This window comes from Kluyvera chengduensis (genome assembly GCF_044197065.1).
Classification (GTDB): Bacteria; Pseudomonadota; Gammaproteobacteria; order Enterobacterales; family Enterobacteriaceae; genus Kluyvera; species Kluyvera ascorbata_C.
This window is the reverse complement of the sequence record NZ_JBIQOI010000002.1, coordinates 562940-619423: the sequence shown is the minus strand read 5'-3', so window position 1 is coordinate 619423 and position 56484 is coordinate 562940. Positions and strand designations below refer to the sequence as shown.

At 57.8% G+C, this 56484-nt stretch carries 54 protein-coding genes and 2 tRNA genes (2 of these 56 only partly in view); 19 read left to right on the top strand and 37 right to left on the bottom strand.

Features of this window, described 5'->3' with window-relative positions:
* The 10 genes in view from ACH1XZ_RS08650 to ACH1XZ_RS08605 are tightly spaced (at most 43 nt apart) and all read right to left on the bottom strand, a layout consistent with a single transcriptional unit that may run on beyond the window.
* Positions 1-890, bottom strand: partial view of a dipeptide ABC transporter ATP-binding protein gene (locus ACH1XZ_RS08650; RefSeq protein ID WP_395595201.1) — the 5' portion only. The gene continues 751 nt to the left of window position 1, outside the view; 890 of the gene's 1641 nt are visible here — the first part of the coding sequence; its start codon is at positions 888-890; the stop codon falls past the left edge of the window.
* A gap of 10 nt (positions 891-900) precedes the next feature.
* Positions 901-2655, bottom strand: coding sequence for an ABC transporter substrate-binding protein (locus ACH1XZ_RS08645; RefSeq protein ID WP_395595200.1), 1755 nt, complete (start codon positions 2653-2655; stop codon positions 901-903).
* A gap of 17 nt (positions 2656-2672) precedes the next feature.
* Positions 2673-3881, bottom strand: a complete 1209-nt coding sequence (locus ACH1XZ_RS08640) for a GNAT family N-acetyltransferase (protein WP_395595199.1) — start codon at positions 3879-3881, stop codon at positions 2673-2675.
* Between the two features lie 10 nt (positions 3882-3891).
* Positions 3892-5112: an acyl-CoA dehydrogenase family protein gene (locus tag ACH1XZ_RS08635; protein WP_395595198.1), complete on the bottom strand. Its 1221-nt coding sequence runs from the start codon at positions 5110-5112 to the stop codon at positions 3892-3894.
* 43 nt (positions 5113-5155) lie between these two features.
* Positions 5156-6298, bottom strand: a complete 1143-nt coding sequence (locus ACH1XZ_RS08630; protein WP_395595197.1) for an LLM class flavin-dependent oxidoreductase — start codon at positions 6296-6298, stop codon at positions 5156-5158.
* Positions 6295-7701 (bottom strand): LLM class flavin-dependent oxidoreductase, encoded by a 1407-nt coding sequence (locus ACH1XZ_RS08625; RefSeq protein ID WP_395595196.1) that lies wholly within the window; start codon positions 7699-7701, stop codon positions 6295-6297. Before ACH1XZ_RS08625 ends, ACH1XZ_RS08630 begins: the two co-directional genes overlap by 4 nt.
* Positions 7702-7723: 22 nt before the next feature.
* Complete coding sequence (locus ACH1XZ_RS08620) at positions 7724-9367, bottom strand: dipeptide ABC transporter ATP-binding protein (RefSeq protein ID WP_395595195.1); 1644 nt, start codon at positions 9365-9367, stop codon at positions 7724-7726.
* 12 nt (positions 9368-9379) lie between these two features.
* On the bottom strand, positions 9380-10216 hold the full coding sequence (locus ACH1XZ_RS08615; RefSeq protein ID WP_395595194.1) for an ABC transporter permease: 837 nt from the start codon (positions 10214-10216) through the stop codon (positions 9380-9382).
* A gap of 2 nt (positions 10217-10218) precedes the next feature.
* Positions 10219-11172: an ABC transporter permease gene (locus ACH1XZ_RS08610; protein ID WP_395595193.1), complete on the bottom strand. Its 954-nt coding sequence runs from the start codon at positions 11170-11172 to the stop codon at positions 10219-10221.
* Positions 11169-12791 carry an ABC transporter substrate-binding protein gene (locus ACH1XZ_RS08605; RefSeq protein WP_395595192.1) on the bottom strand — a complete coding sequence of 541 codons (1623 nt, stop codon included), beginning with the start codon at positions 12789-12791 and terminating at the stop codon, positions 11169-11171. Before ACH1XZ_RS08605 ends, ACH1XZ_RS08610 begins: the two co-directional genes overlap by 4 nt.
* Before the next feature lie 234 nt (positions 12792-13025).
* On the opposite strand from ACH1XZ_RS08605, the gene ACH1XZ_RS08600 reads away from it, so the two are divergent.
* The gene (locus ACH1XZ_RS08600) at positions 13026-14384 is read left to right on the top strand and encodes an LLM class flavin-dependent oxidoreductase (protein ID WP_395595191.1); all 1359 of its coding nucleotides are present in this window, start codon (positions 13026-13028) and stop codon (positions 14382-14384) included.
* Positions 14385-14397: 13 nt separating this feature from the next.
* Here the strand turns inward: ACH1XZ_RS08600 and ACH1XZ_RS08595 are convergent, their stop codons facing one another.
* The 19 genes from ACH1XZ_RS08595 to ACH1XZ_RS08505 form a co-directional block, all read right to left on the bottom strand.
* The gene (locus tag ACH1XZ_RS08595; RefSeq protein ID WP_395595190.1) at positions 14398-15993 is read right to left on the bottom strand and encodes an EAL domain-containing protein; all 1596 of its coding nucleotides are present in this window, start codon (positions 15991-15993) and stop codon (positions 14398-14400) included.
* A gap of 212 nt (positions 15994-16205) precedes the next feature.
* Positions 16206-16535, bottom strand: a complete 330-nt coding sequence (locus ACH1XZ_RS08590; RefSeq protein ID WP_333495727.1) for a DMT family transporter — start codon at positions 16533-16535, stop codon at positions 16206-16208.
* Between the two features lie 17 nt (positions 16536-16552).
* A complete protein-coding gene (locus ACH1XZ_RS08585; protein ID WP_395595189.1) occupies positions 16553-16966 on the bottom strand; it encodes a DMT family transporter in 414 nt (137 codons plus the stop codon).
* Positions 16967-17000: 34 nt separating this feature from the next.
* Entirely contained in the window at positions 17001-17663 is a 663-nt protein-coding gene (locus ACH1XZ_RS08580) for a hypothetical protein (protein ID WP_395595188.1), read from the bottom strand.
* Between the two features lie 11 nt (positions 17664-17674).
* Positions 17675-18295, bottom strand: coding sequence for a phosphate propanoyltransferase (locus tag ACH1XZ_RS08575; protein ID WP_395595187.1), 621 nt, complete (start codon positions 18293-18295; stop codon positions 17675-17677).
* Positions 18292-18699, bottom strand: a complete 408-nt coding sequence (locus ACH1XZ_RS08570; protein WP_395595186.1) for a BMC domain-containing protein — start codon at positions 18697-18699, stop codon at positions 18292-18294. Before ACH1XZ_RS08570 ends, ACH1XZ_RS08575 begins: the two co-directional genes overlap by 4 nt.
* Positions 18700-18710: 11 nt before the next feature.
* Positions 18711-19658: a choline TMA-lyase-activating enzyme gene (cutD, locus tag ACH1XZ_RS08565; protein ID WP_395595576.1), complete on the bottom strand. Its 948-nt coding sequence runs from the start codon at positions 19656-19658 to the stop codon at positions 18711-18713.
* Between the two features lie 54 nt (positions 19659-19712).
* Positions 19713-23099: a choline trimethylamine-lyase gene (gene cutC / locus ACH1XZ_RS08560; RefSeq protein WP_395595185.1), complete on the bottom strand. Its 3387-nt coding sequence runs from the start codon at positions 23097-23099 to the stop codon at positions 19713-19715.
* Positions 23100-23165: 66 nt separating this feature from the next.
* Entirely contained in the window at positions 23166-24314 is a 1149-nt protein-coding gene (locus ACH1XZ_RS08555; protein WP_395595184.1) for a 1-propanol dehydrogenase PduQ, read from the bottom strand.
* A 15-nt stretch (positions 24315-24329) separates the two neighbouring features.
* Complete coding sequence (locus ACH1XZ_RS08550) at positions 24330-24587, bottom strand: EutN/CcmL family microcompartment protein (RefSeq protein WP_185666480.1); 258 nt, start codon at positions 24585-24587, stop codon at positions 24330-24332.
* A 26-nt stretch (positions 24588-24613) separates the two neighbouring features.
* Positions 24614-26212 (bottom strand): acetaldehyde dehydrogenase (acetylating), encoded by a 1599-nt coding sequence (locus ACH1XZ_RS08545; protein WP_395595183.1) that lies wholly within the window; start codon positions 26210-26212, stop codon positions 24614-24616.
* A gap of 53 nt (positions 26213-26265) precedes the next feature.
* Entirely contained in the window at positions 26266-26544 is a 279-nt protein-coding gene (locus tag ACH1XZ_RS08540) for a BMC domain-containing protein (RefSeq protein ID WP_015585230.1), read from the bottom strand.
* 14 nt (positions 26545-26558) lie between these two features.
* Complete coding sequence (locus ACH1XZ_RS08535; RefSeq protein ID WP_115074640.1) at positions 26559-26843, bottom strand: BMC domain-containing protein; 285 nt, start codon at positions 26841-26843, stop codon at positions 26559-26561.
* 16 nt (positions 26844-26859) lie between these two features.
* Positions 26860-27138 carry a BMC domain-containing protein gene (locus tag ACH1XZ_RS08530; RefSeq protein ID WP_001540796.1) on the bottom strand — a complete coding sequence of 93 codons (279 nt, stop codon included), beginning with the start codon at positions 27136-27138 and terminating at the stop codon, positions 26860-26862.
* Between the two features lie 563 nt (positions 27139-27701).
* Complete coding sequence (locus ACH1XZ_RS08525) at positions 27702-28220, bottom strand: FidL-like protein (protein WP_395595575.1); 519 nt, start codon at positions 28218-28220, stop codon at positions 27702-27704.
* Positions 28220-29020: a winged helix-turn-helix domain-containing protein gene (locus tag ACH1XZ_RS08520; RefSeq protein WP_395595182.1), complete on the bottom strand. Its 801-nt coding sequence runs from the start codon at positions 29018-29020 to the stop codon at positions 28220-28222. The genes ACH1XZ_RS08525 and ACH1XZ_RS08520 overlap by 1 nt, the downstream gene beginning before the upstream one ends.
* A 21-nt stretch (positions 29021-29041) precedes the next feature.
* Complete coding sequence (locus ACH1XZ_RS08515; protein ID WP_395595181.1) at positions 29042-29620, bottom strand: TetR/AcrR family transcriptional regulator; 579 nt, start codon at positions 29618-29620, stop codon at positions 29042-29044.
* A 192-nt stretch (positions 29621-29812) separates the two neighbouring features.
* Positions 29813-30064 carry a late histone H1 gene (locus tag ACH1XZ_RS08510; protein ID WP_395595180.1) on the bottom strand — a complete coding sequence of 84 codons (252 nt, stop codon included), beginning with the start codon at positions 30062-30064 and terminating at the stop codon, positions 29813-29815.
* Between the two features lie 5 nt (positions 30065-30069).
* Positions 30070-30480, bottom strand: a complete 411-nt coding sequence (locus ACH1XZ_RS08505; RefSeq protein WP_395595179.1) for a Spy/CpxP family protein refolding chaperone — start codon at positions 30478-30480, stop codon at positions 30070-30072.
* A gap of 425 nt (positions 30481-30905) precedes the next feature.
* Here ACH1XZ_RS08505 and ACH1XZ_RS08500 point away from each other — a divergent pair, with 425 nt between their 5' ends.
* From ACH1XZ_RS08500 to ACH1XZ_RS08485, 4 genes are read left to right on the top strand one after another with little or no spacing between them, the layout of a single operon-like run.
* Positions 30906-31733, top strand: a complete 828-nt coding sequence (locus ACH1XZ_RS08500) for an ABC transporter substrate-binding protein (protein WP_395595178.1) — start codon at positions 30906-30908, stop codon at positions 31731-31733.
* A gap of 1 nt (position 31734) precedes the next feature.
* A complete protein-coding gene (locus ACH1XZ_RS08495; RefSeq protein WP_395595177.1) occupies positions 31735-32553 on the top strand; it encodes an amino acid ABC transporter ATP-binding protein in 819 nt (272 codons plus the stop codon).
* Entirely contained in the window at positions 32553-33338 is a 786-nt protein-coding gene (locus ACH1XZ_RS08490) for an amino acid ABC transporter permease (RefSeq protein WP_395595574.1), read from the top strand. The genes ACH1XZ_RS08495 and ACH1XZ_RS08490 overlap by 1 nt, the downstream gene beginning before the upstream one ends.
* Entirely contained in the window at positions 33328-34011 is a 684-nt protein-coding gene (locus ACH1XZ_RS08485; RefSeq protein ID WP_395595176.1) for an amino acid ABC transporter permease, read from the top strand. Before ACH1XZ_RS08490 ends, ACH1XZ_RS08485 begins: the two co-directional genes overlap by 11 nt.
* Positions 34012-34133: 122 nt before the next feature.
* On the opposite strand, the gene ACH1XZ_RS08480 is transcribed toward ACH1XZ_RS08485, so the two are convergent.
* Together ACH1XZ_RS08480 and wrbA are read right to left on the bottom strand one after the other, a co-directional pair.
* Positions 34134-34361 (bottom strand): YccJ family protein, encoded by a 228-nt coding sequence (locus tag ACH1XZ_RS08480; RefSeq protein ID WP_185666467.1) that lies wholly within the window; start codon positions 34359-34361, stop codon positions 34134-34136.
* A 20-nt stretch (positions 34362-34381) separates the two neighbouring features.
* A complete protein-coding gene (gene wrbA / locus ACH1XZ_RS08475; RefSeq protein ID WP_035896674.1) occupies positions 34382-34987 on the bottom strand; it encodes an NAD(P)H:quinone oxidoreductase in 606 nt (201 codons plus the stop codon).
* Positions 34988-35356: 369 nt separating this feature from the next.
* Here wrbA and ACH1XZ_RS08470 point away from each other — a divergent pair, with 369 nt between their 5' ends.
* On the top strand, positions 35357-35533 hold the full coding sequence (locus ACH1XZ_RS08470; protein ID WP_035896676.1) for a con-10 family general stress protein: 177 nt from the start codon (positions 35357-35359) through the stop codon (positions 35531-35533).
* A gap of 113 nt (positions 35534-35646) precedes the next feature.
* Positions 35647-36285 carry an HTH-type transcriptional regulator RutR gene (rutR, locus tag ACH1XZ_RS08465; RefSeq protein WP_395595175.1) on the top strand — a complete coding sequence of 213 codons (639 nt, stop codon included), beginning with the start codon at positions 35647-35649 and terminating at the stop codon, positions 36283-36285.
* On the opposite strand, the gene ACH1XZ_RS08460 is transcribed toward rutR, so the two are convergent.
* Both ACH1XZ_RS08460 and putA read right to left on the bottom strand, forming a co-directional pair.
* Positions 36282-36677: a lysozyme inhibitor LprI family protein gene (locus ACH1XZ_RS08460; protein ID WP_395595174.1), complete on the bottom strand. Its 396-nt coding sequence runs from the start codon at positions 36675-36677 to the stop codon at positions 36282-36284. The genes rutR and ACH1XZ_RS08460 overlap by 4 nt on opposite strands.
* A gap of 280 nt (positions 36678-36957) precedes the next feature.
* On the bottom strand, positions 36958-40920 hold the full coding sequence (putA, locus tag ACH1XZ_RS08455; protein WP_395595173.1) for a trifunctional transcriptional regulator/proline dehydrogenase/L-glutamate gamma-semialdehyde dehydrogenase: 3963 nt from the start codon (positions 40918-40920) through the stop codon (positions 36958-36960).
* A gap of 410 nt (positions 40921-41330) precedes the next feature.
* On the opposite strand from putA, the gene putP reads away from it, so the two are divergent.
* The 9 genes from putP to ACH1XZ_RS08410 all read left to right on the top strand — a co-directional run bounded on the left by putP (position 41331) and on the right by ACH1XZ_RS08410 (position 51815).
* On the top strand, positions 41331-42851 hold the full coding sequence (putP, locus tag ACH1XZ_RS08450; RefSeq protein ID WP_395595172.1) for a sodium/proline symporter PutP: 1521 nt from the start codon (positions 41331-41333) through the stop codon (positions 42849-42851).
* A 284-nt stretch (positions 42852-43135) separates the two neighbouring features.
* Positions 43136-43969 (top strand): iron uptake transporter permease EfeU, encoded by an 834-nt coding sequence (gene efeU, locus ACH1XZ_RS08445; RefSeq protein ID WP_123651221.1) that lies wholly within the window; start codon positions 43136-43138, stop codon positions 43967-43969.
* Positions 43970-44018: 49 nt separating this feature from the next.
* On the top strand, positions 44019-45146 hold the full coding sequence (gene efeO, locus ACH1XZ_RS08440; RefSeq protein WP_395595171.1) for an iron uptake system protein EfeO: 1128 nt from the start codon (positions 44019-44021) through the stop codon (positions 45144-45146).
* Positions 45147-45151: 5 nt separating this feature from the next.
* A complete protein-coding gene (gene efeB, locus ACH1XZ_RS08435; RefSeq protein WP_395595170.1) occupies positions 45152-46426 on the top strand; it encodes an iron uptake transporter deferrochelatase/peroxidase subunit in 1275 nt (424 codons plus the stop codon).
* 613 nt (positions 46427-47039) lie between these two features.
* Positions 47040-47831, top strand: a complete 792-nt coding sequence (phoH, locus tag ACH1XZ_RS08430; RefSeq protein ID WP_395595169.1) for a phosphate starvation-inducible protein PhoH — start codon at positions 47040-47042, stop codon at positions 47829-47831.
* Positions 47832-48114: 283 nt separating this feature from the next.
* Positions 48115-49338: an SfnB family sulfur acquisition oxidoreductase gene (locus tag ACH1XZ_RS08425; RefSeq protein WP_395595168.1), complete on the top strand. Its 1224-nt coding sequence runs from the start codon at positions 48115-48117 to the stop codon at positions 49336-49338.
* Positions 49339-49347: 9 nt separating this feature from the next.
* Positions 49348-50013, top strand: coding sequence for a methionine ABC transporter permease (locus tag ACH1XZ_RS08420; RefSeq protein ID WP_395595167.1), 666 nt, complete (start codon positions 49348-49350; stop codon positions 50011-50013).
* Positions 50014-50034: 21 nt separating this feature from the next.
* Positions 50035-50808: a MetQ/NlpA family ABC transporter substrate-binding protein gene (locus ACH1XZ_RS08415; protein ID WP_395595166.1), complete on the top strand. Its 774-nt coding sequence runs from the start codon at positions 50035-50037 to the stop codon at positions 50806-50808.
* 11 nt (positions 50809-50819) lie between these two features.
* On the top strand, positions 50820-51815 hold the full coding sequence (locus ACH1XZ_RS08410) for a methionine ABC transporter ATP-binding protein (protein WP_395595165.1): 996 nt from the start codon (positions 50820-50822) through the stop codon (positions 51813-51815).
* A 135-nt stretch (positions 51816-51950) separates the two neighbouring features.
* Here ACH1XZ_RS08410 and ACH1XZ_RS08405 read toward each other — a convergent pair.
* From ACH1XZ_RS08405 to ACH1XZ_RS08395, 3 genes are all read right to left on the bottom strand, one after another.
* Positions 51951-52038, bottom strand: a tRNA-Ser gene (locus tag ACH1XZ_RS08405).
* Positions 52039-52183: 145 nt separating this feature from the next.
* Positions 52184-52861 (bottom strand): isochorismatase family protein, encoded by a 678-nt coding sequence (locus ACH1XZ_RS08400; RefSeq protein ID WP_123651228.1) that lies wholly within the window; start codon positions 52859-52861, stop codon positions 52184-52186.
* A 19-nt stretch (positions 52862-52880) separates the two neighbouring features.
* Entirely contained in the window at positions 52881-53741 is an 861-nt protein-coding gene (locus ACH1XZ_RS08395; RefSeq protein ID WP_395595164.1) for a pirin family protein, read from the bottom strand.
* Between the two features lie 109 nt (positions 53742-53850).
* Between ACH1XZ_RS08395 and ACH1XZ_RS08390 the strand changes: the two genes are divergently transcribed.
* Entirely contained in the window at positions 53851-54762 is a 912-nt protein-coding gene (locus tag ACH1XZ_RS08390) for a LysR family transcriptional regulator (protein WP_395595163.1), read from the top strand.
* Between the two features lie 235 nt (positions 54763-54997).
* Here the strand turns inward: ACH1XZ_RS08390 and ACH1XZ_RS08385 are convergent.
* Positions 54998-55085, bottom strand: a tRNA-Ser gene (locus tag ACH1XZ_RS08385).
* Positions 55086-55345: 260 nt separating this feature from the next.
* On the opposite strand from ACH1XZ_RS08385, the gene ghrA reads away from it, so the two are divergent.
* Complete coding sequence (ghrA, locus tag ACH1XZ_RS08380) at positions 55346-56284, top strand: glyoxylate/hydroxypyruvate reductase GhrA (RefSeq protein WP_395595162.1); 939 nt, start codon at positions 55346-55348, stop codon at positions 56282-56284.
* 66 nt (positions 56285-56350) lie between these two features.
* A protein-coding gene (locus tag ACH1XZ_RS08375; protein ID WP_035896180.1) for a phosphatase crosses the window boundary here: on the top strand, positions 56351-56484 show its 5' portion. Its footprint extends 604 nt past the window's final position; 134 of the gene's 738 nt are visible here — the first part of the coding sequence; it begins with the start codon at positions 56351-56353; the stop codon falls past the right edge of the window.

The window sequence follows — 56484 nt, the reverse complement described above, 5'->3', positions numbered from 1 at the left end:
TCCAGCACTGGAGCGGTGGCCGCGCGGGACCACCATCGCGACGCTTTGGCAAAACGCCGCGAGGCCTGATGAACCTCAAGCAACGGCAGCTCTTCGCCGCTGCCAGCCAGCGAAGGTGAACGGGGATGCCAGCCCGCCTGCAGCAGTGAACGGGTGTAATCGTGGGCCGGTGCCGTAAACAGCGCTGCCGTTGCGCCCTGTTCGACAATTCTTCCTTGCTGCATCACCACAATACGGTCGGCAATATCCGCCACGACCCGCAAATTGTGGCTGATAAAGACCAGCGCGCAGCCGTGCTGATGCTGAAGGCGTTTGAGCAGGCGCAGAATCGACGCCTGTACGGTGGCATCCAGCGCCGTGGTGGGTTCGTCGGCGATAATCAGCTTAGGGTTGAGTGCAATGGCGATAGCAATCATCACCCGCTGACGCTGCCCGCCGGAGAACGCCGCCGGGCGGTCATGGTAGCGGCGGGCGGCATCGCGAATGCCCACTTCGTCGAGCAGCGCGACGACCCGCGCCCGTAGCGCCCGGCGGGGCATCCGCTGGTGGGCGAGGATGGCCTCTTCAATTTGCCGTCCCACGCTTTTGAGTGGGTGCAAATTGCTGAGTGGATCCTGCGATACATAGCCGATTTGCGCTCCGCGCAGCTGGCGAATTTGGTTCGCCGTGAAGGTGTGCAGCGGCAGGTCATTAAAGACAATTTCTCCCTGCACGCGCATCGCTGACGGTAACAGCCCCAGCACCGCCAGCAGGCTCAGGCTCTTCCCTGAGCCTGACTCGCCTACCACGGCCAGGGTTTCCCCTGGCTCGACGTGAAAACCGACCTCCCTGACCAGCGCGGTGCGTGGGTCAAGGCTAATCGTTAAGTTGCGTACATTGAGTAGTGGCATCACGTCTCCGTTACGGCTTCAGCGCAATGTTGGTGATATCAGCCTGGGTGGCCAGCGACGACCACGTCCAGTGGGTCACCCGGTCAGAGGTCACCGCAATGCGGCGCTTCTCAAACAGCGGGATCCACGGCAGGTCGGCGGAGACTAGCTGGTCAGCCTGCTGCCAGATAGGACCGGGGTTATCGGAACCATAGGCCTGTTTTGCCAGTTGATTCAGCTTGTCGTTGCTGTAGCAGATGGCGTAAACGTTACCGCGTCCGCACGGTGAGGCGTCCGAGTTCAGCCAGCCGCCGAGCAGCATACGGGTTGCCGGGCCTTGCCAGTCAGGAGAGGTCTGCCCGAGCGCGAGATCCCAACGGTTTTCCGGGCTTTGCAGATAGGCCATAAACTGCGGCGGCGGTACTGGGATCAGGTTCAGGCGAATCCCCGCGCGGGCCAGATCTTCTTTAAGGATCACCGCCAGGGTGCTGAACTGATTGTTGGCACGGTAGACCAGATCCAGCGCCAGCCCGTCGTTAAGCCCGGCTTCCTTAAGCAACGCTTTGGCTTTTTCCGGGCTGCCTTTACTGTCCGGCGTAGCATAAGGATCAAAGGCTTCGTGTCCAAGCAGGGTGCTGGTGATGATTTGTCCCAGCGGCAGGGCGGCAATTTTTCCACCCTGCGCTTGAACCAGGTGTGCTTTATTCACCGCATAGGCCAGCGCCTGGCGGACTTTCAGATTGCGTAGCGCCGTTGCGCCAGCGCTTTTAGCCTGCGGCTGGGCGTTGATGGCGATAAAGTTTGCCGCGCCGCTGTTGGCGGCGTGCAGATTCGGGCTTTTCTGCACCAGATACTGACGCACGGCGGCCTGTGGCGGCACGTCGAGGTACAGCGATAAATCAGCGTCGCCCGCCTGAATACGCTGGATCACGCTATCTTCGTTGTTGCCGGTAAAGCTCACCTCAATAGCATCCACCCAGGCTTTACGCGCCGGGTCTTCCGCATGGTTGTAGTTTGCGACCTTTTTCAGCACCAGCTTCTGCCCGCTGGCGTAGCTTGCGACCTCATACGGGCCGCTGGACGGGAAGTTTTTGCGAAACTCCTGTGAATCCGGGAAATAGAGGGAGGCGACCTCTTCCGGCAGCGGCGTGACGAAGTTCATCGACAGAATATTTAGGAAATCGTAGTTCTTGCTGTCGGAGCGCAGCACCAGCGTTTTATCGTCCGGCGCGCTAACGCCAGCAATGTCGTGGCTGTCGATAAACGCTTTGCTGGCCACGAGATCGCCAGTGGCAACCTTGCTGAAATCTTTGCAATAGTCGGCAAAGCCGGAGAAGGCGAGGTTGAAGTAGTTCACCGCCGCCACCTGCTTGTTCGGGTCGCAGAAGCGTTTGATGGCGTAGACAAAGTCTTTGGCCACAATCGGGCGAGTGGTCGGCCCGGCGTAGTGAATGCCGTCGCGCAGATGGAAAGTGTAGGTTTTACCATCGGCGCTGACGTCCCATGATTTCGCCAGATCGCCCACCAGCGTGGTGTCGTCCTTCAGGCTTTTCGGCGAGCCGGGGTAGGTGACCAACTGACGGGTTACCGCCCGCAGGATCTCCCAGGAGTCGACCGAATAACCGGTCAGCGGATCAAACGCGTCCAGATCCGGCTGTAGCGAGGCTATCTTCAGCGTCCCGCCGGGCTGGGGGGCCGCCTCATCGGCAAGGGCCGGGGCTACTGCGCCCAATAACAGGGCGGCGGAAAGCGTTTGGCCCACCAGAGGCCAACGAATGCTGTGCATAAAAATCTCCAGAAAAATTAGAAGAAGATCCCTGACCAGGGATGTTCATGACAGGCCAGCAGACGCGCTAAGCGTGCCGCTGCCTGAGAATGGTGAAGGTCTACCCGTTGGGCGGCAGCAAGCTGCCACGGCGTGTACTCGCCGAGCAGCAGCATCGCCAGGCTATCGATGCTGAGCGAAATATCAGGCGGGCTGGCGCTGCGCTGTACGCCGTCCGGAGTCAGCCGCCAGACGCCATGGTTGGCGGCGATCCACGGATCGTCAATTGCCAGCGTGACCGCTTCGCCGTCGCCATAGCGTCGGGCGTTGAGCGTTTGCTCGACGTTAATCACTCGTAGCCAGCTCTCATCCACCCGGGCGCGCTGCTGCACCGCCCGAGGGTTGTCCAGCAGCAGAGGCAGGGCATCATCCACCGGGCGATGGGGCAGTTCGACGTAGCGGGCGATGTCGAGCTGTAGCAAAAAGCCCAGTAGCTGTGCCTCCAGTTGCGGGTCGGCAGCGTGCAGGTCGTCCACCACCAGCGTGCGTTCGGTGCTGTAGAGCCAATTTTCGTCGGCTCTGGCGTGATAGCGGACAAAACCCTGCGGCTCGCCGTGATGTAGCACCACGGCCACATAGTGATTCAGATGGCTGTGCGCCAGCCGATGCTGTTGCAATGCCCACCACTGCGGCCAGCGGCTGAGCGTACCGGCGCGGGCGAGCGGGTAGCGGGCCACGATATCCCGTAGTACCTCCCAGCCGTCGGCGGCGACAAGCAATCGGATGTTGCCGTCTGCCGTCGGTAGAGCGGGAAGTTCGCGCTTATCAATACGCAACTCCTGCGCCGCTGTGGCGACGCCGTAGCCAAAGCGACCGTAGATTGTTCCCTGTGAGGCGCGCAGCGAGGCCACGGCGACGCCCTGCTGGTGGAGATCCGCCAACTGACGAGCAAACAGCGTGCGCAGTACGCCGCGTCGGCTCACGTGCGGTAATACGCCGACGTGGGTGACGGCGGCGTGGGGCACGCGCTGGCCGCCCGGCAGAGTCAGTTCGCCGGGGAAGCTGTTAGTGGTCCCCACCAATTGCCCGTCGAGCCAGGCACCGTAGACCCTTCCAGGTACTACGTAGCGCTCAGCCCACTCGCTAACCGGCGTGACGCCGCCCGGTAGGCCAAACATCGCCTGGCGAAACACGGCGGCAGCGGCGAGCAGGTTCGCGGGGTCGTCGATAATCCGAATCTCCGGCATGGTCATGTCCTTAGCGCTTCGGTGGCGCGTAAACGCGCGGTGTTGGCAGCTTGCCGCTTAACACATAATCGCCCACTTCACGGGTGCGGTAGGCCACCGGGTCGTGCAGAGTGTGGGTGCGGACGTTGCGCCAGAAAACGTCCAGCCCGTACTGGTTGCTGGTGGAGCGCCCGCCGGTCAGCTCATAGATTTCATGGCTGATTTTCAGCGCCACGTTGTTGGCAATAACCTTGGCCTGGTCGGTCAGCAGCGCCAGTTCGCCCCATTGCGCTTCAGTCAGCGCATCGCCCGCGTGGAAGGCATCCTGGAAGGCCTGGGCGGTTTTTTCCGCCAGCGCAATCCCGGCGGCCAGATCGGACGCGAGTTCGCCCGCTTTCAGGCGGTGGTACGGGTCTTCCAGCGCGCTTTCGACGCCGGATTCCGGCCACGGGCGCACGGTGTCGCGGAAGTAGATTGCAGCCTGCTTCAGCGCGCCTTCGGCAATGCCGAGGTAGAAATGAACGAAAATCAACTGGCTGAACTGGTTGCGCAGCGCGTTGCGCAGCAGCGCACTCTCTGGCTTCTCTTCCAGCCCGGTCAGGCGATCCTTCTCTTGCAGGCGCAGGCGGTTAAACTCCAGCGTACCGCTGGCGGTCAGGCGCTGTCCGAGGTTATCCCAGTCGTCATTAAAGGTGATGCCCGGTTGGTCGGCGGTGACCTGGTACTGCACCAGTTGATCTTCCACCCACACGGCGATGGTCATCACCTGAGAGACGGCCGCGCCGGTAGCGAAGGTTCGGCGTCCGGTGACGTACAGGTCGCTACCGTCCCACTCCAGCTTCAGGCGCGGATCGCGCGGGTTACTGATGCTTGACTGGAACCAGCCGTCGTTGGCGACGCCGCGGGCAATAAACTCCCACTGCTCGCGGTTGCCGAGAATGTAGCTCCACACGCCGTTAGAGTAGTGATAGGTGATGAGCTGGCCCAGCGAGCCGTCGGCGGCGGAAATGATGCGGCCAATTTCCAGCGCCTGTACCAGATTGGCGCCACCACCGCCGAGTGATTTTGGTACGGCCAGCTTCAGCAGGCCACTTTGACGCAGCCAGTCAATTTCTTCAAACGGGTGCTTATTGGCTCGGTCGCGTTCCTGTAAGGTCGCGTACAGGCGATCCGCGACCTCCTGGGCTACCGTTTTCCAGTGGGCGAATTCCTGGTGGTCAAGTCCTGCATAAATGTCCTGAGCGTGGCTCATGGTTTCTCTCCTGAGTGCTTATTTGCGATGTTTTTATGGTTAATTACGGTGATGCCAGCAATCCGCTGCGACGTAGCAGGGCTCCTGCGCCCTCGGCAAACCAGTAAGCCTCTTCAAGGTGCGGCTGACCGGATAAAATAAAGTGCTCAATGCCTATGCTGTGGAAGGCCTGGATCTTCTCCGCCACCTGCTGATGGCTGCCGACAATGGCGGTGCCGACGCCACCGCGCACCAGCCCGTAGCCGCTCCAGATGTTGGGTGCAATCTCCAGCAGGCGAACGTTGTCCGGGTTCACCTGATCGGCTGAAATATCGTCCAGCAGCGCGCTCATGCGTTTTTGACCGACGGATTCGGTGCGTCCCAGCAGGGTTTGCGCACTGCGGATACGCTCCGGCGTAATGCCGTTCAACAGTCGCGCCGCTTCGCGCCAGGCCTCCTCTTCGGTATCCCGGCTGATAACATGAAAACGGATACCGAAGCGCGGTGTGCGACCCTGAGCGCGGGCCAGCGTGCGAACGATGTCCAACTGCGGGGCGACCTGCTCAGGCGGTTCACCCCAGCTAATCCAGGTATCTGCCTGAGCAGCGGCGACCTGCTGTGCCGCCGGGCTGGAACCGCCGAAAAAGACCGGTGGGACGGGCCACGGCGAGGGCAGCAGAGTGGCCTGTTCCAACTGATAGTGTTCGCCGTGAAAGTCGAACGGCTGGCCGTTATTCCGGGCATGGCTAACGCCTTTAAAGGCGGCAATAAATTCGCTGCTGCGGGCGTAGCGATGATCGTGATCCAGCCTGTCGCCATAGCGACGCTGTTCGATCGGGTCGCCGCCGGTGACGATGTTGATCATCAGCCGCCCCTCGGTCAGACGCTGGAAGCTGGCGGCCTGGTGCGCGGCAAGCGTGGGGGAGATAAAACCGGGGCGGAACGCGACGATAAATTTCAGTCGTTCGGTGTGCTGGCTGATGGCCATGGTGGATAGCCAGGCATCTTCGCACCAGCTTCCGGTGGGCGTGAGTACCCCTTCAAAGCCCAGCCGTTCAGCACTGCGGGCGATGTCGATCAGGTAATCGAGCGTTGCCGGGCGGAACTGCCCGCTTATGCCGCTGATGTGCTGCGAGTCGTCGCCTGCGCCAACGATCCCCCGGCTGTCACCGTTGGTTGGCAGATACCAATGCAAATGAATGCTCATTTCGCCTCCTCCACGTAGTGGGTGTCGAGGTGGCGGAATTGGGTGCCGGGATGATCGTCGCGCAGTGTTATTTGCCCCTCGCCCTGTAGGCGCTCGCGCAGGGTCAGCGACGAACCGTCGACGCGGCGCATGCGCCCGCGAGCCTGAAGCTCAGGTACCACCCAACGGACAAAGTCTTCAAAGCTGCCGGGGCTGATGGCGTAGGCGAGATTGAAACCGTCGACGCCGGACGCATCGGCAAATGCCTCCAGCGCATCGGCCACGGTCTGCGGGCTACCGACCAGCGTCGGATGAATACCGCCGATGGCGATGTAGCGACTAATATCGCCTACCGTCCACTGACGTTCGGCATCAATGCGGGTCAGCCCGGCCAGCGCCGAGCGGCTGGCGTTGGTTTCAATGTATTTGAGCGGTTCATCCAGCGCCCAGCCGGACCAGTCCACTCCGGTCCAGGCGGAGAACAGCGCCAGCGCAGCTTCCTGGCTGGCGTAGCTGAGGTAATCCTGGAATTTGGCGTGCGCCTTGTCGTCATCGTCGTCGACCACCACGCTAATGGCGGTAATAAAGCGAATGGCGTCAGCGGCGCGTCCCTGTTGATGCGCAAGGGTGCGAATTTTATCGATGTTCTGAGCGATGGCCTGTGGCGTGGTGCCGCCGAGGAATACCACTTCGGCATTCTGCGCGGCAAACAGGCGGCCGCGATCGGAGGTGCCCGCCTGGAATAGCACCGGCGTCCGCTGTGGGCTCGGTTCAGAAAGATGCGCGTCCGGCACCGTGAACCAGCGGCCCTGATGGCGGATTGGATGCACTTTGCTCGGGTCAGTATAGACCCCGGCGTGGCGATCACGGCGAACGGCGCCGTCTTCCCATGAGCCTTCCCACAGTTTGTAGGTCACCTCAAGAAACTCCTGCGCCCGTTCATAGCGCTCGTCATGATCCATCTGTTTTTCCAGCCCGAGGTTACGGGCAGCGGACTCCAGAACCGAGGTGACAATATTCCACGCCACCCGGCCTTTGGTCAGGTGATCGAGCGTGGTGAACTTGCGTGCCAGCAGATAGGGGTGCTCGTAGGTGGTCGAGAGCGTAATGCCGAAACCGAGTTGGCGGGTGGCGGCGGCCATCGCTGACACCAGCAGCAAAGGATCGTTAACCGGGGACTGTGCGGCGGTACGCAGGGCTGCGTCGGGCTTGCCCTGATAGACGTCAATCTGTCCCAGCGCATCGGCGATAAACATGGCGTCGAATCCGGCGTTGTCGAGTAGACGAGCAATATGCAACCAGTAGTCGAGGGTGGTGTATTCGCTTGCGCGATCGTCCGGGTGTCGCCACAGCCCGGCGGAAACGTGGCCGACGACGTTCATCATAAATCCATTGAATAACAACTGTTTTTTGGCGCTTGTCATAGTGCGTCCTTAGTCAAAAAGGTCAGGCAAAACGTTTTAACGCGGTATCTGCGTTGCCGGAGGGCAGCAGATAGTTGGCGTCCAGCAACTGCTGGGTGACCGGATGGCGGTCGGCGGCGTACAGTTCGTGGCGTGCGAAATCATCCACCACGATGCCGTGCGCCATGACTACGATGCGCTGGCAGAACTGCGACACCAGCGCGAGGTTATGGCTGATAAACAGGCAGGTCAGCGCATGCTGTTGGTGCATCCGGGTTAAGAGGGTCATAACCTGCGCCTGAACCGTGAGATCAAGCGCAGAAGTGGGTTCATCCAGCAGCAGGATGCTGGGGTTAACCACCAGCGCACGGGCGATATTGGCGCGCTGGCGCTGGCCGCCGGAAAGCTGGTGGGGGAAGCGCTGCAGCAGTGCGGCATCCAGACCCACTTCTGCAAATAGCGTCGTCGCGCGCGCGACGGCCTGTGGGCGATCCGCTGCTGTACCCAGACGAAACTGCGGGCGTACCAGCTGTTCTTCCAGCGTCAGGCGCGGGTTGAAGGACGCGAGACTATCCTGAAAAACGCACTGCAGCTGGTGGCGCAGCGCGGTCACCGAGGCGGGGTTGCTGCTACCGTCCACCACGTTGCCGGCCAGACGCAGCTCGCCCCGGCTGGCCGGCACCAGCTGCGCCAGAAGGCGCGCCAGCGTTGATTTTCCGGAACCCGATTCGCCGATAATGCCGACAATCTCACCGCGTGCGACGTCGAGGTTGATGCCGTCCACCGCCGTGGTGGTGACTTTTTTCGGCCACCAGCCGGTGGTTTCCCGACGCCAGAAGTCGCGCCCCAACCCCCGGGCTTGCAGCAGTGGTGTGCCCGTAGGATGCGGGGTGAGCAGTGGAGCGGTGTTGGGGTAGGGTACTGCCGCCAGCAGTGACTGGGTATAGGGATGCTGAGGCGCGGCGATCAGCGCCTTCGTGGTGTTGCTCTCGATGATTTTCCCCTGCCGCATGACCGCCACGCGGTCGCTGAGTTCGGCGACGACGCCGAAATCGTGGGTGATAATCAGCATCGCCATCTGCTGCTGTTGGCACAGCGCTTTGAGCAATTGCAGTACTTCGCGCTGTACGGTCGCATCCAGCGCCGTGGTGGGTTCGTCGGCAATCAGCAAGCGAGGGCGGCACATCGCCGCCAGCGCAATCAGCACCCGCTGGCGCATCCCGCCGGAGAGCTGGTGTGGAAAGCGCGACATCACCTGCTCCGGCTCGCGGATTTTCATCCGCGTGAGCCACGCCAGCGCGGCTTCGCGTAGCGCGGTGCGCCCCAGCTCCGGGTGCAGGCGCTTCAGGTTGTGCTGAAGCTGTTTGCCGATGCGCCACGATGGGTCGAGGGTCGAGAGCGAGTTCTGAAACACCATCGCAATCTCGTGGCCGCGCAGACGGTTTAGCTGCGCGGTGGACTGGTGCAGCAATGGCTTGCCGTCAAAGGTAATGCTGCCGCTGACCGTTACCTGTGAAGCAGGGAGCAGACCGAGGATTGCCGCCGCCGTTACGCTCTTACCGGAGCCTGACTCGCCCGCCAGCGCCAGGATTTCACCCGGCGCAATGGTCAGGGAAATGTCGTCGACCGCCTGCACGTTCTGGTGGTGGAACAGCACGTTCAGATGGGAAATGGTTAACAGACTCATTGTCGTCTCCCCTTACTGATAAGGATCGAGGAGATCGCGCAGGCCATCTCCTAACCAGTTAAACGCCAGCGACAGCAGAACGATCGCCACGGCAGGCGCAGTCGCGATATGGGGAGCACCGAAGATCATCATCTGCGCGCCTTCGCCAACCATTCGCCCCCAGTCAGCCTGCGGCGGCTGGACGCCGAGGCCCAGGAAACTCAGCCCGGCGAGGAACACCACCATGCCGCCGAGCAGCGAGGTGGTGTACACCAGCAGCGGGGTGGCGACATTGGGTAAGATTTCGCGAAACAGAATGTCGCGGCTGCTCGCCCCTTGTGCGCGCAGCGCTTCGACGTACTCTTTCGCCACCTCGGTACGGGTATCGCGATAGACCACACGGGTGAGATAGGGGATTACGCTGCAAATCAGGGTGATAATTAGCGTGGGGTAGCCGCTGCCCAGCACCGCCGACAGACCAATCGCCAGTAGCACCATGGGGAAGGCGAACAGCATGTCCATGGTACGCATAATCAGCTCGGAGAAGGCCGAGGCGCGAAAGCCCGCCAGTAGACCGAGCGCCAGGCTGACTAGCGCGGCAAAGACTATCGGTAGCACCGACGCGGCGAGAATCGTGCGCCCGCCCCAAATCAGTCGGCTGGTGATATCGCGCCCCTGATTATCAAGACCCAACAGATGTCCCGGTGTGCCCGGTGGAGCAAGGCGCAGGCCGTCAAACGATACTAGCGGGTCGTAGGGCGCAACCCACGGTGCGGCGAGGGAAAGCACCACGGCGGTCAGAAAAATCCCCAGTCCGAGCAGCGCCAGCCCGTGTCGGGAAAGCCGACGCAGGAACGTTGAAACAGTCATGATTAACGGGCTCCTTCGTGGCGGGGATCCAGCCAGTCCTGTAGGACATCGCTTATCAGGTTAACGGCGAGGAAGCAGGCGGCAATCAGCATCACGCCGGTCTGGATGGTGGGGTAATCCTGTCCCGCAGCAGCGTTATAAAGCTGAGTGCCAATACCCGGCCAGGCGAAGATCTTCTCGATAAAAATCACGCCGCTGAGCAGGTAGCCAATTTGCAATCCGGTAATGCTGACGATAGGAGCCAGCAGGTTGCGACCCAGGTGCCGCCACAGCAGACGGGGCGTGGAATAGCCGAGCGCCCGGTAGGTGCGGATATAGTCGGCCTGCATAATCCCGATAACGCTGTTACGGACCTGGCGGGCGAGGATCAGCATTGAAATCAGCGCCGTTGATAGGGCCGGCAAAAACAGATGGTGCAGCAGGTCAACAAGGCCCCGGTCTCCGCGCATGTCATACATGCCAGATACCGGAAACCAGTGCAGCTTGACGGCAAACAGCCAGATGAAAAACACCGCCAGCCAGAAGATGGGCACGTTGTGGGCGAGCTGAACCACCAGCATCACCAGACGGTCGCGCCGCGTACCCTGCCACAGCCCACATACCACGCCGATAATCACGCCGGGGATCAGGCACAGCAGCACGGCGGCAACGGTCAGGATAACCGTATTGGCAAACGCCCCGCCGAGCACGTCGGCTACCGGCGTACGCATGGTGAGCGACATTCCCCAATCGCCGCTGAACAGGTTTTTCACCCACAGCAGATACTGCACCGCAGCCGGTTTATCCAGTCCGTAGACGTGACGAATTTGTTCGATAGCCTCGGCGGAGAGCTGTCCTGCTAGCGCGTTGGCGATCGGGTCGCCAGGCACCAGCTTGGCAATCAGAAACACCAGCAGCGAGATCAAAAACAGCAGCGGCACCGTCTGCACAAGCCGCAACAGCAGCAGGCGAGTCATGGTTTCAACCACACTTGGGTCAGGTCGTAGAAATTCTGCGCCGGAACGTTAAAGCCCTGCACGGCCGGTGAGGTGGTAAACACACGGTTAAGCTCCAGCAGTGGCACAAACGCCGCCTGTTGCTGGAACTGCTGGTTCACCTGATGCCACAGCGCCAACGCTTTTGGCTTGTCGGTGGTGATGCTCGCCTGCGCAATCAACGGCGCGACGTCGGTAATCACCTTCTCGCCTTTGCCACGCGAAACCACGTAGTTTTTCCACGCGACGTTTAACCACTGCGGGCTAATCAGCCCCCATTCCATGGTAAATAGCCCGGTGTCGTCCGCCAGGTTTGCCAGATGAGAGCTATAGGTTATCCACTCCTGCGAGACGACCTTAACGGTAATGCCCACTTTGCTGAGATCGCGTTGGATCCACTCAATAACCGGCTGATTCTGGTCGTAGGTGATGATGGTAAAGCTGACTTCACCAGGTTTGAATCCCGCATCGGCCAGCAGTTTTTTGGCGCCTTCCGGGTCGTAGGTGTAGTCTTTTTGCGATGCCAGGAACGCTTCGTTGGAGCGGTTGAGAATGCTATAGCTCGCCACCGCGTGGCCGTTAAGCAATGATTTCACCAGCTCCTCACGGTTGATGGCTTTAATCACCGCCTGACGCACCGCCAACTGGCTGGTGTACTTATTGGCGAAGTTCCAGCCGAGGAATAGCTGGTTGGCTTCGGTGCTGTCGTGCACCGTATAGCCGCTTTGCGTCAGCAGGTCGACGGCGTCGGTTGGCGTACGGGAGAGAATGTCGACCTGGCCCGATTGCAGGGCGCTCACGCCGGTGCTGCCGTCGAGGATTGGGCGGAAAATTAGCCGTTCCATATAGGGTTTTTTGCCCCACCAATCGTCATTGCGCAGCAGTTCGGTGCGGTCGTTACGCACCCGCAGCACAAAGCGGTAAGGCCCGGTGCCGGTAGGGTGATCCGCCAGCCCGTCTTGCCCCCATTTTTGTAAGGCGGCAGGGCTGAAGATGCCGGACACCCAGTTGCCTTGCGGCAGAAAGCGCAGGAAATCCGGGAACGGTTGATTAAAGGTGTAGCGCACGGTGAGGGGGTCAACGACCTCAATTGATTTCAAGTCGTGATAAACCTGAGCCATGGTGGCCTGCGAACGGGCGTCGAAGTATTCAAACTGCGGATCGGTAAAGCGACGGACGTTAAAACGTACCGCTTCGGCGTCAAACGTGGTGCCGTCGTGGAATTTAACCCCTTCGCGCAGATGGAAGGTGAAGACCGTCGCATTGTCATTAATTTCCCAATGGGTGGCCAGGCCGGGAATAATTGGTGGGGTGCCTTTCGCCGCTGGGACGGATAAATCTTCCGCGACCAGCGATTCATAAATATGTTTATCCACCCGATAGGTTTCATAAGAATATTGGCGGTTGGGATCGTAAATAGTCGGTTCCAGTGCCTGACCAATAATTAATGTCTTGCCATAGCGCGACTTTTCATCGGTGTCATCTGCAAATGACAACGCCGGGACGCCTAATCCCATCACTAATGTGGTAGAAATAGCGGTGAGCTGTAATAACTTACGGCGGGATAGCGATATCCCGGCGATAATTTCTTTTTTATTCATAGCGATGTCCGATGTGCAAAGCAGGTGTTTTTATATTTTGTCAGTCGTTTTTTATGTTGATATCAAGACTGAAGGGCGATACTAGCATCAGTAAAAAAAGAGAATAAATGCGCATTTCTTATTTTGTTTTCTCTTTTTACTATTTGCATTTTTTAGCTTTGATATGCCGGATTTAATCATTGTCGATATCCGGGGTTTTATTTATGGTCAGTTTTTTTTATTTCGGTAAATAAAATGCGTAATAACATCATTCTCAGTGGGTTTACCATGGCGGCGGTCTCGCATATTAACTATGGGATGTGGCGTGACCCACAGGACAACAGCTATCGCTATACCGACATCGAGTATTGGGTGGGGCTGGCAAAGCTGCTGGAGGAGCAGGGGTTCGACTGTCTGTTTATCGCCGATGCGCTGGGGCTGATTGATAGCTGGCAGGGAAGCCCGGCGGCATCCCTGGCTCAGGGGATCCAGTCGCCGCTTATCGACCCGCTGCTGCTGGTCTCGGCAATGGCGGCGCAAACCTCGCGGTTGGGCTTTGGCGTGACGGTGTCCACCACCTACGAGCAGCCCTACCTGCTGGCGCGAAAATTTACCACCCTCGACCACCTGACGAAGGGGCGTATCGCCTGGAATGTGGTGACCTCGCAGTTGGAAAGCGCCGCGCGTAATCTTGGGCTGGAAAAGCAGATGGATCATGATGAACGCTATGAGCGTGCCGATGAGTTTCTTAACGTTAGCTATAAGCTGTGGCAGCATTCGTGGGAGCGAGCGGCGCTGAAGCGCGATAAGGTGGCTGGTGTGTATACGGACCCGGAGCGCGTTCATCCGGTGGCTCATAAGGGACGCTGGTTTACGGTGCCCGATGCCCACCTTTCCGAACCCAGTCCACAGCGAACACCGGTCATTTTCCAGGCCGGAGGATCGCCGCGCGGCGTTGATTTTGCGGCGCGCCATGCGGAAGTGGTCTTTGTTGCCGGGCTGGACGCCAGCGGCGTGAAAAAACAGGTCGCGGCGATTAAAGCGCAGGCGGCGGTACATGGGCGCGCACCGGGGGCGATTAAGTTTATCAGCGCGGTGACGGTGATAACCGGCGCGACGGAAGAAGAGGCGCAGGCAAGCTTTGCCAAACGCCGCGCACATTACGATCTACAGGGAGCGCTGATTCACTACGGTGCCAGCACTGGGGTCGATCTTTCCGCTCATTCGCTTGATGCGCCGCTGGAATGGCAGCAGACCAACTCTAACCGCTCTCTGCTCAAAATGGTGACTGGTGAAGAAGGGCTGCCGCCAAAAACGCTGCGCGAAGTGTTCCATCCCGAAGAGGGGTTGGGGCGGCAAAAGACGTTTGTTGGCTGCGGTGAAAGTGTGGCGGCGCAGCTTGAAGCGTGGCTTGATGAAAGTGATACCGATGGTATTAATCTGGCGCAGTGGCTGTCGCCGGGGTGCTTTGAAGATTTTTCTCGTTGGGTGATACCGGCGCTGAAGCAGCGAGGTCTGCTGAGCGAGAAACCCGTGGGCCAGACGTTGCGCCAGCGGCTATTCCCGCAGGGGGCCGCAGAACCCGCGAGCGACCATCCTGCTCAACAGAAGTAGGGCTGTAGAACGCTTAAGAATGTGGACGTCGTGGGGTAAGGCTCGCGTCTCCGCTTTCCAGTGGGCCCTTCTCCTGTGCCCACTGGATAAACGCTTTTTTCGGCAACGCTTTGCTGTAGAACCAGCCCTGTCCGGCCGGTACGCCGTGGGTGTACAACCAGTCGCGCTGATGCGCAGTCTCAATACCTTCCGCAATCATGCTCAGGTTCAGCGATTTAGCGATCTCAATGATATGACCGGTGACCACCTTGTGTTCCAGCGCATCGACAAAGCTTTTGTCGATTTTCAGCGTGTCGACCTCCAGTTCCTGGAGGTAGCTTAGGCTCGAATAACCGACGCCAAAATCATCGATGTACACCTTGTGGCCCATTTCCCGATAGGCCTGTAGCACCGGGCGCGCGGTTTGCGGCGCAATCAGGTCGCGCTCGGTCAACTCCAGCGCAATCTGGTGAGGTGCCACGTTCCACTGCTGGATTTGTTGACGCAGCAGGGCGGGCAGGGTTGGGGAGCTTAGGTCGGCGGCGGTGATATTGATAGAGACGGTCATCTCAGGATGCTGCGATAGCCAGCCTCCCAAATCCGCAAATACACCGCGCACGATATGCTCGGTCAGTTGGCAAATCACGCCGGTCTGCTCCGCAATGGCAATAAAGAGATCCGGTGGCAGCCAGCGACCATCGGCCTGCTGCCAGCGGGCTAGCGCTTCAGCGCCGAGCAGTCGCCCGTCCTCGAGCGACACCACCGGCTGGTAGTGTACGGTGATCTCTTTGGCTTTGATCGCTGCCAGCACGCGGTAATGGGATGATTGCAGGCGGCGTAAAAGGCGTACCATGAAGTAAGAGGCCAGGCCACTAATCAGTAGCCCCAGCGGCAGCCAGAGCATTAGTTGGCGATGCCAGTTAATGGAGAGAGGCTTCATCGATGACCAGGTGAGTAAAATCGCGCCAACGTCCGGCAGGACACGCTGGTGATACAGGGTGTCGTTAAACTGGATGACCGGTTGGTCAGTCTGCAGGTGGTGTTCCCATATCTCTGGGTCGAGCGGGTGATTGCTGGCGATAACCCGGTGGCTCTGGGCATTGATAAGCGCGGCATAAATCGGGTAGGTCGGGTCCGGCAGCACGTCAATCAATGAATCCGGGTCAACCATCACCATATATTTGCCGTGGCTTACCGCCATCATCGGGGCATCGGTTTGCAGGTCGTGGCGTGAAGTGAGCCAGACCGTATAGCCGGCGGGTGTGGTGAATTCGGTACCGGGGATTTTCTCGGAAAGCGTGTTACTCAATAACTCACACGGCGCGTCATGATTCTCAAGGTAGAAGACGCTTTGGATGTACTGATGAATGTAAGAGATTTTCTGTATTTGTCGCAGGTGGCCCAGGGTGCAGGGGGCGCCCTGATAACGGTTGATTTCCTCTAGCGCCGTTTTGGCCTGCACCTTCACGCGCTGAGTTCGCGCCAGAACTCGCTCGGCGTAGCTGTTCATTTCCTGGTTAAATAACTCGTTGGCCTGACGATTCGCCAGCCACAGGCTAAGGGCAATAGGCAGAAAAATAGCGATAATCAGCACGCCTGTGATCAGGCTCACCAGACGTCGCATCGTCATTATTTTTCCTTTGTTGAGGTCAGCGGAGTAAAAAGATTGGCGCGCTAATGATATCGCTGCTGAAGCGGTTCAGGCCAGCACAAAGGATGGATAATACCGATTTTCAGAAATTACGCGTATGGTTACGTGGCGAATTACCACATCAGTAGTAGGGGAAGCACGTGGGCGATCCCCTCTCCCAAAAGGGGAGAGGGGGAAAACTATTTTTGCCGTTACATGTTAGAGAAGACGTTCATGATAACGCCGCCGGAGATGATCAACACCATCGCCAGAATAGCGGGCAGATCCGGCTTTTGCTTATAGAGGATCATCGAGAAGATAGTCACGCCGACGATGCCAAACCCGCACCACAGCGAATAGGCGACGCCAACCGGAATGGTGCTCATGGCGCGGGTCAGCGCGAAGTAGCACAGGCTGTAAGCACAGACCACCAGTATTGAAGGCGCCAGCTTGCTGAAGCCGTTGGTCTTTTTGATCATCGACGTACCGGTGATTTCGGAGCCGATAGACAGCGCCAGCCATAAAAATCCGAGATTAAACATAGTGAATTCCTTTTGCGTTAGTTGGCGACGTTTTTGTCCAGGGTGGAAGCGGTAGGCTCGGCGGGCGTCTCTTCGCTCTCCTCACTGCCCATTTTGGAAAACAGGTTCATGATGACGATGCCGCTGGCGATAATCGCCATGCCGATGATGGCGGCGGTGTCCGGGTGCTGGCCGTAGAAGGCCATGCCAAGCGTAGACACCACCAGAATGCCGGTGCCGGACCAGGTCGCGTAGGCCAGACCGACGGGGATATCTTTTACCGCGCGGGACAGCGAGTAGTAGCAGGTGCAATAGAGCACCACCAGCAAGGCGAGCAGCAGCATTTTGGTAGTGCCTTCGCTGCTACCGAACATTTTCAGGGTTGAGGTGGCCGAGGTTTCTGACACGATAACCAGCAGCATCCATAGCCAGCATTTTGTTTTTGAAGACATCTTCTACACTCCAGGTTTTATTATCGAGGTAAGGTTATTTTTTCTTCGTTTTGACATAGTCGACGGCGGCATCGGTGAGCACGGCATCAGGTCTTGCGGCCAGCGACGGATTATTGACGATATCTGTGACAGTCAGATAACGACGGGTTGCCATAAGTGGTGCGGGTGCGGCTGTCGTTGCGCCCGTTTCCAGCTTCTCCAGCAATTCATTCATCGTGCAAAGCGTCACCCCGCACGCTGCCAGGCGAGCAAGGGTGGCGTCGATATGCGCGGTATAGGCGCTGTCGACCACTGCGCCGCGTAGCTGATTTAGCTCGCTGTGCGGGCAGCAGTGGTAGCGCAGCGCCAGTACCGGAATGCCCGCCAGCAGCGCATCGTGCAGGCGACGCGCCACCGGGCTTTGCAGCGTACCGTTGACCAGTTCGGCCGCTTGGGGATAGTCGAGAAACGGCAGCAGCAGCGCTTTATAACCAACCGGCGGCTCGCCCGACAGCGGCAGAACCTCCCCAAGCGGATGCCACGCCGCGGCATCATCAAGGGTTTCATCCATCGCCAGCACCAGCCGCTGCCCGCAGCCCGCCAGCCGTTGGCGGATAGCCTGGCGGTAGCCGTCGGCAGCGGTGACCATCACCAGCACCGGCGGCCGTAAACGCTGGAGGATCTGCGCCACCAGGCGGTCAATCTGTTGCTCGCTCATCAGTCGCTCCTTTAGCCTATCAGCATGACCGGCGCGCCGTTCTTCAGCCCGGCGGCGTTGGCCTCTTCGGTGTCGATATGGAACTCAAGGGCGAAATCGTCGCGCACGCGCACCACCACTTCATCGAAGGTGAGCTGTCGCTCGCCATGGCTGCGAACGCTGACCTTCTGGCCGTTATGGACGTTAAGCGTGCGGGCATCCTGCGGCGACATATGAATATGCCGCCAGGCGCAGATCACCTGTGAGTGTAGCTCGACGTGGCCCTTTGGCCCCACCAGTAGCGCATCACCCGCGTTCTCCAGTTGGCCGGATTCCCGCACCGGGGCTTTAATCCCCAGCGCGAAGCAGTCGGCGCGGGAGACTTCCAGCTGCGTGGTCGGGCGGGTAGGGCCGAGTACGCGAACCTGAGTCAGCGAGCCTTTTGGTCCGACGACGGTGACGCACTCTTCGGCGGCGAACTGCCCCGGCTGGCGCAACGGTTTAAACGGCGTCAGCGCATAGCCCTTGCCGAACAGCGCCTCGACGTCCTGCTGCGACAGATGAACGTGGCGGTTAGAGACGCCTACCGGGATGGTGGGCGTGGTCTCGTGCAGCCGGGCGCTGATTTTTTCCTGTAGCAGGGCGTCAATCATGCCTTTTTCCCTTTCTTGTGCACGGCGTTTTTCTCTTCCGCGACGGTTTCCTGCGGCGCGACAGGCTCACTCGCGGCTTCCTGGACGGGCTCAACCAGCGCGGCAGGCTGTGCTTTTTCCCGTGGCGGATGCCCCTTGAGGGTGCTCAGCGCTTCGACAATGCAGCGTTCCGGGCGTGCAATCACCAGTGAATTGACCGGCAGATTACTCGCCTGAACCACCGCCACGCCGTGTTCGATAGCGGTGTGAATGGCGCTGATTTCCCCTTCAAAGCACACGCTCACTAGCCCTGAGCCCACCTTACGATAGCCGATGCAGGTGACGCCTGCGGCTTTGCAGGCCGCGTCGACGGCCTGGATGGCGGCGACCCATCCTCGTGTTTCAATGACGCCTAAACTTTTCATTCTCGGCTCCTTTAGTGACGTACTAAGCGAATATCAAAATCAAATCCGGCGAAGAAGGCCTCCAGTTGATTCAGCTCTTCCACGCTGTAAGACGGGTCCTGAAGAATCGGGTAGGGCATCTCCAGACGTTCGTATTTTTTGCGGCCCAACTGGTGGTACGGCAGCATATCGATGCGGCGGATGTTGCCGCGCTTCGCCAGCTTCTGTACGTAGTCGATAGCGCCGGTAATGGCTTCCCACGAGTCGTTGTAGCCGCGCACCAGCGGCATGCGGATAATCACGTTCGCGCCGGAGTCGACCAGCCATTCCAGATTGCGGCGTACCCCTTCGTTACCGATGCCGAACAGCGTTTTGTGGTGATCGCTGTCGATCTGCTTGATGTCGAATAAGAAGGTGTCGGTGACCGGCGCCAGCTTCTGGTAGTTCGCCAGCGGAGTGGTGCCCTGGGTTTCGACGGCGGTGTTGAGCATCATTTTTTTGCATTCGCTAAACAGGGCGACGGCAAAATCGGTCTGCAGACTCATCTCGCCGCCGCCGATGGTCACGCCGCCGCCGGAGGAGATATAGAAGTCGTAGTCCTGCATGATGACCTCCATCAGCTCGCTGACGGTGACATCTTTACCCATGATATCCAGCGCGTTCTGGGTGCAAATCGCTTCGCATTTGCGACAGCCGATACAGTCTTTATTGCGGTTGACGAAGTGCTTCATTTCGCCGTTTTCTTCCGCGCGGTAGTGAATGCCCGCCGGGCAGACGTTCACGCAGTCGCCGCAGTTAATGCATTTGTCCTGAGAGAACATCACCTGAAACTGGCTGCTCAAGCCTTCCGGGTTGGCGCACCACGGGCAGCGAATGTTGCAGCCCTTAAAAAACACCAGCGTGCGAATGCCGTCCCCGTCGTAGATCGAATACTTCTGAATATTAAAAATTCGACCCGTTAATTCCTGCGTATTGCCCATCACGCTTGCCTCCTGAAAATTCTGGACGTCCTTGTCCTACTGCATTCCGTTAGATCAGAACTTCTCAATCACCGTACGGCTGATGATCTCGTCCTGGACCTCTTTGCACAGCTCAACGAAGTAGGCGCTGTAGCCCGCTACGCGCACGATCAGGTCGCGATATTTTTCCGGCTCCTGCTGCGCTTTCTTCAGCACTTCGTTATCGACATAGCTGAACTGCATCTGGCCGTTGCCGAGAATCGACGCGGTGCGCAGCAGGGTGATAAGCCCGTGGCGGCCTTCTGGGGTATCGAGCAGCCCTTTAAGGAACTTGAAGTTGTGCACCATGCCGATGTTCATGGTTTCCACGTTCATCTTGCTGACCGACTTGATGATGGCGGTTGGACCATGTTTATCCGCGCCCTGGGTCGGGCTGATGCCGTCGGAGAGCGGCATCCATGCCAGGCGACCGTTCGGCGTGGCGTTGGTCAGCTCACCGATTGGCGTGTTGTTGGAGATGGAGAGCGTGCCGTGGCTCAGGGTGGAGTAGAGCATCTTGTACTTGCGGCACTCGCGCTCGGTCCACTCGGTGATGTCCAGCGCGTACTGGTCAACGTAGTTATCGTCGTTGCCGTACTTCGGCGCGTTCAGGCAGTCGCGGCGCAGCCCTTCAAAGCCTTCAAAGTTAGCCAGCATCGCGTCGCGCATCTGCTCGAGGGTGTATTTTTTATCTTCGAACACCAGCTTGCGGATAGCGGCCATCGAGTCGACGTAGGTTGCCAGACCGGAGAAAATCAGCCCCGGACCGTGGTTGACCATCGCGCCACCGGCGGCCACGTCTTTACCTTTTTCCATGCAGCCTTCGACCAGCAGCGACATCAGCGGTTTCGGCGCCACGTCGCGGTGTACGCGCTGGCTGATAACCGTACCAATTGCTGACAGGCGCACGATGTGGGCAATCTGCTGTTTCACCGCCGCATCGAATGCCTCGAAGGTGTGCAGGTCACGCAGGTCGCCGGTGTCCAGCCCCTGATAGCTGTCAAACAGCACCATGCGGCCACGGTTCAACACGAACTCGATGGCAATTGGCCACTGGGTGTAGCCGGTGGAGGTCCACTGGTAGATGCGGCCGGATTTCTGCGGTTCGACGCAGCCCATCAGGCAGTAGTCGCGCGCGTCTTCAAAGTCGAAGCCTTTACGCAGCATCATCTTGATGTGGGAGTCATCGAAGTGACAGGCCGGGAAGCCCATCCCCGCTTTTACCACGTCGACGATTTTTTCCATGTACTTCTGCGGTGACTGGTTGTGAATACGGCAGGCCAGCGACGGCTGGTAAACCTTCACAAAGCGCACGGCGTCCATGATCAGATAGGTCAGATCGTTACAGGCATCGCCGCCGGAACGCTTCTGGCCACCAACGGTCAGGTTGATAAATGGCTGGTAGCCCGCGAAGTACTTCGCCCCCAGTTCGCTGGACATCCACATCAATTCGGCGCATTTGATGATAAACGCCTGCAACATTTCCAGCGCGGCGTCATGGGTCAGACGGCCTTCGCGGATATCGGCTTCAAACATTGGGTAGCAGTACTGGTCAACGCGGCCCAGCGACAGCCCGGTCTGGTTCTCTTCGATTTCAAACAGCGACTCGACGGTCCAGATACTTTGCAGCGCTTCCTGCAGGGTTTTCGGCGGGTTCGCTGGGACGTTCTGGTTCACCTCGGCGATGGTCAGCAGTTCGGCACGGCGCTGGGCGTTCTGCTCAACGGCAGCCAGTTCACGGGCGCGGGCGGCGATGCGGTGGGCGTAGTTCACCACCCCTTCACAGGTTTCAATTGCCGCTTTGTAGTAGTAAATACGGTCGATATCTTCCGGGTTCTCCATGCTCAGGTTCGCCAGGTGCGCCTCGGCGTCGGCTTTGATGCCGTTCATCCCTTTAGTAAACAGCAGCACGTCGTAGCCAGGGCAGGTATCGCCGCCGCCGTTGATCTGGTGGTAGGAGAGGTCGCTGACGAAGGTCTCGCCGCTGAAGGACCAGACGCCCGCTTCGCGGTACTGTGCTTCGCAGATTTCATCAAGAGAACGACCTTCCCAGAACGGCACGATCTCTTCGCGGATGGTTTTTTTGTCTTCTTCGCTTATCTCAAACGGGTCCTGCGGGCGGGTGCTCATGGTATCAAGCTCGTCGCGTACCCAGCGCCAGGCGATATCCGGTGAGAAGGCTCCGGCGCGCGGTTTGCCGCACGGATGGCCGACGATCAGCTCATCGTCCTGAATCAGAATCGGCGCCGTTTCACAGGCGTGGCGGAAGGCTTTGGCGCGCAGCAGAATGGTCGGCATGCCTGGGTTGGCTTTTACCACTTCGGTAAAGGCCAGCGCGCGGTAAATAGAGACGCTTGGGCGTACGGTCAGATAGTGGTCGCGCAGGCGCTGCATGCGCGGGGTCAGCCCTTCCGCCGTGGTGGTTTCACTACAGTTGGCGAACGGCGCGGCGGAAACGGGCTGTTTACCGCTGAACAGACGTACCGGCAGATGCAGCGCGCTGAGGTTGTGCTGGGCGCTCTGGAACATCTCGGACAGGGCGTTGATGCGCGCATTTTCAAGGCTTGCGCCGTGGAGCAGGGCATCAAACATCGGGTAACCGTCAATTGCGCTGGCGGCGCGGACTTCGCTTAATTCTGCGAGCTTAAACCACAGGCACTCAACGATTTCATAGGCCTGGGCTTCGGTCAGCGCGCCGTTGGCGATATCGTGCTGGTAGTACGGCAGCAGCGCTTTGTCGACGCCTTCCGGGTTCACTGCGTAGCTGCCGTTATCGAGCTGTAACGCCAGTTGGAACAGGTAGAACGCCTGGCAGGCTTCTTTAAAGCTGCGCGCCGGGTGGGCTGGAACGTGGTGCAGAATCGCGACGCTGTCTAACAGCTCGGCTTTGCGATAGGCGTTGGTTTCAGCGGCGGCTAACTGCTCGGCGCTGTGGGCGAGGTTTTGCGCCAGCGCCATCAGGGCGTCGCAGGCGTAAATCGCGGCGCGGCAGCCGTTGACTTCGTCCATGCCGCTGCGGCTGACCGCGCTGCCGAGCGTACGGGTTTTCTCTTCCAACTGGTGTTTAATCGCCAGCACGCCTTTCTCGACCACCAGCTTGTAGTCCGGGGAGTCGAGGTCGCTGTTCAGATTGAGGAACTGGAACGCCGAGGGGCGATGGGCGGCGGCTTCATCATGGAAGATCGCGCCGTGCGGCTTGCGGGTCTGGTTGCCGACGATAAGCTCATCGGCGCTGATGGTGAGCGGCAACTGACGCATCAGTTCATAGAAGCGGCGCGCCGGTTTAACGGCGGCGGGAACGCCAGCAATATCGCCGTCCAGCCCGCTCAGCACGGTGGCGTGTTCGGTGCACAGGGTGCTTTTTTGTGAAAGTAAACGTTCTGCCAACACTTTGACGCGCGGCGTTAAGCTGTAGAGTGCCATGTCGTATTCTCCAGATGTTCTTATTGGGTGCCCGTATTTTGCCGGGTGGCGTTTCGCTTACCCGGCCTACGCAAGCGGAGCGCCGCGCCATGCCTGGCGATAAAGCTCGGTTAATGCCTGCGCGTCCGGCGTGCGCGGGTTGGTTGGGGTGCAACTGTCGCGCAGCGCCTGACCGACCATTTCCGCTAAGCGACGCTCAAAGTCTTCGCCGTCCACGCCGGTGCCGTGAATACCGGTGGGCAGGGTCATTTCATCTTTCAGCGCTTCAATGGCGATCAGCAGGCTGGTGACGCCTTCGCGGGCGGTATTCGCAGGCAGATCCAACAGATGGGCCAGACGCGCATATTTGTGCGCGGCTTCGGTATCGCACTGCCCCTGATAGTCAGCGTTCCACGCCACGACGTGCGCCATTAGCAGGGCGTTGGCGCGACCGTGCGGGACGCGAAAGACGCCGCCGAGCGCGTGGGCCAGGCTGTGGGTGATGCCGAGCGAGGCGTTGGTAAACGCCATGCCCGCCATGCAGGAAGCGTTGTGCATTTTTTCACGCGCCTGCAAATCCTGGCCGTTGCGCCAGCAGGTTGGCAGGTAGCGGAAGACCTGCTGCACCACTTTCTCAGCCAGCGCATCGGAAAAGTCGCTGGCGGCGCGAGAGACGTAGGCCTCCAGCGCGTGGCACAGCACGTCCATCCCGGTATCGGCGGTGATGGACGACGGCACCGACGCCACCAGCGTTGGGTCGAGAATGGCGATATCCGGCAGCAGCGACGGGTCGACCAGCACCAGTTTCTCGGCGTTCGCCTTCACCACCGAAAAGCTGGTGACTTCCGAGCCGGTGCCGCTGGTGGTGGGGATGGCCACGAAGCAAGGGCGCTTGCGCCCTGCGTCCGGGCGGGTTTGCGCCAGGGCGAAAATAACCGCTTTGGCGGCGTCAATCACCGAACCGCCGCCCAGGGCAATCACCAGATCCGGATAGCGGCTGTCCATCAGCTTCATGCCGCGCACCACGGTGGCGATGTCCGGGTCAGCCACCACGTCGTCCCAAATCTGGAATGCGATGCCGCGATCGCGCAGGATAGCGGTCACTCGTGAGGCGAGGCCGAACTTGACCATCGCCTGGTCGGTGACCAGCAGCACGCTGTGGGCGGACACATCGGCCAGCGCCGATAGCGCGTCCTGACCGAAGCAGATCCGGGGTTTCAGCAAAAATTCACTCATTGGGTTATTCACTCCTTAAGCGTCCCGAAACACGTTCTCGACAATGGCTACCACCGCCATCGCTTTGTAGCGGTCTTTGTTGAGCGCGAAGTACTCCTCGGCCAACACGATGTCGTGCATCCCCGCGCCGACGCTATCGACGGCGACCCAGGAGCGGTCTTTCATCGGCTGCTGGTTGTCATCCAATTGAGTGATAAGCAGCAGGTTGCTGCCCCGTAGCTCATCGCTCTTTTGTGTGGCCACGACATGTCCGGTAACCTTTGCGAGAATCATTGTTTTTATCGCCTTATATCAATGCGTTACTTGCCTAAGCGCTCAAGCACCTGACGGATGACGCGCTCCACGTTCTGCTCGCTGATTTCACCTTCAGCCTCTACCGTGGCAGCCGTCGCAAAACGGTTGTCGCCGTGACTACTGAGGGGGGCGGCTGGGGCAGGGGAGGTGAAGCGCGCGTCGTCAACGATGCTGCGGCGCGGATCAACCGGCTGGCTGGTGATAGTCGGCTGCGGTTCCACGCGGCTGCTCGGTGCGCGCAGTTCGTCGATAGAACGCACGCCGTAGCCCACTTTGCGGATATTGAGCAGGTTCATCGGGCCGACGTTATCGGAGCTGGAGCCGCCGCCTACCGCGCCGCAGCCTAAGGTCAGCGCCGGGGTGATGTTGGTGGTCGCGCCGATACCGCCGAGCGCCGCAGGGGTGTTAATCAGAATGCGGTTAACCGGTTTTTCGAGGCAGAACTGACGGATAACGTCCTGGTTGCGGGTGTGGATTACCAGCGTATGGCCAAGGCCTTCGTTGGTCAGCAGCTCCACCACGCGATGGCAGGCGGCTTTCCAGTCCTCTTCCACGTACAGGCCGAGCACCGGACACAATTTTTCACGCGAGTAAGGGTTTTTCGCGGAGACGGTGGTTTGCTCGGCAATCAGCACGCGGGTGCTGGCCGGTACGCAGAAGCCCGCCATCTGGCTTAAATAGAGCGCCGTTTTGCCCACCACTTTCGGGTTGATGGTGCCGTTTGGACGCAGCAGCAGAGCCGCCATTTTCGCCGCTTCGCTTTCGTTCATAAAGTACGCGCCCTGGGCTTCCAGTTCGCGATGCACGTCGTCGTAAATGCAGCCTTCGACGATGATCGACTGCTCAGAGGCGCAGATAACGCCGTTATCGAAGGTTTTGCTGGTGATGATATCTTTCACCGCATGAGGAATATCGGCGCTACGCTCGATAAACGCCGGGCCGTTACCCGGGCCGCCGCTGATGGTTGGCGTACCGGAAGCGTAGGCCGCGCGCACCATGCCTTCGCCGCCGGTCGCCAGGATAAGCGACACGTCTTTGCTGTGCATCAGTTCAGAGGTAGCTTCCAGCGTCAGTGTGGTTACACCGTCAACGATCCCGGCCGGTGCGCCCGCTGCTTCCGCGGCACGTTTGACAATCTCAATGGCTTTCCAGCTGCACTGACGTGCGCCCGGATGCGGCGAGAAGATAATCGCGTTACCGGCTTTGAGGGCAATCAGCGTTTTGTAGATAACCGTGGAGGTCGGGTTGGTTGAGGGAACCAGCGCGCAGATAACGCCCAGCGGCACGCCCACGTCCATCACTTTCTTTTGTTGATCGTCATGAATGATGCCGACGGTCTTCATATCTTTGATGGCGTCGTAAACGCGCAGCGAGGCAAAACGGTTCTTCAGGACTTTATCCTGCCAGTTGCCGAAGCCGGTCTCTTCCGCGGCCATTTTCGCGAGCGTTTCGGCGTGGTGCGCCGCTTCCTGGGCCACGTTTTTCACGATAGCGTCGATTTGCTGCTGCGAAAAAGTGGCCATTACCGCTTGCGCTTTTTTGGCGCTGCGCACCAGTTCTCGCGCGTTCTGGCGAGAGAGCAAATCGGTATCCAGTTCAATCATGAGTCTATCCTTCATCAGACGAAAAGAGTGCAGACGGGGCGTGCCCGGTCAGGTCATGCTTTATGCTGCGATGCGATTTTTTCGATGTCGTTATGCGGGCGAGCAATAACACGGGAAGTGACCACTTCACCGATGCGTTTTGCCGCTTCAACGCCGGAGTCCACCGCCGCGTTGACCGCGCCGACGTCGCCTTTCACCATCGCGGTAACGAGGCCGGAGCCGACGTTTTCATAGCCGATAAGCTCGACGTTGGCGGCTTTGCACATGGCGTCTGCGGCTTCGATACAGGCCACCAGACCTTTGGTTTCAATCAGACCAAGCGCTTCTTTCATCATTTTCTCTCCGGTTATTCGCTAATTTTGTAGTGCGAGACAATCTTGTTGATGTCGTTATGCGGACGCGCGATAACCAGCGAGGTCACCACTTCACCAATACGCTGCGCTGACTCCACGCCGGAATCCACCGCCGCTTTCACCGCGCCGACATCGCCTTTCACCATCGCGGTGACGAGGCCGGAGCCGACGTTTTCATAGCCGATAAGCTCGACATTGGCGGCTTTGCACATCGCATCTGCCGCTTCGATACAGGCCACCAGACCTTTGGTTTCAATCAGACCTAATGCATCACCCATTTGCGTTCTCCCGGCCTTAAGCCTTGTGTTTAATGACGATTTTGTTGATGTCGTTGTGCGGACGCGCAATCACCAGCGACGTCACCACTTCCCCAATGCGCTGCGCCGACTCCACGCCGGAATCCACCGCCGCTTTCACCGCGCCGACGTCGCCTTTCACCATCGCGGTGACGAGGCCAGAGCCGACGTTTTCATAGCCAATCAGTTCAACGTTGGCGGCTTTACACATCGCATCTGCGGCTTCAATGCAGGCCACCAGACCTTTGGTTTCGATAAGCCCTAATGCATCACCCATTGCTTCACTCCTCAAAACAGGTTGTGTGATTTCAGGAAAACCGTCCGTGTCACGGCGTTAACCCACGGCAGCGGCGTTCGGGATTCACTATAGGGATTCCCTTTTTGTGTGGAATTTAAATCTGGATGGTTGTCTGATTTAGATAAAAACTCTGCCATTTAGCCTTTTATGGCTGGTGATTTATCTGTTTATGCTGCGGGGAGGGGCGGGATTTTGACGGGTATAAGGCGTTTTTTTCCGTGCGCGTGGCGCTCACTGTAAATGTTATGAAGTTGCTAAATTTATACAAAGGTCGGGTAACATGGCGCAGAAGCAACTGTGGCGAGGTTCAAATTCTGACGGCGAAGCTAAACGCAAAAGGTGCGCTTTTTGGCGAGGGGGAGGCGGCAGGAAAACGCGCGTGCGCGATGGATCACAGTTTGTCGTTGGCGCGCCGGGCGAACGCGCCCCACTCACTATGCCGTTAACGTGGCGAAGATTGATTTGGCAACGGTGGCCGAGCGGTTAGCCGCCTGCCGAGAGCGTCCCTATCAAGGTATGGTGTTTTATGAGGACGGGGACGTTTAGTTCAGCGCGCTGCCAGATTTCAGCGTGCAGATCCACAGCGGTGAGTTAATGGAGCTCAGTAGAATCGCTTTGTCATTGAGCTTCTGGGCGTTAAGAAACAGCCCGTCGTGGCTGTCGGACATCTCGCGCATAAAGTAGGCGAAAATCACGTCCGGGGATTCATCGATGGACGAAGCGCTGGATTCCCACTGGTTGATACGATAGTGGCGTTCCGTCGCGGAAATGCGTTTACTGGTATAGCTGAATTTGACGTAACGCTGCAAATAGAGCCAGCCAGCGGCCGAATCGGTGTAACCCTCGACCACCATTGAGCCTTTACCGTGGCTGCCAAAGTTGAAGTGAATGTTGCCGTTCACGTTCTCTTTATCCATATTTTCAAAACGCATGATCCCTTTGGTGGAACAGCTCATTACCCCGGCGTTTTCATCGGGCAGCAGACGCCAGGCGCTAAACCCGGCGACCGCGATAAACACGAGCAGAGAAAGGGCAAAGAACGTACGCGGCGCGAGTTTCATCATGGTTTCCATGAATAGTAGAAGTAGTTGTCGCAGTAGCTGAACGGGTTGTCTTCATGCATAGCGCAGTGGGCAAGGAACACGCGCCCCAGACCGTTGGTTTCCAGCCTGTCGCCATAGAAAAAGAGGAAACGCTCGCCGGGTTTGCACACGATTTTCAACCGTTCACGCACCTCATCGAAATTTTTTACGTAGGCGCTGGCGCTGACCGAGCGCAGCATCTCATCGCTGGCCAGCAATTCACACTGGCTATGGGTGATTTGGCTCAGGGAGATTGGATGCGACTCTCGCACGCCCACCAGGCTCAGGATAAGCAGCAGCAGGGCAATGGTCAGCAGACAGGCGCCCGCGATATACCAGCAAGTACCGCGCGCATGCGCCGTAACGGGTGGGGTTTCCTGCGGCGTCTCTGGCGCGGCTTCGGTGATGATGACCGGCGGCTCCGGCGTGGATAAGGGCGGCGATGGTTCATCCAGCGCCTCAATGACCACGTCCGGGTTCAGCTGCAAGTAGCCGCGCGACACGGTGACGATAATGTTGTCGACTCCGTAGTGGCGGAAGGTTTTGCGCAGCATGCTCAGGTACTGGTTCAGGTTGCTGTTTGACGAGGTTAATCCGTTGTCATCCCAGACTTTTTTGAGCACGTCTTCCCGGCTGACGATACCGGTGTTATGCAAAAAGAAGAACAGCAGCGCGCTGGCGGTGATCGACAGCTGGCTGTCCGGTTCAGCGCTTTGCGGCAGCGTTATCGTGCCATCCGTTGCGTCATAAATAAAACGGGCATTGATGTTGTAGCGCATCGCGGCCTCAGCCTATGTGCTTCACGCGGGAAGCGTCATCTTATTAAGAGAGTCGACCAACGTTCGTCGGTGCTCGGCGCACATGGTGATCCCTTCCGTGAGTTCAGATAACCAGATACCGTCTGCCGTATAGCGCACCAGCGTACCGGTGGGGCTATTATCCAGCGCATCGCCGTGCGCCAGGTGATCCAGCATCCAGTCGCGCCAGCATTTTCGCAGCACTGGCTCATCCGGCATGGCTAGCGACAGCACCATCAACTGGCGGCTTTCGTGCGTGTCCGTCAGGTCGGCAAGGTAGTTCAGATAGGCACGGGTAAAGCGGCCATAGCTGACGCCATCCTGCTGCATCAACGCGACAATTGCCTCTTCCATAATCCCCAACAGGCGGGTAAACAGCGCGTAAATCAGCGCCTGCTTATTGGGAAAGTGGTGAATCAACCCGCCTTTACTGACCCCGGCTTCGCGGGCGACAGCGTTCAGCGATAGAGCGGCGATGCCGTCTCGTCCGGCAATCATCGCCGCGGACTCCAGCAGAAGTTGATATAAACGGACCGGATCTTTTTTACGGTGTTGGGCTTCCATATTCATGGCCCGAATCATACCGACCAGACGGTATGATTATTTTTGACAGCGATCAAAGCGAGGGTGAAGTCCGTATAGAGATTATGGGTAATGCGTGAAAGGTCACAATTTGTAGTATAAATCAGACTTTTATCACGTGGTTTTCCTATGGGGGGCGTAAAAAAACGCGGTGAGCTGCCCCTCCGCGTTTTTTTACTTCACGACAGTGACTTACTTCTGCACCGCGCTTTTGGCTTTCGCTTTCGCGTTATCGCAGGCCGTCTGGTTTTTCGCACAGGCGTCTTTTGCGGCTTTTGCTTCTTTCTGCGCGTCGGCTTTTGCCGTGCTCTTCGCCTGAGCGCACTGGGTTGGATTGTTCTGGCAGGCGGTTTTCGCGTTGGCGATTGCCTGACCGTTGGCCGCATTCGCCGCACCCATTGCCAGCAGTGCGCAGGCACCTAACATCATCGCAATTTTTTTCATGTTAATTATTCCGCCGCAGCCTGAGCCAGATCGTTTTGTACCTGCTTACGCTGGTCAGCGGTCAGCACCTGGCTTAAGTCAAAGTAGTATTTCACTTTGTAGTAGCGAACCTGCTGGTCCACTTTGCTGAACGCCGCCAGCTGCTGTTTCACGCCCGCTTCATTCCATTTACCGGACTGGATCATGTCGATGATCATGCCGTCTTTGACGTCTTTCATCGAGATAGCCTGGACGTTTTTCGCCAACTGCTGGTGCAGCGTTTTGATTTTAGAAACCTGAGCATCGGTCAGCTTGAGATGCTGAACGATAGGGTCCTGCGCTGGCGCAGGGGCGGCGGCGGTGTCAGCAGCCTGAGCGGCGAACGTCGCGCCAGCAAGGGTGGCGACCAGTAAAGCGGTGCGGGTAAATTTTTTCATTGTTGTCATCCATAAAGCATTCAAATTAACGCCGAAGCGTCAGGCAACGGAGGAATAACCCCCTGATTTTTGTCGGGGTAATGATAGGTTGCCGATTAGGCTTAATGCTCGCGGATTGTTGTGTCTGTTGGTAACGATGGGAAACAATGACTCTATGAAATCATAACTGTTTACGTATTAAGACCTTCTTAATGTTACGGTTTTCTTTTCGGCTATTTCAGCAGGAAATCCACGGTAATCAAAAGACAAAATATCGCATAGCATTTGCGATTTCTGGCGTTGTTAATCAGATTTTACCTTTAGATAACAATTACTTTCGCCAAATGATATTTGGTTATAAAGCATAGCGAATCGTTATTTGTTCCGCTGAGGGCGGTGTGGGAGCGTAAAAAGACAATACAAAAACAGGGGTATCCAGAAAGATTATGGCAAAGACAAAACAGGCAGTTGCACAGCTCGCACTTCTCACCGGCCTGGTGGCTACCGGCCTGACGACCTTCACCGCGCAGGCCGATCAGTTGGCGGATATCAAGGCCAAAGGCGTGGTCAAAGTGGCTACCTTCGATGCTAACCCGCCGTTTGGTTCAGTAGATGCGAAAACGCATGAGCTGGTGGGCTACGACGTTGATTTCGCCAAAGCGCTGGCAAAATCGTTGGGCGTAAAGCTGGAACTGGTGGCAACTAACCCGGCGAACCGTATCCCGCTGCTGCAATCCGGCAAGGCCGATCTGATTGTCGCTGATATCACCATTACCCCGGAGCGCGCGCAGGTTATCGACTTCTCCACCCCGTACTTCGTCACTGGCCAGCAGTTTCTGGTGCCAGTGACCGGCGGCGATAAGCTCGATGACTACAGCAAAGCGCGCATCGGCGCCGTGAAGGGCACCACCGGCGAGCAGACGCTGCATCAACGCTTCCCGCAGGCGCGCGTGCTCTCTTATGACGACATTCCGCTGGCGCTGACCGCGCTGCGTAACGGCAACGTGCAGGCCATTACCCAGGACAGCACCATTCTGGCGGGCCTGCTGGGCGAAGCGCCGGATAAAGCGAAATTCAAAATCCTGCCGGACTTGCTCAGTAAAGAAGAGATTGGCGTAGGGGTGAAAAAGGGTGAACCGGCGCTGTTGAAAGCGGTGAACGATGAGCTGGTGGCGCTCGAGAAATCGGGCGATGCGGCGAAAATCTACGACACCTGGTTTGGCCCTTCCACCAAAGCGCCGCAGCCGCGTTCCTTCACCATAGAAGCAAAATAATATGTTGTCGGCGTTATTCTCTCATTCCGCGGCGAAGTCCGCGGATTTTTCACATCTGCGCAATGCCAGCGTAGCGTTCCGTCAGGCGGTAAAAACCTACGGCAGTCATCGGGTGCTGAACGGTATCGATCTGACGATTAACCCCGGCGAAGTGGTGGCGATCCTCGGGCCTTCGGGTTCGGGAAAATCGACGCTGATTCGCTTGATAAACCAGCTTGAAAGCCTGAGCGGCGGCGAAATCCTGGTTGACGACAAGCCCACCAGTCAACTGAGCGGCCGGGCTCTGCGCCAGCTGCGCAGCCGCATTGGTTTCGTCTTTCAGCAGTTTAACCTCTATGCCCATTTAACCGCGGCGCAGAACATCATGCTGGCGCTGGAGTCGGTTCACGGCTGGAAGCGCAGCGATGCCGAGCAGCGTGCGCGGGAGTTGCTGCAAAAGGTCGGGCTTGCGGAAAAGGCCGATGCGATGCCGTCGCAGCTCTCCGGCGGCCAGCAGCAGCGCGTGGCGATTGCCCGGGCGCTGGCCTCCTCACCGCAAATCATCCTGTTTGATGAACCTACCTCGGCGCTGGACCCGGAGATGATCGGCGAAGTGCTGCACGTGATGCAGTCGCTGGCCCACAGCGGGATCACCATGATTGTGGTGACCCACGAAATGCAGTTTGCCCGTGAAATTGCCGACCGGGTGGTATTTATCGACGGCGGCGATGTGCTGGAGGTGGCCCCTCCGGCGGCGTTCTTTGCCAATCCTCAGCATCCGCGCGCGCGGCGTTTTCTGCAAAAGGTGCTGGACCCGCTGCACCAGGAGCAGACGGCGTGATGGTGAATTTTGACTGGCAGGGGGTGCTCAGCGGGCAGCCTCTGCAATGGATTATCTCGGGCTTTCTCACCACGCTGTGGGTGTCGCTTGCAGGGATTGTGCTGGCAAGCGTGCTGGCGGCGCTGTTCTTGCTGTTGCGTCTCGCTGGCGGACGGCTGGGGCAGGGCATCACCGCCTGCTGGGTATCGCTGTTTCGTAATACGCCGCTGCTGGTCCAGCTATTGTTCTGGTATTTCGCGGCGTGGAATTTTCTGCCGCAAGGGCTGCGGGATTTTGTTAACGACCCGCACGATTGGTCGATTCTGCCCGGCAACGTCTGGTGGCTGACGCCGGAGTTTCTGTGCTCGGCCTGGGGTCTTGGCGTCTTTACCTCGGCGTTTTTGATTGAGGAAGTGGCGGCGGGGCTGCAAAGCGTGCCGAACGGCCAGCGGGAGGCAGCGCAGGCGCAGGGCTTTTCGACCTATGGTCTGCTGCGACATATTTTGCTGCCGCAGGGGCTGGCTAACGCCTGGCAGCCGATGGTGGGGCAGTATCTGAACCTGATGAAGCTCTCGTCGCTGGCGAGCGGTATTGGTTTTGCCGAGCTGACCTACCAGGTGCGGCAAATCGAAAGCTATAATGCCCATGCGCTGGAGGCTTTCGCGGTGGGTACCGTGCTCTATTTGCTGACCGGCGTGGCGCTGGGGCTATTGCTGAGCCGCCTGGGGCCAAAACCGGTAGGGCAGCCGAAGCGCGTGCGAAAAGCGGCGGCGAGCGTGGCGGGGGGAACGGTGAATGAACGCTAATCTGGCGGTAATTTACGATAACCTCGACTACCTGCTGTGGGGGCGGCTGGCCGACGGTGAGCCGGGAGGCGTAGCGCTGACGCTGATGATGGCGATAGGCGCAGGCGCGCTGGCGCTGCCGGGCGGTATTCTGCTGGCCTGTGCGGCGTGGCGATTCTCCGGTTTGCCCCGGCGTTTGCTGTACCTGTGGGCGGAGGTGATACGCGGCATTCCGCTGATCTTCGTTATCTTCTGGCTGTGGTATCTGCTGCCGATGCTGACCGGGAGCGACCTGCCGGGCGCGGTGACGGTGACGTTGGCGCTGGCGTGGTTTACCGCCGCCTCGGTGATGCACTCGGTGCTGGCGGGGCTGCGTGCGCTGCCTGGCGGGCAGTATGAAGCGGCGCTGACCCAGGGGTTTAGCGCCGGGCAGAGCCTGCGGCTGATTCTGCTGCCGCAGACGCTGCGCAACGTGCTGCCTTCGCTGGTGGGGATTTTTATCAGCCTGCTGAAAGACACTTCGCTGGCGTTTATCGTCAACGTACCGGAATTAACCACGGTGGCGGGGCAGGTGAACAACCGCGTGCAGATCTACCCGACGGCGATCTTTGTCTTTATCGGCGTGGTCTATTATCTGCTGTGCTTTGGGCTGGAAAGGATGGCGAAACGCTGGCAGCGGCGGGTGGCCGTGTAAGCCTGATAAGCGTAGCGCCATCAGGCAATCCGGTGCAGATTGCCGGATGGCGGCGTTGCCTTATCCGGCCTACAAAAAACAAACCCGGCGAGGGCGTTTACGCCGACGCCGGGTTTATCCCATCACACGTTTTTACGTTCGATGGTTTGCTCGCCCCAGAAGAGCGCGTCTTTATCGGTTTTGCTGAAGGCCAGTTCGAGAACGGCATCGCTGCCTTCTTCCCAGATTTTTTCTGCCGTTTTTTCATCATATTTCGCCAGCTCAAAAATCGCTTCGGCGATTTCGGGTGACGTATTGCGCAGACTTGCCCATTCACCAATATGATGAGCCTTGCCTTCTTGTGTCGGCATATCGCTTCTCCCTTAAATCATTAGCCTTTCATTTTGACGGCCAGGCCTGCCACGTATTCACCCTGATAACGGGCGATGGACAGCTCTTCCTGGCTTGGCTGGCGTGAACCGTCTCCGCCAGCGATAGTGGTCGCGCCGTATGGCGTGCCGCCGCGAACCTGAGAAACATCAAACAGCTCCTGAGCCGCGTAACCAATCGGCACAATGACCATACCGTGGTGGGCGAGGGTCGTCCACGTTGAGGTAATGGTCTGCTCCTGTCCGCCGCCGGTACCGGTTGAGCTAAAGACGCTGGCCAGTTTGCCGTATAGCGCGCCGGACGCCCACAGGCCGCCGGTCTGGTCGAGGAAGGTGCGCATTTGCCCGGCCATATTGCCGAATCGGGTAGGGGTACCGAAGATAATGGCGTCGTAATCCGCCAGTTCTTGTGGGGTGGCGACGGGAACCGCCTGCGCTTTGCCGCCTGCTTTGGCAAAGGCTTCTGCTTGCATGGTTTCTGGTACGCGCTTGATGGTGACGTCAACGCCGTCGACCTTATTTGCGCCTTCGGCTACCGCTTTAGCCATCGTTTCGATGTGTCCGTACATAGAATAATAGAGCACCAGAACACTTGCATTTCCACTCATCTTAACTCTCCTGTGTCAAATTCGTCGGTTTCTAACAAGCATGTTTAAGCATAGTCGCTAATGACAAATCCGCTGCAACGATTCGGCAATTTATCCACGTCCTGGTGGCATGATTTTTTGCCGCCGCTGCGTGCTTTGACGTACGCTGACACACTTTTATCTGACCGTTTTTCCTTCGCCATAAGAGTGGATTACGGCCCGGTATGGTGCGAGTCTGGCAAAAATGGCGGGCAGATATGACAAAATGTGACCAAGTCGCCTTCGCTGCCGCTGCGACGACTAATCTTATTACTACCCGTGTCGTACGGCGGGTGAACGCGCTTTGAATTACGTAATGCACTATGTCGTTCTCTCAACTGGAGGTCAGTAATGGCAAACCATCGTGGCGGTTCCGGCAATTTTGCCGAAGACCGTGAAAGAGCATCAGAAGCAGGTCGTAAGGGCGGCCAACACAGCGGCGGGAACTTTAAGAACGATCCCCAACGCGCCTCGGAAGCGGGCAAAAAAGGCGGGAAAAACAGCCATGGTAGCCACCGCGGCAGCTAGCGGTGCGTGAATTGTCTGCCTCTCTCCTAACCGCCGGATAATCCGGCGGTTTCTTTTTGTGGCCGTAACCCGCAAAATAGATATTGATGCCGTAAATAACAAGGAGAGGGCGCATGGCTCAGGATGCAGTAAAGAAAGGTGGCAAACGTTCGCAGGCAGTGAGTGCGAAGAAACAGGCCATCCTCACCGCCGCGCTGAATACCTTTTCACAGTACGGGATCCACGGCACGCGCCTTGAACAGGTAGCGGAACTGGCCGGGGTATCGAAAACCAATCTGCTTTACTACTTCCCGTCAAAAGAGGCGCTTTACGTGGCCGTGATGCAGCAGATCCTCGATATCTGGCTGGCGCCGCTGAAGGCGTTTCGGGAGGATCTGGCGCCGCTGGTGGCAATTAAAGAGTACATCCGCCTCAAGCTGGAGGTCTCGCGAGATTATCCGCAGGCCTCGAAGCTGTTCTGTCTGGAGATGCTACAGGGCGCGCCGTTGGTCATGGATGAGCTGACCGGCGACCTGAAAGCGCTGGTGGTGGAAAAGTCGACCATCATTGCCGCGTGGGTAAATGCGGGTAAGCTTGCGCCTATCGACCCGCATCATCTGATCTTTATGATCTGGGCGACGACCCAGCACTACGCCGATTTTGCCACCCAGGTGGAAGCGGTGACCGGGAAAACTCTGCGCGACGAAATCTTCTTTCAGCAGACCGTCGACAACGTCCAGCGCATTATCATCGACGGTATTCGCGTCCGTTAGCCGGCGGGCGGCAGAGGGCAGCTCAGGTCGCCCTCTTCGCACTGTAACAGCGAGGAGAGAAACGCTTCGCGCTCGTTCGTTTTGTCGGTCAGGCACTGGCTGTTCACCATCGGCTGCGCGCTGCCGCCCTGGCTGCTGGAGCTGATAAACGCGCAGTCCGCATCCCGCAGCGCAATCCACGCCGACTGCGCTTTCTTCAGTAAATCTCGCTGCGCGGGCTCCGCGCGCTTCAGCACGTCCTGCCAGGTTTGATTGAGCTTTTTATCCGCCGCCTGGTACTGCGCAGCAGAGCAGGTGTTTAAATCGGCCTGTGTGGTGGCATCGGCACACTCGTCCGCCAGGGCATAACTGCTGCTCATCAGCAGGGCAAGGGCGGGTAAGAGACGTTTCATCGGTTGACTCTCCAGATTATTCATACGGCGCTTAGGCTCAGGATATAACACGATTTTACCTCTGAATCTCCTCCAACCACCGTGCGATTTTCCGAATTTGAAAGGTAGCGCAACGTTCGTCTGGACGCCTTTGGTGTAGAAGGTTGATGGTCGCGCAGGACGGGTAGGCCTGATAAGCGAAGCGCCATCAGGCGAAATGCGTGCACATTGCCGGATGGCGGCGTAAACGCCTTATCCGGCCTACCATTAAAAAACCCGGCAATCGCCGGGTTTGAATATCTTAACCAATCGTCATCAAGCTGGCATTCCCACCCGCTGCGGCGGTGTTCACGCTGAGCGAACGCTCATGGTACAGACGCTCAAGCAGGAGATTGGTTTCGCCGCGGGCAAAGCCCTGCACCGAAATAATCGCTCCGTCGCGCGCCGCCACCTGCTCACAGAGTTCGCGCAGCTGGTCGGAATCACCGTGGTAAATCACCGCATCGAAGAAGGCGTTCATCAACGTTTCCGGTTTCGCGAAGTGGATACGCTCGCTTACCGCTTTCGGCAGCGATTTCACCAGCTCGCGCTGGAGTGGCGCGTCCTGCCACAGCACTTCGCTGCCGACCGCCATCACCGCCGAGAGCTGCGTCAGCAGATCCGACTCGTTATCGGCCACGCACAGTACGCGTTCACGCGGCACCAGCGTCCAGGTGTTGCGCTCGCCGGTTGGTCCCGGCAGCACGCGCTGGGTACCGGCCTGCGCCAGCTCGCTGTACAGCTTGCTCTGCGCCAACTGCTCCGGGCGACCCGCCATCCAGCTTTGCAGTTCGGTGAGCGGTTTTTCCAGCAGCGTTTTGAGCTGGGTATCAACCACCTGACCGGCATCCTGACGCGCCAGCGTTTTTGCCAGCGCCGTTTCCGGGCGGCTTGCCAGCAGGCGGTACAGGTACATTGGACCGCCCGCTTTCGGGCCGGTGCCGGAGAGGCCTTCACCGCCGAACGGCTGCACGCCGACCACTGCGCCGACCATATTACGGTTGACGTACAGGTTGCCGACTTTCGCGCTGCCGGTGACCTGGGCGATGGTTTCATCAATACGGGTATGCACGCCGAGGGTCAGACCGTAGCCGGAGGCGTTAATCTGCTCGACCAGCGCATCCAACTGATTACGACTGTAGCGCACCACGTGTAGTACCGGTCCGAAGACCTCTTTTTTCAGCTCGTCAAAGCTGTCGAGTTCAATCAATGTTGGCGGAATAAAGGTGCCGGTTTGCCATTCGCGGCTGTCCTCGGCGTTCTCACGCGCCGCCTGGAAAACGGTGCGGCCTTTGGCGCGCATTGTCTGGATATGTTGCTCAATACCGGCTTTCGCTTCGGCATCGATAACCGGCCCGATATCGGTGGTCAGACGGCCTGGGTTGCCCATCCGGCACTCCGCCATCGCGCCGCGCAGCATGGTCAGCGTGTGGTCGGCGATATCGTCCTGCAGGCAGAGTACACGCAGCGCCGAGCAGCGCTGGCCTGCGCTATCGAAGGCCGAGGCCACCACGTCAACCACCACCTGCTCGGTGAGCGCGGAGGAGTCGACAATCATCGCGTTCATGCCGCCGGTTTCCGCGACCAGCGGCGTTGGGCGTCCCTGAGCGTCGAGGCGGGTAGCAATATTGCGTTGCAGCAGGGTGGCGACATCTGTGGAGCCGGTAAACATCACGCCGCGCACGCGGGCATCGCCGGTCAACTGTGCGCCGACGGTTTCACCACGGCCTGGCAGCAACTGTACCACGCCTGCCGGTACGCCCGCTTCCAGCAGCAGGGCGATACCCTGTGCGGCAATCAGCGGGGTCTGCTCGGCCGGTTTGGCCAGCACGCTGTTACCGGCGGCCAGGGCGGCGGCAACCTGGCCCATAAAGATAGCCAGCGGGAAGTTCCACGGGCTGATACAGACCACCGGGCCCAGCGGGCGGTGGGTTTCATTATCAAAGTCGTCACGAACCTGACCGGCGTAGTAGTGCAGGAAGTCGACTGCTTCACGCACTTCGGCAATGGCGTTGCTGAAGGTTTTCCCGGCTTCGCGCACCAGAATACCCATCAGCGGCTGCATCTGATCTTCCATCAGCACCGCGGCGCGTTCCAGGATTGCGGCACGTTCCTGCGGCGGGGTGGCGAACCAGATTGGCGCGTTGTTCACCGCGCTTTCCAGCGCCTGTTCGACTTCGTCGCTGGTCGCTTCGCGGACATAGCCCACCACATCTTTCGGTTCAGCCGGGTTAATCACCGCCACCATATCGCCGTCAGCAACCGGATGCTCCAGCATTGGCTTCGCCGTCCACTTGTGCAGCGCGCTGTTGAGCAGCGACGAGGAGAGGGAGGCCAGACGATGTTCGTTAGCGATATCGAGACCGGCAGAGTTGACGCGGCCTTTACCGTAGAGGTCACGCGGCAGCGGGATTTTCGGATGCGGCAGCCCGGATGCGCCTTCTTGCAGCGCCATTTTCTCAACCGCCAGCACTGGGTCGGCAACCAGCTCGTCCAGCGGCAGGCTGCTGTCGGCGATACGGTTAACGAACGAGGTGTTAGCGCCGTTTTCCAGCAGACGACGCACCAGATAGGCCAGCAGCGTTTCGTGGGTGCCCACCGGGGCATAAATACGGCATGGACGGTTCAGCTTGCCTTCCGCCACTTTACCGACAACCTGCTCGTACAGCGGTTCGCCCATGCCGTGCAGGCACTGGAACTCGTACTGGCCCGGATAGTAGTTCTGCCCGGCCAGTTGGTAAATCGCCGCCAGGGTATGGGCGTTGTGGGTGGCAAACTGCGGGTAGATCAGGTTCGGCACGCCGAGCAGTTTTTTCGCGCAGGCGAGGTAAGAGACGTCGGTGTAGACCTTACGGGTGTAGACCGGATAGCCCTCGAGGCCGTCCATTTGCGCGCGTTTAATTTCGCTATCCCAGTAGGCGCCTTTTACCAGACGGATCATCAGGCGGCGACGGCTGCGGGTGGCGAGATCAATCAGGTAGTCAATCACAAACGGGCAGCGTTTCTGGTAGGCCTGAATCACGAAGCCAATGCCGTTCCAGCCCGCCAGTTCTGGCTCAAAGCACAGTTTTTCCAGCAGATCGAGGGAGATCTCTAAACGGTCGGCCTCTTCGGCGTCGATGTTAATGCCGATGTCGTATTGGCGCGCCAGCAGGGTCAGCGATTTCAGGCGCGGATAGAGTTCATCCATCACGCGGTCGTACTGCGCGCGGCTGTATCGCGGGTGCAAGGCGGAGAGCTTGATGGAGATCCCCGGGCCTTCATAGATGCCGCGGCCGTTGGAGGCTTTACCAATGGCGTGGATCGCCTGCTGATAGGAGACCATATAGGCCTGCGCATCGGCGGCGGTCAGCGCGGCTTCGCCGAGCATGTCGTAGGAGTAGCGGAAGCCTTTTTCTTCGAGCTTACGGGCGTTGGCCAGCGCTTCGGCGATGGTTTCGCCGGTCACGAACTGCTCGCCCATCAGGCGCATCGCCATGTCTACGCCTTTACGCACCAGCGGCTCGCCGCTCTTGCCGATAATGCGGTTCAGCGAGCGTGACAGGCTGGTTTCGTTGTGGGTAGAGACCAGCTTGCCGGTAAACAGCAGCCCCCAGGTGGCGGCGTTGACGAACAGCGACGGGCTGCGGCCAATGTGCGACTGCCAGTTACCGTTGCTGATTTTGTCGCGGATAAGGGCATCGCGGGTGGCTTTATCAGGGATACGCAGCAGCGCTTCCGCGAGGCACATCAGCGCCACGCCTTCCTGAGAGGAGAGGGAGAATTCCTGTAACAGGCTCTGCACCATACCGGCACGGCCACTGGCGGTTTTCTGGTTGCGCAGCTTTTCTGCCAGCTTCCAGGCCAACTGATGCGCCTGTTCGGCAATCGGCTGCGGTAAACGAGCCTGCTCCATTAACATTGGCACAGCGTCGGTTTCGCTGCGGCGCCAGGCGGCAGTAATCGCCGCACGGGTCACGGATTGCGGCAGGATCTGCTCGGCGAACTCGAGGAACGGCTGGTGCATTTCGTCGGCCGGTTGGGCGGATTCATCGCTTTCGTTCGCGGCACCAGACAGCAGCGCGGGCAGCTCCGGCAGGACTTCATCGTTTTCGAGCTTTTCCAGATAATTAAAAATTGCCTGCTTTATGAGCCAGTGAGGGGTGCGGTCGATACGTGTCGCCGCATTCTTAATGCGCTCACGCGTTGCGTCATCCAGCTTAACCCCCATGGTGGTGGTGCCCATGCCATCTACTCCTGTTGCTCGGTTGTCATCATAATTGCGTAACAGGAATATCCATCATGTTGCAACTTTGTGCAACCGTGTTAAATGTGATGTCCGTTGCAGGCTTAAAAATGAGTTAATTGTTAATGGTAAAACTTATGGAAAGCAGCCTGGGAAATGGGTATTGCAAGCCGGTTTTATGCGCTACTTAACAGTTATTCACGGTGCAACCGTAAAAAGCGTGAGGGAGTGCAACCTATAGGAAAATGCTATCAGCGGGCTAATGCATTCGATGTAAATGCAGTGTTAAATCGTTTGTGAAAATATTCCGCTTCCGTCAGGATACGGTCGCTTCAAATAATTGCCTCGTTCCGGCAATGATAAAAAACGGCAAATGGGGATGTTGCCGACGCATAATTCTGGAGATTCTAATGACTATAAGTACACCGATGCTGGTGACCTTTCTTATCTATATTTTTGGCATGATCCTCATTGGCTTCTTTGCATGGCGCAACACCAAAAATTTCGATGACTATATTCTCGGCGGCCGTAGTCTTGGGCCCTTCGTGACCGCGCTTTCCGCTGGCGCTTCCGATATGAGCGGCTGGTTGCTGATGGGTCTGCCGGGGGCTATCTTCATCTCCGGTATCTCGGAAAGCTGGATAGCCATCGGTCTGACCGTCGGCGCGTGGATCAACTGGAAGCTGGTGGCCGGGCGTTTGCGCGTGCACACCGAGGCTAACAACAATGCCTTAACGCTGCCGGACTACTTTACCGGACGTTTTGAAGATAATAGCCGCGTGCTGCGTATTATCTCCGCGCTGGTTATCCTGCTGTTCTTCACCATTTACTGCGCCTCCGGGATTGTTGCCGGTGCGCGTCTGTTCGAAAGCACCTTCGGCATGAGCTACGAAACCGCACTGTGGGCGGGGGCGGCCGCGACCATCCTCTACACCTTTATCGGCGGCTTCCTCGCGGTAAGCTGGACTGATACCGTGCAGGCCAGCTTGATGATTTTCGCCCTGATCCTCACGCCGGTTATCGTGATTTTCGCGGTGGGTGGCCTCGGCGATTCGCTGGAGGTTATCAAACAGAAGAGCATTGAGAACGTTGATATGCTCAAAGGGCTGAACTTCGTTGCTATCATATCGCTGATGGGCTGGGGTTTGGGCTACTTCGGTCAGCCGCACATTCTGGCGCGCTTTATGGCCGCTGACTCCCACCACAGTATCGTGCATGCACGCCGTATCAGCATGACCTGGATGATCCTGTGTCTGGCGGGTGCGGTTGCCGTGGGCTTCTTCGGGATTGCCTACTTCCAGAACAACCCGTCGGTGGCCGGGCCGGTGAGCCAGAACGCCGAGCGCGTGTTTATCGAACTGGCGCAGATCCTGTTTAACCCGTGGATTGCCGGTATTCTCCTGTCGGCCATTCTGGCGGCGGTGATGTCGACGCTGAGCTGCCAGCTGCTGGTGTGCTCAAGTGCGATTACCGAAGATTTGTACAAAGCGTTCCTGCGTAAAAACGCGAGCCAGAAAGAGCTGGTGTGGGTAGGGCGCTTTATGGTGCTGGTGGTGGCGCTGGTGGCTATCGCGCTGGCGGCAAACCCGGAAAACCGCGTGCTGGGTCTGGTGAGCTACGCGTGGGCAGGCTTCGGCGCCGCGTTTGGCCCGGTGGTGCTGTTCTCGGTGATGTGGTCGCGTATGACCCGCAACGGCGCGCTGGCCGGGATGATTATCGGTGCATTGACCGTCATTGTCTGGAAACAGTTCGGCTGGCTGGGGCTGTATGAAATCATCCCAGGCTTTATCTTTGGCAGCGTCGGTATTGTTCTGTTCAGCCTGCTTGATAAAGCGCCGTCGGCTAGCATGCAGGAACGCTTTGCCAAAGCGGACGCGCATTATCACTCCGCGCCGCCGTCCCGTTTAAGTGGCCCGGACGAGGTGCGATAGGTCGGATAAGGCGTTTGCGCCGCCATCCGGCAATCTGCACCGAACTGCCTGATGGCGCTACGCTTATCAGGCCTACGTAAACGCTAAAGCCCGCAATTCTGCGGGCTTTTTTTACGTCTGTGCCTGATAACTAGCGCAACTATATCGTCGCTATTCTTTTACATCTCGTCATTATTTCCCTCACATTTCGCTTGTGTTTATTTTTGGCTTAATGATAATCACTATCACTCACATTTACCTGTCTTTGCAAAAGTTGACGGCGTTTCACATTTAAGGATGTCCGCATGTTTGTTCCTTTTCTCATTATGCTGCGCGAAGGGCTGGAAGCAGCGCTGATTGTCAGCCTGATTGCCAGCTATCTGAAGCGCACGCAGCGCGGTCGCTGGATTGGAGTGATGTGGATTGGCGTGATTCTGGCCGCCGCGCTGTGCTTAGGTTTGGGCATTTTTATCAACGAAACCACCGGCGAGTTCCCGCAAAAAGAGCAGGAGTTGTTTGAAGGGCTAGTGGCCGTGGTGGCGGTGGTTATTCTGACGTGGATGGTGTTCTGGATGCGTAAGGTGTCCCGCAACGTCAAACAGCAGCTGGAGCAGGCGGTGGATAACGCGCTGCAAAAGGGCAATAACCACGGTTGGGCGCTGATTATGATGGTCTTTTTCGCCGTGGCGCGTGAAGGGCTGGAGTCGGTCTTCTTCCTGCTGGCGGCATTCCAGCAGGATCTCGGTATCTGGCCGCCGCTGGGGGCGATACTGGGTCTGGCAACGGCCATCGTACTGGGCTTCTTGCTTTACTGGGGCGGTATTCGCCTCAACCTCGGCGTATTCTTCCGCTGGACGAGCCTGTTTATTCTGCTGGTGGCGGCTGGCCTTGCGGCAGGGGCGATTCGCGCCTTCCACGAAGCGGGCCTGTGGAACGCATTCCAGGACGTGGCCTTCGACCTCAGCGGTACGCTGACCACGCACTCGCTTTTCGGCACGCTGCTGGAAGGCATCTTTGGTTATCAGGAAGCGCCGAGCGTGAGCGAAGTGGCGGTCTATTTCCTGTATCTGATTCCCGCACTGGCGCTGTTCTTCTGGCCGCCGCGCGCTGCTACATCAACATCACGTATCGCCCCATAAGGCAGATAACGGCTGTTTAGTGACAACTACTTATTGAAAGGGATGGACCATGACCAAGAACTTCCGCCGCAGCGCGTTGCAGACGGGCATCGCAGCACTTTTCTCTACGGCGTTTATGGCACAGGCTGCTGATATTCCGCAGGTTAAAGTGACGGTAAACGACAAACAGTGTGAACCGATGTCCGTCACCGTGAAAGCCGGTAAAACCCAGTTTATCATCCAGAACCACAGCCAGAAGGCGCTGGAGTGGGAGATCCTCAAAGGGGTGATGGTGGTGGAAGAGCGTGAGAATATCGCGCCGGGCTTCACCCAGAAGATGACCGCTAACCTGCAGCCGGGCGAATACGATATGACCTGCGGCCTGCTGACCAACCCAAAAGGCAAGCTGATCGTTACCGGCGAAGCGACGAAAGACGCGGCGAAAGCCAACGCGCTGCTGAGCCTGAACGACGCGATTACCGCCTATAAAGCCTACGTCACCGCCGAAACGGCAGAGCTGGTGAAAGGCACCAAAGCCTTTACCGACGCGGTGAAAGCGGGCGATATCGCCAAAGCGAAATCCCTGTACGCCTCTACCCGTCAGCACTACGAGCGTATCGAACCGATTGCCGAGCTGTTCTCTGACCTCGACGGCAGCATCGATGCTCGTGAAGACGACTACGAACAGAAAGCGGCGGACCCGAAATTCACCGGCTTCCACCGTCTGGAAAAAGCGCTGTTTGGCGACAACAGCGTCAAAGGCATGGAACATTATGCCGATCAGCTGAATACCGATGTACTGGATCTGCAAAAACGTATCTCTGAACTGGCCTTCCCGCCGTCAAAAGTGGTGGGCGGCGCGGCGGGTCTGATTGAAGAAGTGGCGGCGAGCAAAATCAGCGGTGAAGAAGACCGTTACAGCCACACCGACCTGTGGGACTTCCAGGCTAACATCGACGGCGCGCAGAAGATTGTTGACCTGCTGCGTCCTCAGCTGCAGAAAGAGAACAGCGCGCTGCTGGCGAAGGTTGACACTAACTTCAAGAAAGTGGACACCATTCTCAGCAAATACCGCACCAAAGACGGCTTCGAAACCTATGACAAGCTGACCGATGCGGACCGTAATGCGCTGAAAGGGCCGATCACCACTCTGGCGGAAGATCTGGCGCAGCTTCGTGGGATCCTGGGTCTGGACTAAGCAAGATGGCAAAGCAGCACACTGACGACCTGAACGAACCGTCACGTCGTCGTTTATTAAAAGGGATCGGCGCGCTGGGAGGCGCGCTGGCAATTTCCGGTGGTTGTCCGGTGGCTCATGCGGCGAAAGCCAGCGACGCACCGGCGACCAATGGTCGAATGGAAACTCAGCCGTTCTACGGCGAGCACCAGGCGGGCGTCCTGACGCCGCAGCAGGCCTCGATGATGCTGGTGGCGTTTGATGTGCTGGCGGCGGATAAATCGGACCTTGAGCGTCTGTTCCGTCTGCTGACCGATCGCATTGCCTTTCTCACCAAGGGCGGCCCGGCGCCGGATACGCCGAATCCGCGCCTGCCACCGATGGACTCGGGGATTCTCGGCGCGTTTATCGCGCCTGATAACCTGACTATGACGGTCTCCGTCGGCCAGTCGCTGTTCGACAGCCGCTTTGATCTTGCGGATAAAGCGCCGAAGAAGCTGCAGAAGATGACGCGTTTCCCGAACGATGCGCTGGACGCGACCCTGTGTCATGGCGACCTGCTGTTGCAGATTTGCGCCAACACGCAGGACACGGTTATCCACGCGCTGCGCGATATCATTAAGCACTCGCCGGACTTGCTCAGCGTGCGCTGGAAGCGGGAAGGGTTTATCTCCGACCACGCGGCGCGCAGCAAAGGCAAAGAGACGCCGATTAACCTGCTCGGCTTTAAAGACGGCACCGCCAACCCTGACGGCAGCGATAAACCGCTGATGGACGAGGTGGTGTGGGTCACGGGCGATCAGGGTGAACCGGCGTGGGCGAAGGGCGGTACCTATCAGGCCGTGCGCATTATTCAGTTCCACGTTGAGTCCTGGGACCGTACGCCGCTCAAAGAGCAGCAGACGATCTTTGGGCGCGACAAACACAGCGGCGCGCCGCTGGGGATGAAGAACGAGCACGATACGCCTGACTACACCCGCGACCCGGACGGTGATGTGATTGCGCTGGACAGCCATATTCGTCTGGCTAACCCGCGCACCAAAGAGACGCAGTCGGGGCTGATGATGCGACGGGGATACAGCTACTCGCTGGGCGTTTCCAACTCCGGTCAACTCGATATGGGACTGCTGTTTGTTTGCTACCAACATGACCTTGAGAAAGGGTTTCTGACGGTGCAAAAGCGCCTGAACGGGGAAGCGCTGGAGGAGTACGTGAAGCCGATTGGCGGCGGGTATTTCTTTGTGCTGCCGGGTGTTGAATCTCCGTCATCGTATCTGGGCAGCACGTTGTTGCAGGCTTGAGTGCGCTCCCGGCGGCGCTTCGCTTGGCCGGGCTACATGGTACGGTGCATATTTGTAGGCCGGATAAGGCGTTTACGCCGCCATCCGGCAACGACCATTTGTAGCCCGGGCGAGCGCAAGCGACCCCGGTATTTCTCCCCAATTCCATAATATCGCCAAAAATCAGTCCTTTTTTTTCATTTTCCTCCTGATTGATATAAAACTGTCACATCAGTGTCAGATGCTATCTCTGTAAGCTATCGTTATGTTTATGTAAAAATAATGTTGCACCTTTTGTTGATTTAGATGTAATAATAAATATAGCGGTAGTTTCCGTTTCACTATGGAGATCGCGAATGGTAGCGTCCTTGATAGGACTAAGCAGAACCTCAACCCGCACCATCCAGCGCGGAGGCCCTCTCTCCGGCAGCGATTTCTTCACCCCAATTTTTCATCCAATTCGAATTCAACCCGTTGTTCCCGACGTATTGCGCGGTGCGCGTAGCCGTGCATTTCCGTCAATTCAACAGGCAGTTGCTATGGCTTACAAGGAAGCCAAACCTCAGACGTTCGTGCGCATAATCGCGCTGCTTTCAGCGCGTGTGATGTATACCAACAACTCAAGGTGCTATCCATGGGAAGACAAAAAGCAGTGATCAAAGCTCATCGCGAAGCAAAACGTGTGCTGAGACGTGACTCACGCAGCCACAAACAACGTGAAGAAGAATCGGTCACCTCGCTTGTGCAAATGAGTGGTGGCGTGGAAGCAATCGGCATGGCGCGCGACAGTCGCGATACGTCACCGATTGCCGCCCGCAATGACGCTCAGGCCCACTACCTGCATGCTATTGAGAGTAAGCAGCTGATCTTCGCCACTGGCGAAGCAGGCTGTGGCAAGACCTGGATCAGCGCAGCGAAAGCTGCGGAGGCGCTCATTCATAAGGATGTGAATAAGATTATCGTGACGCGTCCCGTCCTTCAGGCCGATGAAGACCTGGGGTTCCTGCCCGGAGACATCTCGGAGAAATTCGCCCCTTACTTCCGCCCCGTCTATGACGTGCTGGTGAAACGGCTGGGCGCCTCCTTTATGCAATATTGCCTGCGCCCGGAAATCGGTAAGGTAGAGATCGCGCCGTTCGCCTATATGCGCGGACGTACATTTGAAAATGCGGTGGTGATTCTTGATGAGGCTCAGAACGTTACCGCAGCGCAAATGAAGATGTTTTTAACCCGCCTCGGGGAGAACGTCACGGTTATCGTGAACGGGGATATCACCCAGTGTGACTTGCCACGCGGCATTCAGTCCGGGCTTAGCGATGCGCTGGCCCGCTTTGAAGAAGATGAGATGATAGGGATTGTTCGTTTCACCAAAGATGACTGCGTACGCTCGGCGCTCTGCCAGCGCACGCTGAAAGCCTACTACTAACCGCTCTAATGTCTGCAAAGCCCGGGAAACCGGGCTTTGTTATTTCTGACTGTTGCAAATACAACAGCTGCGCAGGTGGCGTGTTGCAAATCCCACTTTCTGGTACTCCTGGTCAAGTATAACGGCCTGAAATACGGGCTGTTAAAGCTGGCATAAACATTGCTATCAACACATATAACCTAAAAGGTAAAAGATGCGATCATTCATTCCTTAATGGGATATGTATGAATATTAATCAGATATTGCATTTTACCGTGCTGAAAACAAGACCAGAGACCATGCTATGCCCGAGACTCAAACAACCCCAGACTACACCCGCGCGGCACCCCATGCGCACCTGATTACCAGCGATGAAGAGGCGATTAGCATCGCCCATGAAATAGCCGCTTTTCTGCAATCCGGCGCGTCTGAGCGCGACCTGAGTGGCGTAGTGCCGCCAGAGGTCGTCAACACCTACTCCAACAGCGGGCTGTGGGGCATCACCGTGCCGCGCCGTTTTGGCGGGGCGGAGGTGTCGGCGGCGACCCTCGCGTCGGTGATTGCCATTATCTCCGCTGCCGACCCGGCGCTGGGGCAAATTCCGCAGAACCACTACTGCCTGCTTGAGGATATTCGTCTGCAAGGGGATGAAGAGCAGCAGCGCTATTTCTTTGAACTGGCGCTGAAGGGCTACCGCTTTGCCAACGCGCTGTCGGAGACCGGCGGCAAGACGGTGCAGGACATTCAGACGCGGATTAGCCACACCGCCGATGGCCTGCTGATCAACGGCCGTAAAGGCTACTGCACCGGCTCGCTGTATGCCCATTGGCTGGGCGTGCTGGCACTGGACGATGAGGGACGGGCGCAGCTGGCCTTTGTGCCGCGCGGCACCAAGGGGCTGACGGTGGTGAATGACTGGGCGTGCCTGGGGCAGCGCACCACCTCGAGCGGTACGGTGCTGGCCGAAAACCTGCGAGTGGAGCCGTTTAACCTGATACCGACCTGGAAATCCTACGACACCCCCACGCTTGCCGGGCCGTTTGCCCAACTCACCACCGCCGCCATTGATGCCGGTATTGCCCGCGCGGCGCTGAATGATACCGTCAGCTTTGTGAATCAGTTTGCCCGTCCGTGGATTGATGCTGGCGTCGAGCGGGCAGGAGACGACCCGCTGACCGTGTACCAGATTGGCGCGCTTGATAGTCGCCTGGCCGCTGCTGATGCGCTGCTGGAGCAGGCCGGCAAGGTTCTGGACCGCTATAAAGATGACCTTTCAGAAGAGACGGTGGCGCTAGCCTCCATCGCCGTTGCCCGAGCCAAAATATTCACCACCGAAGTGGCGCTGGAAGCGGCAACGCGTCTGTTTGAACTGGGCGGTACCCGCTCGACGCACCCGCGCTATAACTACGACCGCCACTGGCGTAACGGGCGCGTGCATACGCTGCATGATCCGGTGCGCTGGAAGTATCACCTGCTGGGGAACTGGGTGCTAAACGGAAAACGCCCCGCGCGTCACGACTGGAACTGAGGAGGGAGCATGCTCGCTTTTCTGGCCGGAATTGACTGGAACGATGTTGCTCAGGCGGGGCTGGATACCCTGATTATGCTGGGCTGTGCGCTGGGATTTACAGTACTGATTGGGCTGCCGTTGGGCGTCATTCTTTATCTGACCGGGCAGCCCCGGTTGCTCTACGCGCCGCTGATCCACCGCGTGCTGTCGCTGCTGGTCAACATAATGCGTTCACTGCCGTTTATCATTTTGCTGATTGTGATGATTCCGCTGACCACCTTAATAACCGGCACGTCGTTGGGCGTACAGGGAACCATTCCGCCGCTGGTGGCGGGCTGCGCGCCGTTCTTTGCTCGCCTGGTGGAGACGTCGCTGCGCGAAGTGGACCATGGGTTAATCGAGGCTAACTGGGCGATGGGCGGCGATACCTGGCAGCTTATCTGGCACACCCTGCTGCCAGAATCACGCGGCGGGTTGATTGCGGCGGTAACGGTAACCGCCATTGTGCTGGTCGATTATACCTCGATGGCTGGAGTGATTGGCGGTGGGGGTTTAGGTGACCTGGCGATTCGTTTTGGCTATCAGCGGTTTCAGACCGATGTGATGGCGGTGACGGTCGTGCTGCTGATTGCTTTAGTGCAAGTTCTTCAAATGAGCGGTGACCGACTGGTGCGCCGTATGAGTCGTAAATAGTGATACCAACAGGATGACATAATGAAAAAGACCGTGATAGCTGGGCTAATGGCGCTGTGCTCTTTATCGGCAGCGGCCAACGAAACGCTGGTGGTCGGCGCGACTCCCGTACCGCATGCAGAAATTCTGGAATTCGTGAAGCCGCAGCTCGCCAAAGAAGGGGTGGATCTTAAGATTAAGGTCTTTAATGATTTCATTCAGCCTAACCAGCAGCTTGCAGAGAAGCATCTCGATGCAAACTACTACCAGTACCGCCCGTTCCTGGACGACTATAACAAGACGCGTCACACCAATCTGGTGCCGGTGGTAGGCGTGCATATTGAGCCGTTTGGCGCGTATTCCACTAAGTACACCAGCATTAAGGATCTGCCGGATGGCGCGACCATCGCTATTCCTAACGATCCGGTGAATACCGGCAGGGCGCTGGTGCTGCTCAGTGAGGCTGGACTTATTACACTCAAGAACCCGGAAGATCCGCAGTCAACGGAGAAAGACATCACCGCCAATCCGCACCACTTTAAAATTCGCCCATTAGAAGGCGCGATGTTGGCACGCGCGGTAAGTCAGGTGGATTTGGCATTTATCTTTGCGAACTATGCGCTGGAAGCGGGTATTGATACTGATAAAGCGCTGATAGTGGAAAAAGGGAAAAGTCTGTACGTCGAATACCTGGTGGCTCGCCCCGATAACATCAACGATCCCGGTATTCAGAAACTGGCGAAGGCGCTGAATTCCGATGCGGTACGCCAGTTTATTCTCACCCGATATAAGGGAAAAATCGCCCCCGGATTTTAGGAGTGACAACCATGACACAACATATCCGCGTGCGCGGTATTAGCAAGGCATACCCGAACGGTGTGCAGGCGCTTGACGATATCAACCTGGAGATTCAGGCGGGCGAGATCTTTGGCATTATCGGGCGCAGCGGCGCGGGGAAATCGACGTTGCTGCGGTTGTTTAACCGTCTGGAGAACGCCGACCGGGGGGAGATGACGATAAGCGGTGTGCCCATTAGTGAAGGCGCGCGCGGACAACTGCGGGATTTGCGTCGCCGGGTGGCGATGATTTTCCAGCACTTCAATCTGCACTCCACCAAAACGGTGGCGGAGAACGTTGAACTGCCGCTACGAATGGCCGGTATTCCGGCCGCTGAACGTCGTCGGCGGGTTGACGAGATGCTGCGATTGGTGGGGCTGGAGCCGCTACGTGAGAGTTATCCGACGCAACTGTCCGGCGGGCAAAAACAGCGCACCGGGATTGCCCGTGCGCTGGTGACGCAGCCGGAAATTTTGCTGTGCGATGAAGCCACCTCGGCGCTCGACCCGGAAAACACGCTGGCGGTGCTTAGCCTGCTCAAAGAGATTAACCAGCGTCTCGGGCTCACGATTATCCTGATTACTCATGAAATGGACGTGATTCGTACGCTGTGTGACCGGGTCGCTGTGCTGGAAAAGGGGCGGGTGATCGAGCAAGGCGAGGTGTGGCAGGTGTTTGGCGATCCTCAGCATGAGGTGACGCGCGGAATGCTTGGGACGCTGCATCACGGACGTGAGGAGAATCGTGAAGTCATGGTTGAAGGGCAGCAGTTGATTACGCTGCATTTCAACGGTGTCAACGGGCGTGAACCGGATTTACAGCAGATTGTGCAAGTGCTCGGTGGAAGTCCACAGCTGGTGTACAGCAGTTGTGAGCCGATTCAGGGGCGAATTGTCGGGCAACTGCGGATTCGTGTGGATACGCCGCTAACGGTGGAGTCTTTGCGGCTGGCTGCGCAGGCGGCGGATAGGGTGGCGGTGAGGTAGATAGAGCAATTCCCGGCGGCGCTGCGCTTGGCCGGGCGACGGGATTGCAGCCCGGTCGGGGCTTCTCCTCACTCCCGCAGGCGTGCAACATGCGAAAAAAAAGCCCGTACTTTCGTACGAGCTCTTCTTAAAATATGGCGGTGAGGCGGGGATTCGAACCCCGGATACGTTGCCGTATACACACTTTCCAGGCGTGCTCCTTCAGCCACTCGGACACCTCACCATATTGTTTTGCTGCTCACCGTAGGTGGTCAACGGGGCGCTACTATAGGGAGTTGACCTGAAACGGTCAAGCATAATTTCAGCTTTATTAATCGTTCGGTTAAGCAATGAACACTGCCCCATCCAAAAGCGATGAGGCAGGAGCATTAACGCTGGGAATCAAGCTGTTCGTTGTGTTTCACGACGTCCTGCGCTTTTGCGTAACTTTCAATCAGCAGTTGGTATGCTGGGAAGATTTTGGTGTACACCTCGGCCCATTCGGCGGCATCCGGGCGATTCCATGTGCGCTGCAGTTCGGAAGCGACGGCTGCGGTGTCCATCGGAACGACGCCTGCCTGCGCCACGCGGGCCAGGGTCACTTCCTGTGCCATTTTGCTGTAGGTACCCGAAGCGTCGATGACGGCAAACACCTTATAACCGTCAGCGACCGCTGCAATGGCCGGGAAGGCCATGCAGACGCTGGTGATCGTCCCGGCAATAATTAAGGTTTTACGCCCTGTTGCCTTCACGGCTGCCACGAACTCCGGGTTGTCCCAGGCGTTGATTTCACCTTTGCGTGCAATATATTGCGCGTGCGGCGCATTTTCGTGGATTTCTGGAATCAACGGACCGTTCGGGCCTTGTGGAACTGACGCGGTGGTGATCACCGGCAGGCCGGCAAGGGTGGCCATTTTCGCCAGCGCCGCCGCGCGTGCGCGCAGTTCGGGCATCGGCATATCGCCAACTGTCTGGAATAGACCGCTCTGGTGGTCGATGAGTAGCATCACCGCATCGTTCACATCAATCACTGGACGCGCGCCGTTGAAATTTGCTGGGGTAGACATGTTATTCACCTCTCTATTATCAGATCTGACCAAAACGGCCGGAGTTAAAATCGCGAATCGCTTCATCGATTTCGGTTTTACTGTTCATCACGAAGGGGCCATAGCCGACAATCGGTTCATTTAGCGGCGCACCTGCCAGTACCAGCACTTTGGCGTCATGGCTAGCATGAAGATGCACGCGTTTACCTTGCTGGCTTAACACGACCAGTTGCGCTTCCTGGGCGTGGGTTTCACCGTTAACCGTTACGCTCCCTTCAAGCACCACGAGTGCAGTGCTCCAGCCCTCTGGCTGTTCAAAGGACATCTCTTTATCTTCCCGAAGCTGTATATCCCAGACGTTAAGCGGTGAGAACGTACTCGCCGGGCCGGTTTTTTCCTCGTAGCGACCGGCAATCACCCGCAGCGAACCGCTGTTGTCCCGCAGCTTTACCGTTGGAATCGCCGCTGCTTCAATACTCTGGTAGCCAGGTGCGGTCATCTTGTTCTTCGCCGGCAGGTTGACCCACAGTTGGATCATCTTCAGTTCACCGCCGCGACGGGCAAACTCCGCCGAGTGGAATTCCTGATGCAAAATGCCGGAACCTGCGGTCATCCACTGCACGTCACCTGGGCCAATCACGCCGCCTTTACCAGTGGAATCACGATGTTCCACTTCCCCGGCGTAGACGATAGTGACCGTCTCGAACCCGCGATGTGGGTGTTCTCCCACCCCTCGCTTGGCGCCGTCTGCCGGGAAGCTGTACGGCCCTGCATAGTCCAGCAGCAGGAAGGGGCTCAGGCTTTCACCGTGCGATTGATAGGAAAATAACGAACGAACCGGGAAGCCATCACCCACCCAGTGCGGACGTGGCGCGGTATAAACACCCGTAATCTGTTTCATTTGTTTCTCCTGCGTAGTGAGCTTTTGATGTGGATTAGCTTATATTTGGATTTAATAACCCGGTAGATAGCAAAATTAACCTACACTGTTGCAAAAATAGAACGATGAGGTGGTTATGCAGGATCTCAATGATTTCGCGTGGTTTGTTCACGTGGTCGATAACGGCGGCTTTGCCGCGGCGGGACGCGCGCTGGATATCCCAAAATCAAAGCTCAGCCGACGCATTGCGCAACTGGAAGAGCAGCTTGGCGTGCGATTAATTCATCGCACCACGCGTCAGTTCACGGTGACGGAGGTAGGGCAGACGTTTTATCAGCACTGTAAAGCGATGTTGATTGAGGCAGAGGCGGCGCAGGAGGCGATCGCTGTGCTACAGGTGGAACCGCGAGGTTGCGTAAAAATAACCTGTCCAGTGACGCTGCTGCATGTGCACGTCGGGCCGATGTTGGCGCGCTTCATGGTGCGCTATCCCGGCGTACAGATTCAGCTTGAGGCTACCAATCGCCGAGTGGATCTGGTGGCTGAAGGAGTGGATGTGGCGATTCGCGTCAGGCCAAGACCGTTTGATGATAGTGATCTGGTCATGCGTGTTCTGGCAGACCGTGGGCATTGCCTGGTTGCCAGCCCACTGCTCGTGGAAGCGATGGGTAAACCGCTCTCGCCCGATGCACTGAGTCGCTGGCCGGGATTAAGTACGTCGGCAGGAAAGCATGTTCATCGTTGGTCGCTGAATGGGCCGAACGGCGCGAAGGCAGAGGTTCACTTCACGCCGCGATTGATTACCAGCGATATGCTTGCCCTGCGTGAGGCGGCGGTCGCTGGTGTTGGCGTCGTGCAGTTGCCTATTCTGATGGCGAAAGACCAACTGGCTGATGGCTCGCTGGTGCGTGTGCTGAATGAGTGGGAGCCGAAGCGGGAGGTGATTCACGCGGTATTCCCCTCCAGGCGAGGGTTATTACCAGCGGTTCGCGTATTAGTTGATTTTCTCAGCGACGAATATGCATTGATGATTGAAGAGTGAGTTTACATTTTATTTATGAGCGCTAATGGCTTGTGCTTTTATCAGGAATGGTGATGAAGGATTCTGGAGCTTGGGGAAACAGACGGCTTTGATGCTGGATGGGGGAGCGGAGGGAGGCAGTTTGTTCGTTGCGCTCTCAGTCTGTCCAACGGGCTGCGCCAGGTGTCGAACTCCTGTAGGCGTGCAACATGCGAAAAAAAAAGCCCGTACTTTCGTACGAGCTCTTCTTAAGATATGGCGGTGAGGCGGGGATTCGAACCCCGGATACGTTGCCGTATACACACTTTCCAGGCGTGCTCCTTCAGCCACTCGGACACCTCACCATATTGTCGTCCCTGTGTTGCTGGGACGAGCGCTAATGTAGGGAAAAGGCTCTTCAGCGTCAATAAACTTTTTAAAAAAATCGTGCGTTTATACAAACTTCGACCAACATGCTTCTTAAACAGGCATAAATCGTATTATTTGCGATCTGCTCCGCATTTTCCGAGACAGGTAAAAGAAATTTGTTATTCTGTTAACCCACAAAAATAATCAAAAACAACACCCATTCGTTCCAATAGCGGTGCTACAAGCAGGAGTCACTATGGAGATCATCTTTTACCATCCCACGTTTGATACCCCTTACTGGATTGCCGAGTTAAGTAAATTACTGCCAGATGCCCAAATTCGTGGATGGGAGCGAGGCGATAATGCGCCAGCCGACTATGCGCTGGTGTGGCATCCTCCGGTAGAAATGCTGCAAGGTCGTGAGCTTAAGGCCGTATTTGCATTAGGCGCAGGCGTTGACTCCATTCTCAGTAAATTGAAAGCGCATCCGGAAATGCTACCGGAATCTATCCCACTGTTCCGCCTTGAAGATACTGGCATGGGTATTCAGATGCAGGAGTATGCCGTCAGTCAGGTCCTGCACTGGTTCCGTCGGTTTGATGATTATCAAGCGTTACAGCGTCAATCCACCTGGCAGCCGCTGCCGGATTATACGCAAGAAGAATTTACCATTGGCATTATGGGGGCGGGGGTACTCGGCTCAAAAGTGGCAGAAAGTTTATTGTCGTGGGGATTCCCGGTTCAATGCTGGAGCCGAAGCCGTAAGCAATGGCCGCAGGTGACGAGTTATGCAGGTGAAGATGAGCTGAATGCGTTTTTAGAAGGTACGCGCGTGCTGATAAACCTATTGCCAAATACGGCGGAAACGGTGGGCATTATCAATCAGCAGCGTTTATCGCAGCTTCCGGATAACAGCTATGTGTTGAACCTGGCACGTGGCGTTCATGTGGTTGAAGAGGATCTGTTGGCGGCGCTGGACAGCGGTAAGGTAAAGGCGGCAATGCTTGACGTATTCAGCCGTGAGCCTCTGCCGAAAGAGAGCCCACTTTGGCTCCATCCTCGGGTAACGATGACGCCGCACGTTGCTGCGGTGACGCGACCAAAAGAGGCAATAGCCTATATCGCACAGACCATCACTCAACTGGAACGTGGTGAAGCGCCCAGCGGACAGGTCGATCGCGTTCGCGGCTATTGATGCCCCAGGCTAATAAACACAAGGGTTTCCTGCTATCCTTGGCTTATCACGAGAGAGGAGAATGTGATGTATCCTGTTGACCTACATATGCACACCGTTGCCAGCACACATGCTTACAGTACGTTGCACGACTATATCGCCGAGGCGAAACGCAAAGGAATTAAACTCTTTGCCATCACCGATCATGGCCCCGATATGGC

What these genes read in the sequence shown, in the direction of transcription:
- ACH1XZ_RS08645 (WP_395595200.1), bottom strand. Translation starts at nt 2,655, where the DNA reads ATGCACAGCATTCGTTGGCCTCTGGTGGGCCAAACGCTTTCCGCCGCC.
- ACH1XZ_RS08640 (WP_395595199.1), bottom strand. Translation starts at nt 3,881, where the DNA reads ATGCCGGAGATTCGGATTATCGACGACCCCGCGAACCTGCTCGCCGCT.
- ACH1XZ_RS08635 (WP_395595198.1), bottom strand. Translation starts at nt 5,112, where the DNA reads ATGAGCCACGCTCAGGACATTTATGCAGGACTTGACCACCAGGAATTC.
- ACH1XZ_RS08630 (WP_395595197.1), bottom strand. Translation starts at nt 6,298, where the DNA reads ATGAGCATTCATTTGCATTGGTATCTGCCAACCAACGGTGACAGCCGG.
- ACH1XZ_RS08625 (WP_395595196.1), bottom strand. Translation starts at nt 7,701, where the DNA reads ATGACAAGCGCCAAAAAACAGTTGTTATTCAATGGATTTATGATGAAC.
- ACH1XZ_RS08620 (WP_395595195.1), bottom strand. Translation starts at nt 9,367, where the DNA reads ATGAGTCTGTTAACCATTTCCCATCTGAACGTGCTGTTCCACCACCAG.
- ACH1XZ_RS08615 (WP_395595194.1), bottom strand. Translation starts at nt 10,216, where the DNA reads ATGACTGTTTCAACGTTCCTGCGTCGGCTTTCCCGACACGGGCTGGCG.
- ACH1XZ_RS08610 (WP_395595193.1), bottom strand. Translation starts at nt 11,172, where the DNA reads ATGACTCGCCTGCTGCTGTTGCGGCTTGTGCAGACGGTGCCGCTGCTG.
- ACH1XZ_RS08605 (WP_395595192.1), bottom strand. Translation starts at nt 12,791, where the DNA reads ATGAATAAAAAAGAAATTATCGCCGGGATATCGCTATCCCGCCGTAAG.
- ACH1XZ_RS08600 (WP_395595191.1), top strand. Translation starts at nt 13,026, where the DNA reads ATGCGTAATAACATCATTCTCAGTGGGTTTACCATGGCGGCGGTCTCG.
- ACH1XZ_RS08595 (WP_395595190.1), bottom strand. Translation starts at nt 15,993, where the DNA reads ATGACGATGCGACGTCTGGTGAGCCTGATCACAGGCGTGCTGATTATC.
- ACH1XZ_RS08590 (WP_333495727.1), bottom strand. Translation starts at nt 16,535, where the DNA reads ATGTTTAATCTCGGATTTTTATGGCTGGCGCTGTCTATCGGCTCCGAA.
- ACH1XZ_RS08585 (WP_395595189.1), bottom strand. Translation starts at nt 16,966, where the DNA reads ATGTCTTCAAAAACAAAATGCTGGCTATGGATGCTGCTGGTTATCGTG.
- ACH1XZ_RS08580 (WP_395595188.1), bottom strand. Translation starts at nt 17,663, where the DNA reads ATGAGCGAGCAACAGATTGACCGCCTGGTGGCGCAGATCCTCCAGCGT.
- ACH1XZ_RS08575 (WP_395595187.1), bottom strand. Translation starts at nt 18,295, where the DNA reads ATGATTGACGCCCTGCTACAGGAAAAAATCAGCGCCCGGCTGCACGAG.
- ACH1XZ_RS08570 (WP_395595186.1), bottom strand. Translation starts at nt 18,699, where the DNA reads ATGAAAAGTTTAGGCGTCATTGAAACACGAGGATGGGTCGCCGCCATC.
- cutD (WP_395595576.1), bottom strand. Translation starts at nt 19,658, where the DNA reads ATGGGCAATACGCAGGAATTAACGGGTCGAATTTTTAATATTCAGAAG.
- cutC (WP_395595185.1), bottom strand. Translation starts at nt 23,099, where the DNA reads ATGGCACTCTACAGCTTAACGCCGCGCGTCAAAGTGTTGGCAGAACGT.
- ACH1XZ_RS08555 (WP_395595184.1), bottom strand. Translation starts at nt 24,314, where the DNA reads ATGAGTGAATTTTTGCTGAAACCCCGGATCTGCTTCGGTCAGGACGCG.
- ACH1XZ_RS08550 (WP_185666480.1), bottom strand. Translation starts at nt 24,587, where the DNA reads ATGATTCTCGCAAAGGTTACCGGACATGTCGTGGCCACACAAAAGAGC.
- ACH1XZ_RS08545 (WP_395595183.1), bottom strand. Translation starts at nt 26,212, where the DNA reads ATGATTGAACTGGATACCGATTTGCTCTCTCGCCAGAACGCGCGAGAA.
- ACH1XZ_RS08540 (WP_015585230.1), bottom strand. Translation starts at nt 26,544, where the DNA reads ATGAAAGAAGCGCTTGGTCTGATTGAAACCAAAGGTCTGGTGGCCTGT.
- ACH1XZ_RS08535 (WP_115074640.1), bottom strand. Translation starts at nt 26,843, where the DNA reads ATGGGTGATGCATTAGGTCTGATTGAAACCAAAGGTCTGGTGGCCTGT.
- ACH1XZ_RS08530 (WP_001540796.1), bottom strand. Translation starts at nt 27,138, where the DNA reads ATGGGTGATGCATTAGGGCTTATCGAAACCAAAGGTCTGGTGGCCTGC.
- ACH1XZ_RS08525 (WP_395595575.1), bottom strand. Translation starts at nt 28,220, where the DNA reads ATGAAACTCGCGCCGCGTACGTTCTTTGCCCTTTCTCTGCTCGTGTTT.
- ACH1XZ_RS08520 (WP_395595182.1), bottom strand. Translation starts at nt 29,020, where the DNA reads ATGCGCTACAACATCAATGCCCGTTTTATTTATGACGCAACGGATGGC.
- ACH1XZ_RS08515 (WP_395595181.1), bottom strand. Translation starts at nt 29,620, where the DNA reads ATGATTCGGGCCATGAATATGGAAGCCCAACACCGTAAAAAAGATCCG.
- ACH1XZ_RS08510 (WP_395595180.1), bottom strand. Translation starts at nt 30,064, where the DNA reads ATGAAAAAAATTGCGATGATGTTAGGTGCCTGCGCACTGCTGGCAATG.
- ACH1XZ_RS08505 (WP_395595179.1), bottom strand. Translation starts at nt 30,480, where the DNA reads ATGAAAAAATTTACCCGCACCGCTTTACTGGTCGCCACCCTTGCTGGC.
- ACH1XZ_RS08500 (WP_395595178.1), top strand. Translation starts at nt 30,906, where the DNA reads ATGGCAAAGACAAAACAGGCAGTTGCACAGCTCGCACTTCTCACCGGC.
- ACH1XZ_RS08495 (WP_395595177.1), top strand. Translation starts at nt 31,735, where the DNA reads ATGTTGTCGGCGTTATTCTCTCATTCCGCGGCGAAGTCCGCGGATTTT.
- ACH1XZ_RS08490 (WP_395595574.1), top strand. Translation starts at nt 32,553, where the DNA reads ATGGTGAATTTTGACTGGCAGGGGGTGCTCAGCGGGCAGCCTCTGCAA.
- ACH1XZ_RS08485 (WP_395595176.1), top strand. Translation starts at nt 33,328, where the DNA reads ATGAACGCTAATCTGGCGGTAATTTACGATAACCTCGACTACCTGCTG.
- ACH1XZ_RS08480 (WP_185666467.1), bottom strand. Translation starts at nt 34,361, where the DNA reads ATGCCGACACAAGAAGGCAAGGCTCATCATATTGGTGAATGGGCAAGT.
- wrbA (WP_035896674.1), bottom strand. Translation starts at nt 34,987, where the DNA reads ATGAGTGGAAATGCAAGTGTTCTGGTGCTCTATTATTCTATGTACGGA.
- ACH1XZ_RS08470 (WP_035896676.1), top strand. Translation starts at nt 35,357, where the DNA reads ATGGCAAACCATCGTGGCGGTTCCGGCAATTTTGCCGAAGACCGTGAA.
- rutR (WP_395595175.1), top strand. Translation starts at nt 35,647, where the DNA reads ATGGCTCAGGATGCAGTAAAGAAAGGTGGCAAACGTTCGCAGGCAGTG.
- ACH1XZ_RS08460 (WP_395595174.1), bottom strand. Translation starts at nt 36,677, where the DNA reads ATGAAACGTCTCTTACCCGCCCTTGCCCTGCTGATGAGCAGCAGTTAT.
- putA (WP_395595173.1), bottom strand. Translation starts at nt 40,920, where the DNA reads ATGGGCACCACCACCATGGGGGTTAAGCTGGATGACGCAACGCGTGAG.
- putP (WP_395595172.1), top strand. Translation starts at nt 41,331, where the DNA reads ATGACTATAAGTACACCGATGCTGGTGACCTTTCTTATCTATATTTTT.
- efeU (WP_123651221.1), top strand. Translation starts at nt 43,136, where the DNA reads ATGTTTGTTCCTTTTCTCATTATGCTGCGCGAAGGGCTGGAAGCAGCG.
- efeO (WP_395595171.1), top strand. Translation starts at nt 44,019, where the DNA reads ATGACCAAGAACTTCCGCCGCAGCGCGTTGCAGACGGGCATCGCAGCA.
- efeB (WP_395595170.1), top strand. Translation starts at nt 45,152, where the DNA reads ATGGCAAAGCAGCACACTGACGACCTGAACGAACCGTCACGTCGTCGT.
- phoH (WP_395595169.1), top strand. Translation starts at nt 47,040, where the DNA reads ATGGGAAGACAAAAAGCAGTGATCAAAGCTCATCGCGAAGCAAAACGT.
- ACH1XZ_RS08425 (WP_395595168.1), top strand. Translation starts at nt 48,115, where the DNA reads ATGCCCGAGACTCAAACAACCCCAGACTACACCCGCGCGGCACCCCAT.
- ACH1XZ_RS08420 (WP_395595167.1), top strand. Translation starts at nt 49,348, where the DNA reads ATGCTCGCTTTTCTGGCCGGAATTGACTGGAACGATGTTGCTCAGGCG.
- ACH1XZ_RS08415 (WP_395595166.1), top strand. Translation starts at nt 50,035, where the DNA reads ATGAAAAAGACCGTGATAGCTGGGCTAATGGCGCTGTGCTCTTTATCG.
- ACH1XZ_RS08410 (WP_395595165.1), top strand. Translation starts at nt 50,820, where the DNA reads ATGACACAACATATCCGCGTGCGCGGTATTAGCAAGGCATACCCGAAC.
- ACH1XZ_RS08400 (WP_123651228.1), bottom strand. Translation starts at nt 52,861, where the DNA reads ATGTCTACCCCAGCAAATTTCAACGGCGCGCGTCCAGTGATTGATGTG.
- ACH1XZ_RS08395 (WP_395595164.1), bottom strand. Translation starts at nt 53,741, where the DNA reads ATGAAACAGATTACGGGTGTTTATACCGCGCCACGTCCGCACTGGGTG.
- ghrA (WP_395595162.1), top strand. Translation starts at nt 55,346, where the DNA reads ATGGAGATCATCTTTTACCATCCCACGTTTGATACCCCTTACTGGATT.